This window comes from Nocardia sp. NPDC050718, assembly GCF_040654235.1.
In the GTDB taxonomy this organism is placed as follows: domain Bacteria; phylum Actinomycetota; class Actinomycetes; order Mycobacteriales; family Mycobacteriaceae; genus Nocardia.
Genome location: NZ_JBFAHQ010000003.1, coordinates 934,205 through 990,173, shown reverse-complemented (window position 1 = coordinate 990,173; position 55,969 = coordinate 934,205). Strand labels below are relative to the sequence as shown.

56 protein-coding genes (1 of these 56 only partly in view) are annotated in these 55,969 nt (G+C 70.8%); 24 read left to right on the top strand and 32 right to left on the bottom strand.

The annotated features are described in order from the left end of the window. Both AB0H54_RS18870 and AB0H54_RS18865 read left to right on the top strand, forming a co-directional pair. Positions 1 to 240, top strand: partial view of a bifunctional o-acetylhomoserine/o-acetylserine sulfhydrylase gene (locus tag AB0H54_RS18870; protein ID WP_357346587.1) — the 3' portion only. Its footprint begins 1,077 nt before the window's first position; 240 of the gene's 1,317 nt are visible here — the last part of the coding sequence; its start codon lies off the left edge, out of view; it ends in the stop codon at positions 238 to 240. After that, a complete protein-coding gene (locus tag AB0H54_RS18865) occupies positions 237 to 1,385 on the top strand; it encodes a homoserine O-acetyltransferase (RefSeq protein ID WP_357346586.1) in 1,149 nt (382 codons plus the stop codon). Before AB0H54_RS18870 ends, AB0H54_RS18865 begins: the two co-directional genes overlap by 4 nt. Before the next feature lie 13 nt (positions 1,386 to 1,398). On the opposite strand, the gene AB0H54_RS18860 is transcribed toward AB0H54_RS18865, so the two are convergent. After that, positions 1,399 to 2,043 (bottom strand): helix-turn-helix domain-containing protein, encoded by a 645-nt coding sequence (locus AB0H54_RS18860; protein ID WP_357346585.1) that lies wholly within the window; start codon positions 2,041 to 2,043, stop codon positions 1,399 to 1,401. A 152-nt stretch (positions 2,044 to 2,195) separates the two neighbouring features. On the opposite strand from AB0H54_RS18860, the gene AB0H54_RS18855 reads away from it, so the two are divergent. Further along, complete coding sequence (locus tag AB0H54_RS18855; RefSeq protein ID WP_357346584.1) at positions 2,196 to 3,152, top strand: oxygenase MpaB family protein; 957 nt, start codon at positions 2,196 to 2,198, stop codon at positions 3,150 to 3,152. 17 nt (positions 3,153 to 3,169) lie between these two features. Here AB0H54_RS18855 and AB0H54_RS18850 read toward each other — a convergent pair whose 3' ends face one another. After that, positions 3,170 to 3,547, bottom strand: a complete 378-nt coding sequence (locus AB0H54_RS18850; protein ID WP_357346583.1) for a helix-turn-helix domain-containing protein — start codon at positions 3,545 to 3,547, stop codon at positions 3,170 to 3,172. 69 nt (positions 3,548 to 3,616) lie between these two features. On the opposite strand from AB0H54_RS18850, the gene AB0H54_RS18845 reads away from it, so the two are divergent. Further along, positions 3,617 to 4,258: a nitroreductase family protein gene (locus tag AB0H54_RS18845; protein WP_357346582.1), complete on the top strand. Its 642-nt coding sequence runs from the start codon at positions 3,617 to 3,619 to the stop codon at positions 4,256 to 4,258. On the opposite strand, the gene AB0H54_RS18840 is transcribed toward AB0H54_RS18845, so the two are convergent. Next, a complete protein-coding gene (locus AB0H54_RS18840; protein WP_232017306.1) occupies positions 4,251 to 4,496 on the bottom strand; it encodes a DUF3017 domain-containing protein in 246 nt (81 codons plus the stop codon). The genes AB0H54_RS18845 and AB0H54_RS18840 overlap by 8 nt on opposite strands. A 180-nt stretch (positions 4,497 to 4,676) precedes the next feature. On the opposite strand from AB0H54_RS18840, the gene AB0H54_RS18835 reads away from it, so the two are divergent. From AB0H54_RS18835 to AB0H54_RS18825, 3 genes are read left to right on the top strand one after another with little or no spacing between them, the layout of a single operon-like run. Then, positions 4,677 to 5,141 carry a tRNA (cytidine(34)-2'-O)-methyltransferase gene (locus tag AB0H54_RS18835; RefSeq protein ID WP_355271530.1) on the top strand — a complete coding sequence of 155 codons (465 nt, stop codon included), beginning with the start codon at positions 4,677 to 4,679 and terminating at the stop codon, positions 5,139 to 5,141. A 32-nt stretch (positions 5,142 to 5,173) separates the two neighbouring features. After that, positions 5,174 to 5,413, top strand: coding sequence for an antitoxin (locus tag AB0H54_RS18830; protein WP_189030755.1), 240 nt, complete (start codon positions 5,174 to 5,176; stop codon positions 5,411 to 5,413). After that, positions 5,403 to 5,810 carry a type II toxin-antitoxin system VapC family toxin gene (locus tag AB0H54_RS18825; RefSeq protein WP_357346581.1) on the top strand — a complete coding sequence of 136 codons (408 nt, stop codon included), beginning with the start codon at positions 5,403 to 5,405 and terminating at the stop codon, positions 5,808 to 5,810. The genes AB0H54_RS18830 and AB0H54_RS18825 overlap by 11 nt, the downstream gene beginning before the upstream one ends. Before the next feature lie 3 nt (positions 5,811 to 5,813). Here AB0H54_RS18825 and AB0H54_RS18820 read toward each other — a convergent pair whose 3' ends face one another. The 5 genes from AB0H54_RS18820 to AB0H54_RS18800 all read right to left on the bottom strand — a co-directional run bounded on the left by AB0H54_RS18820 (position 5,814) and on the right by AB0H54_RS18800 (position 12,082). Further along, positions 5,814 to 6,041 carry a DUF167 domain-containing protein gene (locus AB0H54_RS18820; protein WP_355271528.1) on the bottom strand — a complete coding sequence of 76 codons (228 nt, stop codon included), beginning with the start codon at positions 6,039 to 6,041 and terminating at the stop codon, positions 5,814 to 5,816. Beyond that, entirely contained in the window at positions 6,001 to 6,954 is a 954-nt protein-coding gene (locus tag AB0H54_RS18815; protein WP_357346580.1) for a DUF4349 domain-containing protein, read from the bottom strand. The genes AB0H54_RS18820 and AB0H54_RS18815 overlap by 41 nt, the downstream gene beginning before the upstream one ends. A 54-nt stretch (positions 6,955 to 7,008) precedes the next feature. After that, complete coding sequence (locus AB0H54_RS18810; RefSeq protein ID WP_357346579.1) at positions 7,009 to 8,001, bottom strand: M48 family metalloprotease; 993 nt, start codon at positions 7,999 to 8,001, stop codon at positions 7,009 to 7,011. 78 nt (positions 8,002 to 8,079) lie between these two features. Further along, complete coding sequence (locus tag AB0H54_RS18805; RefSeq protein ID WP_357346578.1) at positions 8,080 to 11,565, bottom strand: error-prone DNA polymerase; 3,486 nt, start codon at positions 11,563 to 11,565, stop codon at positions 8,080 to 8,082. A 61-nt stretch (positions 11,566 to 11,626) separates the two neighbouring features. Further along, entirely contained in the window at positions 11,627 to 12,082 is a 456-nt protein-coding gene (locus AB0H54_RS18800; RefSeq protein WP_357346577.1) for a hypothetical protein, read from the bottom strand. Between the two features lie 132 nt (positions 12,083 to 12,214). On the opposite strand from AB0H54_RS18800, the gene AB0H54_RS18795 reads away from it, so the two are divergent. Both AB0H54_RS18795 and AB0H54_RS18790 read left to right on the top strand, forming a co-directional pair. Beyond that, a complete protein-coding gene (locus AB0H54_RS18795; protein WP_357346576.1) occupies positions 12,215 to 13,186 on the top strand; it encodes an SDR family NAD(P)-dependent oxidoreductase in 972 nt (323 codons plus the stop codon). Between the two features lie 82 nt (positions 13,187 to 13,268). Further along, positions 13,269 to 14,489, top strand: coding sequence for a cytochrome P450 (locus AB0H54_RS18790; RefSeq protein ID WP_357346575.1), 1,221 nt, complete (start codon positions 13,269 to 13,271; stop codon positions 14,487 to 14,489). Here AB0H54_RS18790 and AB0H54_RS18785 read toward each other — a convergent pair. The 3 genes from AB0H54_RS18785 to AB0H54_RS18775 form a co-directional block, all read right to left on the bottom strand. Further along, positions 14,469 to 15,392, bottom strand: coding sequence for a sucrase ferredoxin (locus AB0H54_RS18785; RefSeq protein WP_357346574.1), 924 nt, complete (start codon positions 15,390 to 15,392; stop codon positions 14,469 to 14,471). The two genes, AB0H54_RS18790 and AB0H54_RS18785, sit on opposite strands and share 21 nt — an antisense overlap. 102 nt (positions 15,393 to 15,494) lie before the next feature. Continuing rightward, positions 15,495 to 17,066: a DNA polymerase Y family protein gene (locus tag AB0H54_RS18780; protein WP_357346573.1), complete on the bottom strand. Its 1,572-nt coding sequence runs from the start codon at positions 17,064 to 17,066 to the stop codon at positions 15,495 to 15,497. A gap of 10 nt (positions 17,067 to 17,076) precedes the next feature. Next, positions 17,077 to 17,826 (bottom strand): hypothetical protein, encoded by a 750-nt coding sequence (locus tag AB0H54_RS18775; protein ID WP_357346572.1) that lies wholly within the window; start codon positions 17,824 to 17,826, stop codon positions 17,077 to 17,079. A 211-nt stretch (positions 17,827 to 18,037) separates the two neighbouring features. On the opposite strand from AB0H54_RS18775, the gene AB0H54_RS18770 reads away from it, so the two are divergent. After that, positions 18,038 to 19,168: a serine/threonine-protein kinase gene (locus AB0H54_RS18770; protein ID WP_355271512.1), complete on the top strand. Its 1,131-nt coding sequence runs from the start codon at positions 18,038 to 18,040 to the stop codon at positions 19,166 to 19,168. Here the strand turns inward: AB0H54_RS18770 and AB0H54_RS18765 are convergent. Continuing rightward, positions 19,152 to 19,835 carry a TetR/AcrR family transcriptional regulator gene (locus tag AB0H54_RS18765; RefSeq protein ID WP_357346571.1) on the bottom strand — a complete coding sequence of 228 codons (684 nt, stop codon included), beginning with the start codon at positions 19,833 to 19,835 and terminating at the stop codon, positions 19,152 to 19,154. The genes AB0H54_RS18770 and AB0H54_RS18765 overlap by 17 nt on opposite strands. 110 nt (positions 19,836 to 19,945) lie before the next feature. Here AB0H54_RS18765 and AB0H54_RS18760 point away from each other — a divergent pair, with 110 nt between their 5' ends. Continuing rightward, positions 19,946 to 20,485 (top strand): dihydrofolate reductase family protein, encoded by a 540-nt coding sequence (locus AB0H54_RS18760; protein ID WP_357346570.1) that lies wholly within the window; start codon positions 19,946 to 19,948, stop codon positions 20,483 to 20,485. Between the two features lie 6 nt (positions 20,486 to 20,491). Here AB0H54_RS18760 and AB0H54_RS18755 read toward each other — a convergent pair whose 3' ends face one another. Together AB0H54_RS18755 and AB0H54_RS18750 are read right to left on the bottom strand one after the other, a co-directional pair. After that, on the bottom strand, positions 20,492 to 21,139 hold the full coding sequence (locus AB0H54_RS18755) for a response regulator transcription factor (protein ID WP_218717351.1): 648 nt from the start codon (positions 21,137 to 21,139) through the stop codon (positions 20,492 to 20,494). A 148-nt stretch (positions 21,140 to 21,287) separates the two neighbouring features. Further along, entirely contained in the window at positions 21,288 to 22,574 is a 1,287-nt protein-coding gene (locus AB0H54_RS18750; protein ID WP_357346617.1) for a PspC domain-containing protein, read from the bottom strand. A 655-nt stretch (positions 22,575 to 23,229) separates the two neighbouring features. Between AB0H54_RS18750 and AB0H54_RS18745 the strand changes: the two genes are divergently transcribed. The 5 genes from AB0H54_RS18745 (at position 23,230) to AB0H54_RS18725 (ending at position 30,130) form a co-directional block, all read left to right on the top strand. Continuing rightward, a complete protein-coding gene (locus AB0H54_RS18745) occupies positions 23,230 to 23,859 on the top strand; it encodes an MspA family porin (protein ID WP_357346569.1) in 630 nt (209 codons plus the stop codon). A gap of 83 nt (positions 23,860 to 23,942) precedes the next feature. Further along, on the top strand, positions 23,943 to 27,779 hold the full coding sequence (locus tag AB0H54_RS18740; protein ID WP_357346568.1) for an NACHT and WD repeat domain-containing protein: 3,837 nt from the start codon (positions 23,943 to 23,945) through the stop codon (positions 27,777 to 27,779). A 65-nt stretch (positions 27,780 to 27,844) separates the two neighbouring features. Continuing rightward, positions 27,845 to 29,713 (top strand): PspC domain-containing protein, encoded by a 1,869-nt coding sequence (locus AB0H54_RS18735; RefSeq protein ID WP_357346567.1) that lies wholly within the window; start codon positions 27,845 to 27,847, stop codon positions 29,711 to 29,713. Continuing rightward, a complete protein-coding gene (locus AB0H54_RS18730) occupies positions 29,706 to 29,918 on the top strand; it encodes a hypothetical protein (protein ID WP_357346566.1) in 213 nt (70 codons plus the stop codon). The genes AB0H54_RS18735 and AB0H54_RS18730 overlap by 8 nt, the downstream gene beginning before the upstream one ends. Positions 29,919 to 29,992: 74 nt before the next feature. After that, positions 29,993 to 30,130, top strand: a complete 138-nt coding sequence (locus tag AB0H54_RS18725; protein WP_357346565.1) for a hypothetical protein — start codon at positions 29,993 to 29,995, stop codon at positions 30,128 to 30,130. Positions 30,131 to 30,134: 4 nt separating this feature from the next. Here AB0H54_RS18725 and guaA read toward each other — a convergent pair whose 3' ends face one another. Then, positions 30,135 to 31,709, bottom strand: a complete 1,575-nt coding sequence (guaA, locus tag AB0H54_RS18720) for a glutamine-hydrolyzing GMP synthase (protein WP_357346564.1) — start codon at positions 31,707 to 31,709, stop codon at positions 30,135 to 30,137. 110 nt (positions 31,710 to 31,819) lie between these two features. Here guaA and AB0H54_RS18715 point away from each other — a divergent pair, with 110 nt between their 5' ends. Further along, complete coding sequence (locus tag AB0H54_RS18715) at positions 31,820 to 32,620, top strand: alpha/beta hydrolase (protein WP_357346563.1); 801 nt, start codon at positions 31,820 to 31,822, stop codon at positions 32,618 to 32,620. Here the strand turns inward: AB0H54_RS18715 and AB0H54_RS18710 are convergent. Beyond that, entirely contained in the window at positions 32,617 to 33,771 is a 1,155-nt protein-coding gene (locus AB0H54_RS18710) for a GuaB3 family IMP dehydrogenase-related protein (RefSeq protein ID WP_355271494.1), read from the bottom strand. The two genes, AB0H54_RS18715 and AB0H54_RS18710, sit on opposite strands and share 4 nt — an antisense overlap. 110 nt (positions 33,772 to 33,881) lie before the next feature. Continuing rightward, a complete protein-coding gene (guaB, locus tag AB0H54_RS18705; protein ID WP_357346562.1) occupies positions 33,882 to 35,426 on the bottom strand; it encodes an IMP dehydrogenase in 1,545 nt (514 codons plus the stop codon). A gap of 216 nt (positions 35,427 to 35,642) precedes the next feature. On the opposite strand from guaB, the gene AB0H54_RS18700 reads away from it, so the two are divergent. Continuing rightward, complete coding sequence (locus AB0H54_RS18700) at positions 35,643 to 36,056, top strand: DUF5319 domain-containing protein (protein WP_022567296.1); 414 nt, start codon at positions 35,643 to 35,645, stop codon at positions 36,054 to 36,056. Positions 36,057 to 36,186: 130 nt separating this feature from the next. Here the strand turns inward: AB0H54_RS18700 and AB0H54_RS18695 are convergent, their stop codons facing one another. The 3 genes from AB0H54_RS18695 to AB0H54_RS18685 form a co-directional block, all read right to left on the bottom strand. Continuing rightward, entirely contained in the window at positions 36,187 to 37,194 is a 1,008-nt protein-coding gene (locus tag AB0H54_RS18695) for an anti-sigma-D factor RsdA (protein WP_357346561.1), read from the bottom strand. A gap of 109 nt (positions 37,195 to 37,303) precedes the next feature. Continuing rightward, the gene (locus AB0H54_RS18690) at positions 37,304 to 37,882 is read right to left on the bottom strand and encodes a sigma-70 family RNA polymerase sigma factor (protein WP_110037079.1); all 579 of its coding nucleotides are present in this window, start codon (positions 37,880 to 37,882) and stop codon (positions 37,304 to 37,306) included. Positions 37,883 to 38,039: 157 nt separating this feature from the next. Further along, on the bottom strand, positions 38,040 to 38,783 hold the full coding sequence (locus AB0H54_RS18685) for a hypothetical protein (protein WP_357346560.1): 744 nt from the start codon (positions 38,781 to 38,783) through the stop codon (positions 38,040 to 38,042). 713 nt (positions 38,784 to 39,496) lie between these two features. Between AB0H54_RS18685 and AB0H54_RS18680 the strand changes: the two genes are divergently transcribed. The 3 genes from AB0H54_RS18680 (at position 39,497) to AB0H54_RS18670 (ending at position 40,786) form a co-directional block, all read left to right on the top strand. Further along, positions 39,497 to 39,790, top strand: a complete 294-nt coding sequence (locus AB0H54_RS18680) for a WhiB family transcriptional regulator (RefSeq protein WP_022567299.1) — start codon at positions 39,497 to 39,499, stop codon at positions 39,788 to 39,790. A 125-nt stretch (positions 39,791 to 39,915) separates the two neighbouring features. Next, positions 39,916 to 40,533, top strand: a complete 618-nt coding sequence (locus tag AB0H54_RS18675) for a sigma-70 family RNA polymerase sigma factor (RefSeq protein WP_355271485.1) — start codon at positions 39,916 to 39,918, stop codon at positions 40,531 to 40,533. A gap of 1 nt (position 40,534) precedes the next feature. Then, complete coding sequence (locus AB0H54_RS18670; protein ID WP_355271484.1) at positions 40,535 to 40,786, top strand: hypothetical protein; 252 nt, start codon at positions 40,535 to 40,537, stop codon at positions 40,784 to 40,786. A 61-nt stretch (positions 40,787 to 40,847) separates the two neighbouring features. Here the strand turns inward: AB0H54_RS18670 and groL are convergent, their stop codons facing one another. Together groL and groES are read right to left on the bottom strand one after the other, a co-directional pair. After that, positions 40,848 to 42,458 (bottom strand): chaperonin GroEL, encoded by a 1,611-nt coding sequence (gene groL / locus AB0H54_RS18665; protein WP_357346559.1) that lies wholly within the window; start codon positions 42,456 to 42,458, stop codon positions 40,848 to 40,850. Between the two features lie 83 nt (positions 42,459 to 42,541). Further along, positions 42,542 to 42,841 (bottom strand): co-chaperone GroES, encoded by a 300-nt coding sequence (gene groES / locus AB0H54_RS18660; protein ID WP_019045169.1) that lies wholly within the window; start codon positions 42,839 to 42,841, stop codon positions 42,542 to 42,544. A gap of 363 nt (positions 42,842 to 43,204) precedes the next feature. Here groES and AB0H54_RS18655 point away from each other — a divergent pair, with 363 nt between their 5' ends. After that, positions 43,205 to 44,719, top strand: coding sequence for an Hsp70 family protein (locus AB0H54_RS18655; RefSeq protein ID WP_355271480.1), 1,515 nt, complete (start codon positions 43,205 to 43,207; stop codon positions 44,717 to 44,719). Positions 44,720 to 44,744: 25 nt separating this feature from the next. Here AB0H54_RS18655 and tsaD read toward each other — a convergent pair whose 3' ends face one another. The 7 genes from tsaD to AB0H54_RS18620 form a co-directional block, all read right to left on the bottom strand. Then, complete coding sequence (tsaD, locus tag AB0H54_RS18650; protein WP_357346558.1) at positions 44,745 to 45,791, bottom strand: tRNA (adenosine(37)-N6)-threonylcarbamoyltransferase complex transferase subunit TsaD; 1,047 nt, start codon at positions 45,789 to 45,791, stop codon at positions 44,745 to 44,747. Then, positions 45,788 to 46,282, bottom strand: a complete 495-nt coding sequence (gene rimI / locus AB0H54_RS18645; RefSeq protein ID WP_218717760.1) for a ribosomal protein S18-alanine N-acetyltransferase — start codon at positions 46,280 to 46,282, stop codon at positions 45,788 to 45,790. The genes tsaD and rimI overlap by 4 nt, the downstream gene beginning before the upstream one ends. A 29-nt stretch (positions 46,283 to 46,311) precedes the next feature. After that, entirely contained in the window at positions 46,312 to 47,004 is a 693-nt protein-coding gene (gene tsaB / locus AB0H54_RS18640; RefSeq protein ID WP_357346557.1) for a tRNA (adenosine(37)-N6)-threonylcarbamoyltransferase complex dimerization subunit type 1 TsaB, read from the bottom strand. 65 nt (positions 47,005 to 47,069) lie between these two features. After that, on the bottom strand, positions 47,070 to 47,525 hold the full coding sequence (tsaE, locus tag AB0H54_RS18635; RefSeq protein ID WP_357346556.1) for a tRNA (adenosine(37)-N6)-threonylcarbamoyltransferase complex ATPase subunit type 1 TsaE: 456 nt from the start codon (positions 47,523 to 47,525) through the stop codon (positions 47,070 to 47,072). Further along, entirely contained in the window at positions 47,518 to 48,594 is a 1,077-nt protein-coding gene (locus AB0H54_RS18630) for an alpha/beta hydrolase (protein ID WP_357346555.1), read from the bottom strand. Before AB0H54_RS18630 ends, tsaE begins: the two co-directional genes overlap by 8 nt. Next, positions 48,591 to 49,727, bottom strand: a complete 1,137-nt coding sequence (gene alr / locus AB0H54_RS18625; protein ID WP_357346616.1) for an alanine racemase — start codon at positions 49,725 to 49,727, stop codon at positions 48,591 to 48,593. Before alr ends, AB0H54_RS18630 begins: the two co-directional genes overlap by 4 nt. A 127-nt stretch (positions 49,728 to 49,854) precedes the next feature. Next, positions 49,855 to 51,294 (bottom strand): NAD(P)H-hydrate dehydratase, encoded by a 1,440-nt coding sequence (locus AB0H54_RS18620; protein ID WP_357346554.1) that lies wholly within the window; start codon positions 51,292 to 51,294, stop codon positions 49,855 to 49,857. Positions 51,295 to 51,363: 69 nt separating this feature from the next. Between AB0H54_RS18620 and AB0H54_RS18615 the strand changes: the two genes are divergently transcribed. Then, positions 51,364 to 51,789, top strand: a complete 426-nt coding sequence (locus tag AB0H54_RS18615; RefSeq protein WP_355271470.1) for a cupredoxin family copper-binding protein — start codon at positions 51,364 to 51,366, stop codon at positions 51,787 to 51,789. A 39-nt stretch (positions 51,790 to 51,828) separates the two neighbouring features. On the opposite strand, the gene glmS is transcribed toward AB0H54_RS18615, so the two are convergent. Next, positions 51,829 to 53,709 carry a glutamine--fructose-6-phosphate transaminase (isomerizing) gene (gene glmS / locus AB0H54_RS18610; RefSeq protein ID WP_357346553.1) on the bottom strand — a complete coding sequence of 627 codons (1,881 nt, stop codon included), beginning with the start codon at positions 53,707 to 53,709 and terminating at the stop codon, positions 51,829 to 51,831. A 36-nt stretch (positions 53,710 to 53,745) separates the two neighbouring features. On the opposite strand from glmS, the gene AB0H54_RS18605 reads away from it, so the two are divergent. Then, positions 53,746 to 54,603, top strand: a complete 858-nt coding sequence (locus tag AB0H54_RS18605) for a dienelactone hydrolase family protein (protein WP_357346552.1) — start codon at positions 53,746 to 53,748, stop codon at positions 54,601 to 54,603. Positions 54,604 to 54,748: 145 nt separating this feature from the next. Here the strand turns inward: AB0H54_RS18605 and AB0H54_RS18600 are convergent, their stop codons facing one another. Together AB0H54_RS18600 and AB0H54_RS18595 are read right to left on the bottom strand one after the other, a co-directional pair. Then, the gene (locus AB0H54_RS18600) at positions 54,749 to 55,186 is read right to left on the bottom strand and encodes a type II toxin-antitoxin system VapC family toxin (protein WP_357346551.1); all 438 of its coding nucleotides are present in this window, start codon (positions 55,184 to 55,186) and stop codon (positions 54,749 to 54,751) included. Next, positions 55,174 to 55,452 (bottom strand): hypothetical protein, encoded by a 279-nt coding sequence (locus AB0H54_RS18595; protein ID WP_357346550.1) that lies wholly within the window; start codon positions 55,450 to 55,452, stop codon positions 55,174 to 55,176. Before AB0H54_RS18595 ends, AB0H54_RS18600 begins: the two co-directional genes overlap by 13 nt. Between the last annotated feature and the right edge of the window lie 517 nt (positions 55,453 to 55,969).

The following is a 55,969-nucleotide window of genomic DNA, read 5'->3' as shown; positions in this document are numbered from 1 at the left end:
GGTGTCGACGCGGGCAAGAAGTTCGTGGACGCGCTCAGCCTCCACAGCCATGTCGCTAACATCGGTGATGTGCGTTCTCTCGTGATTCACCCGGCGTCCACCACGCACTCGCAGCTGACGCCCGAGGAGCAGCTGGCTTCCGGCGTCACTCCGGGGCTGGTCCGGCTCGCCGTGGGCATCGAGGGAATCGACGACATCCTGGCGGATCTGCGCGCCGGTTTCGCGGCGGCGAACACGTGACTGTGAGCACCGAATCGCCGATCGCCCGTCCCGCAACCGGGGTGGCCCTGCTGCCACCGCCGGACGGGCGACTCGGCGTGGTCGCCATCGGGGATGTGGCGCTGGAGAACGGCGCCGTCGTCCCCGATGTGCGGCTGGCGGTGCAGCGCTGGGGTGAGCTCTCGCCCACGCTCGACAACGTGGTGCTCGTCGAGCACGCCCTCACCGGCGACTCGCACGTCATCGCCAGCGCCGACAACGCCCAGCCCGGCTGGTGGGAGGGCATGGTCGGCCCCGGCGCGCCGATCGACACCGACGAGTGGTGTGTGATCGCGACGAACGTGCTCGGCGGCTGCAAGGGCAGCACCGGACCGTCCTCGCTCGCGCCCGACGGCGCGCCGTGGGGTTCCCGCTTTCCCGACCTGACCATCCGTGACCAGGTCACCGCCGAGGCGCAGCTGCTCGATCTGTTCGGGATCGAGCGGCTGGCCGCCGTCGTCGGCGGGTCGATGGGCGGCATGCGGGTGCTGGAGTGGATCATCGGGCAGCCGGGTCGGGCCGCGGCCGCGCTGGTGCTGGCCGTCGGCGCCCGTGCCACCGCCGACCAGATCGGCACCCAGACCACCCAGATGGCCGTCATCAAGGCCGACCCCGACTGGCAGGACGGCGACTACCACGGCACCGGCCGCGCGCCGATGACCGGCATGGGCCTGGCCCGGCGCATCGCGCACCTGACCTACCGCACCGAGGGCGAGCTCGACCACCGCTTCACCAACCGTCCCCAGGGCGACGAGGATCCGTGGACGGGCGGGCGCTACGCGGTGCAGAGCTACCTCGAGCACCAGGCCGAGAAGCTGTGTCAGCGCTTCGATCCGGCCACCTATGTGCTGCTCAGCGAGGCCATGAACCGCCACGACATCGGCCGCGGCCGCGGCGGGGTCGCCGCGGCGCTGGCCGCGACGACGGTGCCGGTCGTGGTGGGCGGTGTCGATTCCGATCGGCTCTACCCGCTGCACACCCAGGCCGAGCTGGCCGAGGGGCTGCCGGGCTGCGCCGGGCTCGAGATCGTGCACTCGCGCGACGGGCACGACGGCTTCCTCACCGAGGCCGCCGCGGTGTCCAAGCTGCTCACCGAAACCATGCGGCTGGCCCGCGAGAACCGCTGACGCCCGGGCTTTCTCAGTCCCGCGTCGTCCCGGCCAGCAGGGACATGATCGATCGCACGTAGTCCTGGAGCCGTTCGCGCGGATACTCCTCGGGCTCGCTGACCGCGAGCCTGCCGAGCATCTCGGCGACGGTGAGAGTCGAGTTCGCGAGCAGTCCCGCGTCCATCGACGACCAGCGCGGCGACATCGCGATGCCGACGCGGACCAGGGATTCCGCGCGGGCGAGAATGTCGGCCCTGGCCGTGCGCAGCGCGTCGCGGTATTCGTCCGGCGCGCTCGCCGGAGTCGCCAGGATCAGCCGCCAGCGGGTCGGATTCGCCAGTGCCACACCGACGAACGCCTCCACCGTCGCCGAGGCGGCGGCGAGCGGCTCGGTGTCGAGCAGGTCCGCGGGCAGGGTGTCGGCGATCTGTTCCAGGCCGCGTTCCCGCTCCCGTTCCAGCAGCGCCTCGACGAGCTCGGCGCGGGTCTTGAACACGGTGTAGAGCACCGGCTTGCCGACGCCCGCCTCCTGCGCGACGGCCTCCATGCTCAGCTCGTGCAGTTCCATCCGCCCGAGCACGGTGAACGCGGCGTCGAGGAGTTGCGCCCGGCGCTCGTGCGGTGGCAGGCGCGGGGCATAGCGGCGCCGCGGTCGTTGTTCCTGCGTCGCGGTCACGCGCTCCTCCTGTCGTCGTCTGGACGATACCCCGCCTGCGGGCTCCCGGCATCAATCCTACGCAACCGTTGTATTCACTTCGCGTGATTGCTACGGTGGTGTTGTATTCATGTGCGAGGGACGTCCTCGGCAACTGCAAAGGAGCAGGTGCAATGGCATTCGATCCGTCGACTCTGCGACGCGACGACTACGGCTTCTTCGGGCCGGATTCCCCCACCTGGAAGGTGTGGGCGGCGCCGACCGCGCTGATCGGCTTCCAGCGCGCGGTGACGCTCGAGCACTTCGATCCGTTCCTCACCGCCGCGGTGGCCGATTCGCACGGGATCTACGACAATCCCGCCACCCGCCTGGACCACACGCTGTCCTACTTCCTGCTGGTCGCGCTCGGCGACGGCCGCACCGCCATCCAGGCCGCCGAGCACCTGATGAAGGTGCACGCGCCGATGACGGGCATCGAACCGATCAGCGGCAAGCGCTACAGCGCCAACAACCCCGACTCGCAGCTGTGGATCCATGTCACCGGCTGGCATTCGGTCCTCAAGGCCTACGAGATGTTCGGCCCCGGCCCGCTGAGCCCCGCCGAGGAAGACCGGTACTGGGCCGAGTGCGTGATCGCCGCCGAACTCCAGACCTGCAAACCCGAGGATGTGCCGCGCGATCGCGACGAGGTGCGCGCCTACTTCGCGCGGGTCCGACCGCAGTTGTGCGTCAGCGAACGGGCCGTGCGGGCCATGCACTTCCTGCTGTGGCCGTCGGCGGACAAGGGCATGACGTTCGCCGTCGGCGGCCGGGTGCTGTCACTGGCGACGATCTCGACGCTGCCCGCCTGGATGCGCAAGCTCGGCCGGTTCGACCTGCCCGGCATCGTCGACGCGTCGGCCCGGCTGCCCTGGAAAGCCCTCGTGTGGGCCACCGCGCTCCGTGGCAATCGCGGACTGATCCTGGCCAGCCCGTTCGTCGCGAAGATGACCGGGCAGATCCTGGCGGCCCACACCGCCGCAGGCACGCCGCGCACCCCGGCGACGATCAGCCCCGCCGACGCCCGCGAGCGCTACGGCAGCACCGGCACCCGCAGCCTGTGGGAACACCGCATCACCGAGTCCGCCTGACCGACAGGCCCGGCGCCTCAGCCGGCCGTCGCGCGCCGGGCCCGCTCGATCCGGTTGATATTCGTCTCGACCCACTCCCGCAGCGCCGCGATCGGTTCTCGCAGGCTGTGCCCGAGTTCGGTGAGGGTGTACTCGACCCGCGGCGGCACCGTGGGATACACCGTGCGCGCGACGAATCCGTCGTGCTCGAGCTGACGCAGGGTCTGGGTGAGCATCTTCTGCGAGATGCCGTCGATGCGCCTGCGCAGGTCGGTGTAGCGCAGGGTGCCGTCGGCGAGGGCGTCGACGATCAGCACCGTCCACTTGCCCGCGATGTGGTCGAGGACCTCGCGGGTCGGGCATTTGGCCGAGTAGACGTCGGCGGGCAGGCCGGTGGCCTCGTGAATCGTGCGCACCTCGCCGAGTCTAACGCACAAAAAGGTGCCTACTTCCCAACGGAGAGCGACTCTCCGATAGTAGGAATCATGAGCACACAGACACTTTCGGTCACCGAAGCCATCCGCACCCGCCGCACCGTCCGCCACTACCGGCCCGATCCGCTCGACCCCGCGCTGCTCGACGAACTGCTCGACCTGGCGGTGCAGGCGCCGAGCGCCTGGAACATGCAGGACCGCTCGATCGTCGTCGTCACCAGCGAGGCGGGGCGCACGGCGCTGTCGGAGGCGGCGTTCGGTCAGCCGCAGCCGCTGGAGGCGCCCGCGGTGCTGGTCTTCGTCGCCGATCCGGGGGCCTGGACCGGGACCAATGCCGACATCGTCGAGCAGGCGACGCGGAACGGAGCGTGGAACGAGCAGTTCCTGGCGAAGTTCGACTCGCGCGCCGACTACCACTCGATGCGCGAGCGCGGCCTGCTGCGGGAGAACGCCGTGAAGAACGCGATGATCGCCGCCACCTACGTGATGCTCGCCGCGACCGGGCTCGGGCTCGATTCCGCGCCGATGAACGGCTGGGACGAAGCACTGGTGAAGCAGGCGATCGGGATCGACGCCGACGCCGAGCCCGCGATCGCGGTGCTGGTCGCCGTCGGCTACGGCACGGGCACCCCGCCGCACCCCGGCCGCAGGCCGCGGGAGCGCGCGGTGTTCACCGAGCGCTATCTCAGCTGACGCCGAGGGTGTTGATGGTGGCGGCGAGGAAGACGATGGCGCTGCCCAGAGCGGTCAGGGTGGCCACGTCGAACGGTCGGCTGCGGACGGCGAGCAGGCCGACCTGCACCGTCGGCAGGCACAGCCGGAAGGCGGCGGCCACCAGGGCCGCGCTGCCGAAGATGATCGCCCCGCGCCGCCACCGATCCCAGGCGACGAACACGACCGCGACCAGGATCAGCGCACTCACTACGGTCATCGGCAGGTGACTGCGCAGGTACTGCTCCCCCGCGCTCAACCGCACGACCCGATGCTTCCCGGTCGTCTCCGCCTTGTTCACGGCCACGATTGTTCCAGACGCGCTCGCCGGGCGGGCGCCCCGCGCCCGATCGGTGGGGCGAGCCGAGCCCGCGCGCCCGGCATGACAGAGTGATGCGCTGTGCTGCACCTGATCTTTCACAACCCCGTGATCCCGCCCAACACCGGCAACGCGATCCGGCTGGCCGCGGGAACCGGTTGCGCGCTGCATCTGATCGAGCCGCTCGGCTTCGACCTCTCGGAGGCCAAACTGCGCCGGGCCGGGCTGGACTATCACGACCTCGCGGTGGTGACGGTGCATCCCGACCTGACGACAGCGCTGACGACCATCGAACCCGGCCGGGTCTTCGCCTTCACCACCCAGGCCACCACCCGCTTCACCGATGTCGCCTACCGCGACAACGACGCCCTGCTGTTCGGCACCGAACCCACCGGCCTCCCCGCCGAGGTCCTCGCCGACCCCCACATCACCGACCAGATCCGCATCCCGATGCTGCCCGGCCGCCGCTCGATGAACCTGTCCAACGCCGCCGCCGTCGCGGTCTACGAGGCCTGGCGCCAACTCGACTTCCCCGGCGCAGTGTAGCTGCGGCGCTGTTTCAGCGCTAAAATAGCGCTATGGCTACCATCCAGGTCAGGGACATTCCCGACGAGGACGCCGAGGTGTTCCGCCGACGCGCCGAAGCCGAGGGCATGTCGTTGCAGGCGTACATGCGACGAGAGTTGATCGCCGCCGCTCGTCGCCGCTCGAAGACAGAGGCGATGGCGGCCATTCGCGAAGCGCTGGAGCGCGATTCGAGCGCGGGCGCCGACCGCGAGTCGATCCTGAGCGCTTTGGACGACGCCCGTGGCGAGTGACGAGTACGTGCTCGACGCCTCGGCCGCCTCGACAGCGCTGCTGCGCAAGGACGCCGTCGGGATCGCCGTCGGGCGGTTGATCGAGACCAGCACCTGCCACGCGCCGCATCTCATCGACGCGGAGGTCGGCAATGTGCTGCGCCGCCATGAGCGCAAGGGCCTGATCGACCCCGACACCGCCACGATCGGCCTGCGCATGCTGGCGACGATGGTCGATCGGCGGTATGCCCACCAGGGCTGGCTCAGCGAGCAGGCGTGGCTGCTCCGCCACACGATCACGTTCTACGACGGCCTCTATGCCGCGCTGGCGGCACGACTCGATGTGCCGCTGCTCACCAGCGACGCGCGGCTGAGCAAGGCACCCGGGTTGCCGTGCCGGGTCGAAGTGATCGACTGAGCGTCAGCCGTCGACGTCGAAGCGTTTGAAGCGGGAGGTGGCGCCGCCGGTCAACCGCACCGCCGATTTGGCGACGCCGAAGTGGTCGGCGAGGAGTTCGATGGCGGCCTTGTTGGCCTTGCCCTCGACGGCCGGGGCGCGGACGTAGAGAGTGAGGGTGCCGTCGTCGGCGACTTCGACCAGTGGGCCTTTACGGCTGTTCGGTTTGATCGTCGCCCGGACGGTCGGCATCGGTCGGTTCCTCCTTCGGTCCGGCGGCGGGCGCGGCCGCAGGGGCCTTCGCGGCGGGGCGGCGACGGCGCAGGGCGGTCCGCAGCACCAGCCAGATCGCGCCGCCGAGGACGGCGAGGAAGCCGAGCCACGGCAGGGCCTTGCCCAGGAAGACGATCGCGTCCTGGAGCCAGTCGATCAGCGAGTTCCAGCCGGCGACGATGCCGTCCCAGAAGTTGTCCGGGTCGCCGGGGGCGTCCTTGTCGTCGGCGGTGAAGGTGATGGTGAGCGTGGACAGCGCGACCTGGTCGTCGAGGGAGCGCTTCTGCGCGGTGAGGCTGTCGAGTTCACCCTGCCTGCTCGCCAGCGCCTCCTCGGCGGCGATCAGGTCGGCGGTGTTGGTCGCGCCTGCCATGAGCGCGCGCAACCGGTCGACGGAGGCGCGCAGGGCGCTGATGCGGGCATCGAGGTCCTGCCACTGCATGGTGACGTCGTCGCGATTGGTGCTCACCCTGGTGACGGTGCCGACCCCGTCGAGTCCGGTGATGAAGGCGTCGGTCTTGTCCGCGGGCACCCGCACACTGAGCACGGCGCGCGGCGTGCGGTCGTCGGTCCCCGGCTGTTCGGTGCGGCTGTCGATCCGCCCGCCGAGCACCCGCACCTGCTCGGTGACCTCCGCCGCCGCCCCGATCGGATCACCCGAGGTCACGTCGACCGACCCGGTGATCACCTCTTTCCGGTCCGAATCCGGCGGCGCCGGACTCTCTTTCGCCGGCGCCCCCTCCCGAAACCCCGGCGCCACCGCCGCGGCGGGCCCCGAAACCGTCGGCGAGGACGCCTGATCGGCCGGGCCCCCGCTCCCCACGTCGTCCCCGCACCCGGCCAGGAACACCAGCCCGAGCACCCCGATCATCACCACGGCAAGCTTGCGCATGATCGCAGCGTAATCCGCCGACCGCCCGAGCGGGCGCACCCGCGAATCTCTAGGTCAGCGGGGGCGGGTGGTGTAGCGGTCGAGTTCGGCGAGGCGGGCGTCGAGGTGGGGGTGGGTGGAGAGGAGGGTGGGGACCGCGCCGGAGCGGGTGGGGTTGTTCGGGTGGTGGTGCAGGGTGTGCAGGACGGCGCGGAACTCGGCGAGGTAGCCGAGGTCGGCGACGACGCGGTCGGCGAGATATTCGCCGCGCTGCCACAGCCGGGGGCGGATCAGCAGTTGGAGGGCGGCGACGCTCAGGGCGATGGCGGCGGTCCAGGGGCCGAGGAGCAGGGCGAAGGCCACGAAGACCAGGCAGGCCGCGCAGCCGTAGGCCAGCACGGCGGGGGCGGCGAGCAGCGTGGTCGCGGTGACCAGGCCCAGGTACGACCAGCGCAGGGACGCGATCACCCGGTCCGAGGTGACCGTCAGGCGCGGAAGCGCCCGTCCCATGAGCAGGTCGGCGGGCGCGAAGAGGGCACGGACCAGCCATTCGAACGGCCTTCGGTACCACCAGATCACGTACCGCCAGGTCGCGGTGCCCTGGAGCCGGTGCCCGAGTTCATGGGCGAGCAGCGCTTCGAGCTGGTGCTGGGTGAACGTGTCGACGGCCTGCCGGGTGACGGACAACTGCCCGCCGGAGTGCAGGGCACCGTTCACCGCACCGGAATTCATCACCCACACCCTGGCGGTGTCGACGGGCAGACCCGCGGTGGCGGTGACGTTCACCCACGCGCGACGCACCCGGTCGTGTTCGTCCGGCAGGTGCTGCGCCGACCACTGCGCCATCGCCGCCAGCACGAGCCGGCGCCACCACAGCACCAGCGGACCCGACCCCAGCCACAGTCCGAGGACCAGCACCGCGGCCCAGTTCGCCAGCAGCGCGGCGGTTCCCACCAGCAGCCAGCCGCTGAGCACCAGCGACGGCAGCGAGGCGAGCAGCTCCGCCACGGCCCAGCGGTAGCCCTGCCGGTATGTCACCGACAGGCTGTTCGGTTCGGAGTTCGACATGTGGCCCCCACGCTCGATGGCCTCACTTCCTTGATACCGCAGCGACTCCCGGATGTCCGGCATCGATTCGGCTGCTGATCAACGGAAGTCGCGGGAGCGGGCGGCGATCGTGAGGTCGAGGTGTTCGAGGTGGTCGGCGAGGACACTGGCCGCGCCCTCCGCGTTCTGGACGCGGCCACGGATCAGCAGGGCGGTGGCGTTCTGGGCCAGGCGGCGGTAGCGGGCCCAGAGGCCGACCGAGCAGACGACATTGACCATGCCGGTCTCGTCTTCCAGATTGAGGAAGGTGACGCCCGCCGCGGTGGCGGGACGCTGACGATGGGTGACCGCGCCCGCGACCAGGATGCGGGTGCCGTCCTCGACCAGCAGCAGATCGCACGCCGGGACGACGCCGAGCGAGTTCAGGTGCGCGCGCAGGAATTCGGTGGGATAGCTGCCGGGCGAGATGCCGCTGGCCCACACGTCGGCGGCGGCGAGCTCGAGTGCGCTCATGCCGGGCAGGGACGGAGCGACGGTCGCCGGGCCGGTGCCGGGCAGCAGGTGCGGACGCTCCCCCGCCGCGGCACCGGCGGCCCACAGCGCGGCCCGGCGCACACTGCTGCCGCGGTCGGGAACCGGCGGCGCATCCGCGTGCTCGCCGGACACCGGGTCGACCAGAGTGTCCAGCGCACCCGCGGTGGCCAGCGATTCCGCCTGCGCGACAGTCAGTTCCACCCGCCCGGTGAGCTCGAGCATCGAGCCGTACGGACCCGAAGCGCCACGCTCGGCGACGATGCGATCGGCGAGATCGGCACCGATGTGCCGGACCCCGGCCAGCCCGAGCCGGATCTCGGTGCCCGCGTTCTCCAGGGTGGCCTCGGCCAGGCTGGCGTTGATGTCGGGCCCGTGCACCCGCACACCGTGGCGCCGGGCGTCGGCGACCAGTGACTGCGGGGAGTAGAAGCCCATCGGCTGGGCGCGCAGCAGTCCGGCACAGAATGCCGCCGGGTGGTGCAGCTTGAACCAGGACGAATAGAACACGATCGAGGCGAAGCTCTGCGAATGACTCTCCGGGAAGCCGAAATTGGCGAAGGCGTAGAGCTTCTCGTAGATCCGGTCGGCGACCGCGCCGGTGATGCCGTGCAGGTCGCGCATGCCCTGGTAGAGGCGGTCCTTGAGCCGTTCCATCTTCTCCGGCGAGCGCTTGGAGCCCATGGCGCGGCGCAGCTGATCGGCTTCGGCGGGGGTGAAACCGGCCACGTCGATGGCCATCTGCATCAGCTGTTCCTGGAACAGCGGCACCCCGAGCGTGCGGGCGAGCGAATTCTCCAGCGCCGGATGATCGCAGCGGGGCTCCTCCAGCCCGTTCCGCCTGCGGATGTACGGGTGCACCGACCCACCCTGGATGGGGCCGGGCCGGATCAGCGCCACCTCCACCACCAGGTCGTAGAAGGTGCGCGGCTTCAGCCGGGGCAGCGTCGCCATCTGCGCGCGCGACTCCACCTGGAACACCCCGATCGAGTCGGCGCGCTGCAACATCTCGTAGACGGCCGGTTCGGCGAGATCGAGCGCGTGCAGTTCGACCGTCTCGCCCTTGTGCTCGCGCACCAGGTCGATCATGTAGTGCAGCGCCGAGAGCATGCCGAGACCGAGCAGGTCGAACTTCACCAGGCCGACGGCGGCGCAATCGTCCTTGTCCCACTGCAGCACGCTGCGCCCCGCCATCCGTGCCCACTCCACCGGGCAGACGTCGGCGATCGGCCGATCGCAGATCACCATGCCGCCGGAGTGGATGCCCAGATGCCGTGGCAGGCCGTCGAGTTCGCCCGCGAGTTCGAGTACCGGCGCCGGGATATCGGTGCCCTGCTCCGCCGACACCCCCGACCAGCGGCTCACCTGCTTGCTCCAGGCGTCCTGCTGCCCCGGCGAGAACCCGAGCGCCCGTGCGGCATCGCGCACCGAGGACTTGCCGCGATAGGTGATGACGTTCGCCACCTGGGCGGCGTAGTCGCGGCCGTACTTGGCGTAGACGTGCTGGATGGCCTCCTCGCGCCGATCGGATTCGATGTCGACGTCGATATCGGGCGGCCCGTCGCGCTCGGTGGACAGGAAGCGTTCGAACAGCAGATTGTTGCGCACCGGATCGACATTGGTGATGCCGATGGCGTAGCAGACCGCGGAGTTGGCGGCCGAGCCCCGGCCCTGGCACAGGATGTCGTTCTTCTTGCAGAAGGCGACGATGTCGTGCACCACCAGGAAGTACCCGGGGAAGGTCATCTTCTGGATCACCGCGAGCTCGTGCTCGATCTGCGCGTACGCCTTCGGATTCCGCTCCGGTGGACCGTAGCGCCGCGCCGCGCCGCGATAGCTCAGCTCGCGCAGCCAGGAGTCCTCGTCGTGCCCGGCGGGGACGTCGAACGGCGGCAGCTTCGGGGCGATCAGGCGCAGGTCGAAGGCGCACTCGCGGGCCAGTTCCACCGCGTTGGTCACCGCGTGCGGGTGCTCGGCGAACAGCGCGGCCATCTCCGCGCCGGACCGCAGATGCGCGCCGCCGGTGGACGGGAGCCAGCCCGCCATCGCGTCGAGACTGCTCCTGGCCCGGATCGCGGCCAGCGCCATGGCCCGGCGGCGCTGGGCGGGCGCGGCGAAATGCGCGCCGGTGGACGCCAGGACCGGCAGCCCGACGCGATCGGCCAGCGCGACCAGGTAGTCGTTGCGCTCGTCGTCGGTGGCGATGCCGTGATGGGTGAGCTCGACGCTCACCCGGTCGGCGCCGAAGCGCTCGATCAGTTCCCGCAGGGCCGCTTCGGCTTTCGGGAGCGCGGTATCGCCCGCGTGGAGATCCTCTGCCACGGCGAGGCGCAGCTGCCCCTTCCGGCACCCGGTCAGGATGTGCCAGTGCCCGGCCGCGGCCGCGGTGAGCGTGTCGAGGTCGTAGCGCAGGACGCCCTTCTCCCCCGCCGCCATGTGCGCCGCCGACATCTGTCGCGACAGTGTGCGATAGCCCTCCTGCCCGCGCGCCAGCACCAGCAGATGCGGCCCGTGCGGGTCGGGAGTTCCCGTGCGCGGCAGGGTGTCCGGGGCGTTCTCGTGTCCACCCGCCGCGCCCCCCGGGTCGCCGATCGACCGGAGACCACCCCGGGGAACAGAACGGCGCCTGACCGCATCCCCTCGGCCAGGCGCCGCCTCCGCATCGGTTCCCAGTGACAGTTCGGCACCGAAAACCGTTGGCATTCCCCATTCTCTGGCCGCCTCGGCGAACCGGACGGTCCCGTAGAACCCGTTGTGATCGGTGAGCGCGAGGGCCTCCAGCCCCAACCGCACCGCCTCCTCCACCAGTTCCTCCGGCTGACTCGCGCCGTCGAGGAAGCTGTAGGCGGAGTGGGCGTGCAGCTCGGCGAAGGGCACCGTCGGCGTGGCGGGCCGGTCGACCGGGTGCGCTTCGTACGCACCGCGTTTGCGCGACCAGGCCGGGCTGTCACCGCCGTCGCCGGGATGCATCTCCTCGGCGGGACGGCGGGACGGCTTGCCCGAGAGCACCCGCTCCAGTTCCGACCAGGTCGGCGGTCCGTTGCTCCAGCCCACCAGCCCACTCCTCTCCCGACCCCCGCGTCACCTCCCCTGTCGATCGCGGTTGCCCGACCCCTCAACTCGTGGGCAAACGCTCCATCGACCTGGACTCCAGCGCGGCCTCCACATGACCGAGACCCGACCGGATCACCGCGCCGTAGGCATCGTTGGCGAGCACGTCCAGGTGCCCGCGCGCGATGGCCAGCTGCATCCGCGCCATGTCGAAGTCGCCGACGCGGCGGTGACTGTCGGCCAGGTTCAGATACAGCGAGGGCAGGAACCCGCGCAGCCCCTCGTCCAGCGGGATGCCCGGCCCGAACACCGCGGCCAGCGCCCGCTGATCCCAGAGCAGCGCACCCTCCGGCAACTCCTGCACATCCGCCAGGTGATGTGCGATCACGCAGCGATGCAACGGGTCGCCGCCTTCCCCTACCTCGTCCCAGAGCCTGGTCAGCGCCGCGCGCGCCGCATCCGGGTCGCCACCGCCGAGCCGCACCGCGGCATAGATATCCGCCATCCGATCGTCCGCCATGCGGCCAAGTATCGCACATACGTTCGAACATTGGCGAGAGGCGTTCGAACATATTTTCGAGTTTTTCGACAGACCTGGTCCCAGAACTTACTTTGGAGTAAGTTCGAGGGAACGAGCTGCAAAGGAGCAGTGATGTCACAGGTTTCTCCCGGTGCGCAGGGTCGTCGCGGTCGGCGGCGGCGCGATCTGGCCGGCAGTCATGTCGTGATCACGGGCGCATCGTCCGGGATCGGGCGGGCCGCCGCGCTGGCGGTCGCCGACAAGGGCGCCGTCGTCTTCCTCCTCGCCCGCCGCGGTGACGAACTGGGCGCCGTGGTCGCCGAGATCGTCGACGCGGGCGGCCGGGCCCACGGCTATCAGTGCGATGTCACCGACGCCGAGTCCGTCGAGTCGACCGTCGAGGCGATCCTCGATCAGCACGGCCACGTCGACATGCTGGTGAACAACGCGGGCCGCTCCATCCGGCGCGCCATCCACCGCTCCACCGACCGCATGCACGACTTCGAACGCACCATGGCGGTCAACTACTTCGGCGCGCTGCGGATGACCCTGGCCCTGCTGCCCCAGATGCGCGAACGCGGCTTCGGCCACATCGTCAACATCTCCAGCGCCGGTGTGCAGGTCGCCACCCCGCGCTTCTCCGCCTACCTCGCCAGCAAGGCCGCGCTGGACAAGTTCACCGAGGTCGCCGCCGTCGAAACCCTGGCCGACGGCGTCACTTTCACCACCATCCACATGCCGCTGGTGCGCACCCCGATGATCGCCCCGAGCGGCGACCAGGGCCCTTCCGAATCACCGGAGTGGGCCGCCGCCACGATCGTGCGGGCTCTCACCGAGCGCCCCAAGCGCATCGATGTCCCGCTCGGTACCTTCGCCGAATACGGCGCCCTGCTCACCCCCAGGCTCCGCGACCGCATCCTGCACCGCTACTACCGCGCGCTGCCCGACTCCCCCGCCGCCAAGGGCGAATCGGTCGAGACCGCCGCACCGGCCGACGAGCCGACGGCGCCCGATCCCGCGCCGAAACCGAAGTCGCCCGCGCGCAAGGCCACCGGCAGCGCCCTCCGACGCGCCGCGCGGTGGGTACCCGGTACACACTGGTGAGTCGCGCCAAAATTACTGTGTATCAATAGGATTCGATCACGCGTTCGGTTTCGCGGCGGCGCGGGCGGCGTAGCCTGGGATCATGGCGGCGAATCACTCGGGCCCTACGACGGTCGAGACCATCGGCAGCGATTTCTACGACGATCCGCATTCCTACTATCGGCGCTGGCGCGAGCGGGGAATCGCGCATCGGGTCCGGTTCCCGGACAACATCGTGCGCTGGGTGGTGGTCGACTACGCGATCGGGCGGGGGCTGCTGGCGGACTCGCGGCTGCACAAGGGCATCGCGGAACTCGCCGCGACCATGGCGAGCCGGACGGGCACGCTGGTCGACAGCCGGGCCCTGGTGCTCTCGGATCACATGCTCAACACCGACGAGCCCGGCCACACCCGGCTGCGCAAGCTGGTGAACAAGGCCTTCACCACCCGGCAGGTGGCGGTGCTGCGACCGCGCGTCCAGGAGATCACCGACGCGCTGCTCGACGGGTTCGCCGACGCGGACGAGGTGGACCTGATGGCCGCCTTCGCCAATCCGCTGCCGGTGGCGGTGATCTGCGAGCTGCTCGGGGTGCCGTTCGCCGACCGCGACCGCTTCCAGGCCTGGACCCGGCTGCTCGTCGGCGTGCACCGGCTCACCCAGGACGGCGCCGCCGCCGCGATCGCGATGCACACCTATCTCTCGGAACTGGTGCGCGCCAAGCAGGAGCGGCCCGCCGACGACCTGCTCTCCCGGCTGGTCCTGGCCGACGACGACGGCGACCGGCTCACCGACCAGGAACTGGTGGCGATGGCGTTCCTGCTGCTCGTCGCCGGGCACGAGACCACGGTCAACCTGATCGGCAACGGCACCCTCGCGCTGCTGCGGGCGCCCGCGCAGTGGCGGGCGCTGCTCGCCGATCCGGCCGGTGTGCCCGCGGCGATCGAGGAGTTCCTGCGGTTCGACGGCCCGGTGAACATGTCGACCGAGCGGGTGACGGCCGAGCCGATCACGGTGGGCGACATCGAGATTCCCGCGGGGGAGTTCGTCCATGTCGCCCTCGTCGGTGCCAATCGGGACCCGCTGCGTTTCCCCGACCCCGACGAATTGCGGGTCGACGGCGCGGCCGCGGGCCACCTGGCCTTCGGCCACGGCATCCATTTCTGCGTCGGCGCGCCGCTGGCCCGCCTGGAGGCCGAGATCGCCTTCACCACGCTGCTGGCCCGCTTCCCCGGGCTGACCCTGGCCCCCGGCGCGCACGATCCGCGCTATCAGACGAGCACGCTCATCCGCGGGCTGACCGAGCTACCGGTGCGCCTGCACTGACAGTTCTTCCACCGCCACGGTTTCCAGGTAGGTGGCCGGTTTCGGCGCGCCGCCGCAGCTGGCCTGCCGGGGCGGGGCGGGAACCGTGCGGGCGGTGACCCGCCAGCGGCGGCCGTCGCGGTGGGTGACGACGGCGGCGCCCGCGAGGGTGGGGTCGTCGGTGTGGCTCGGCGCGGGCTCGACGACGAGCGCGTCGGCGGGCAGCGCCGGGAACTGTTCGCGGACGGCGACTTCGGCGAGCTGACCGATCGGGTCGTAGCAGCTGCGGCCGCGCAATCCGGTGTGGGAGACGGCGCCGGTGTCGGCGGCGGCGAGCGCGGCCTCGGCGGCGGCGGTGTCGACCCGGCCGTAGGTGAGGCCGGACGGGAGCAGGACGACGGCGGGGGCGAAGCGGTGACCGCCGGTGTGCGAGGCCTCCCAGACGCGGCCGGGATGGGCGGCGGCCATGGTGGCGGCGATCGGGCGGCCGAGCCGGGCGCAGCACTGGTCGCGTTTGCCGTGCGCGCAGACCAGGACCAGCGGATCGTCCACGCGCACACCGATTCCCGGCGGCGGGCCGTCGACCAGGTGCAGGTCGATGTCGAAGAGCTGACGCAGGTCGGTGATCTCGAACCGCTCGCACCAGGAACCCTCGGGCCGCGAGCTGACCAGCAGCACCGTGCGGGTGCCGGTGAACTCGTTGCGGCCGGGGCGGCGGATGAGGGTGGGCCGGACCTTCGCCGCGGTGGTGCGCGCGGCCAGTTCGGCGGTGATCTCCGGGCCGAGCACCTCGTCGCCGATCACGTCGTGGCCCCAGGCGCCGGGATGCTCGACGCACAGCCAGCCGGTGACGTGCGCCGCGGTGCCGAGCAGGGACAGGTCCGTCGCGGCGACCGAGCACGACATGCTCTCGAACGGGTTCATGACGGCTCCTTCCGCGACCGACGTCCGGCCGATCCGGAACAGGCGTCGTTTCACTGTAGAACCGCCCCCGCCCCGCCGGTAAGGGCACCCTGTGTTCGGCGGCTATTCGTAGACGCCCTCGGCGTGCCAGGTGGCGGCGTCGTAGACGAGCAGGACGGCCCTGATCTCGGTGGGTTCGGCGTCGAGCTGGACCTGGGCGCGGGCGGCCGGGCCCGCCTGCTCGGCGGCGGCCCACCAGCGCTCGTCCACCGGCCACGGGCCCGCCCAGCCGAGCAGCGCCCACTGCCTGCGGCCCCAGCGCAGCCGGGCCGGGTCGGCGGTGAACAGGCCGCGGTCGGTGACCTCGACGGCGGTGCCGTCGGCGGCGGTCAGGTGCACGACGGGGCGGTGCAGGAGCAGCAGCGTCGGCGCCGGTTCGGGGAGCCGGCCGGGCCAGGGCTGGGACGGGTCGGCGGCCGGGGTGAGCTCGTCGCCCAGGGCGATCATGGTGATCCGCTCGGCGGGCCCGCGCCCGCCACTGAGCACGCCGACGCGCACCGCCTCGCCACCGAGCAGGCCCTGCACCCGGACCAGCGCACGGCGGGCCCGCTCGGTCTCCTCGCCCTCCCCGCCCCACAGGCCCAGTTGCAGCGCGCCCGCGGCGACCACCTCGACCGGCTCCAGCCGCAGCGTGACGATCGGGGCGGTCGGGCGATCGCGGTGGGTGAGCCAGCCGTCGAGCTGCCAGCGGATGCGGTCGGCGGTGTCGGGCGGGGTGAGCGGGCGCGCGCAACGCCAGATCCGCGAGAGCTCCTCCCCCGCCTCGGTGCGCGCGGTGACGGCCAGCCGGGTGCAGGCGACGCCCGCGGCGGTGAGGGCGGTGTGCAGCCGGGTCGCGAGGGTGCGCCCGGCGAAGGCGGCGGCGTCGACCCGGTCGATCGGCGGATCGCAGTCGAGGTCGACGGCCAGTTCCGGCGGTGGCCGCCGCGCCGAGGGCGGCCGCTCCGGCAGGCCGCGGGCGACGCGGTGGGCCAGCGCCGCGTCGGCGCCGAAGCGGGAGGCGACGTCGGCGGGGGTGAGCCGGGCGAAGTCACCGACGCGGCGCAAGCCCAGGCGGTGCAGCAGGTCGACCAGGTCGGCGCGTTCCGGTGGCGCCAGCGCGGGTTCGGCGGCGAGCTCGGCCACCGGGAGCGGCGCCAGATAGCGGGCACCGGCGCCGACCGGGACGAACGCCGCGCGGCGCGCCGCGAGCACGGCGGTCGACAGGGCGTCGGCGATGCCGATCTGCGCCTCGGCGCCCGCCACCGCCACGGCATCGATGAGCTGGATCGCCGCGGCCTCCTCGGAGCCGAAGAACCTGGTGGCGCCCCGTGCTCCGAGGACGAGGAGTCCCGGGCGGAGCACTTCGACACCGGGCACCGTCGCGTCGACCGCGCCCGCGATCGATTCGAACAGCCGGGCATCCCGGTCCGGATCATCCTGGGCGACAACCAGATCGGGGCAGCGCGACTGCGCCTCCCTGCGGGTCACGCCCTCGCGCACCCCCTCCGCCCTGGCGATCGCCGACGCCGACACCACCCGATTCCCGCGCAGCACCGCCACCGGGCGATCCGCGGGCACCCCGGCCACCGCGGCCGCCGCCACCGCGGGCCAGTCGGGACACAGCAGCGCCAGCACGCGCTCCGCCCGCGTCATCGCAGGCCGGTCACGACACGGCCTCTCGCACGTCGGCCGCCTCGCGGATCTCCGCCTCGCGGGCGAGCCATTCGGTGCGACCGGCCTTGGCGCACAGGTCTATCCGGCCGTGCCGGGGTGGCCCCGCCTTGGCGCTGACGCGCACGTCCAGGCAGACCGAGCGCAGGCGGCCGCGGCCCGCGCCGAGACCGCGGTAGCCGGTGACGCGGGTGTCCAGGCGCAGCGACGGATTGGTCCAGGTGCCGCCGGCGACGACCAGGGTGGCGCCGCGGTTGCGGGCGCGGGCGGCGAGCACCCGGCAGCGGGCGGGCGGGACGGCGACGCCGTCGAGCCCGAGGACGACCAGATCGAGGCCGTCGAGCAGGACGGCGGCCACTTCGCCCGGATCGGGGCCTGGGTCGGCGATCACCGCCAGCCGGGACAGCTGCGCGCCCATCTCGGCGGCGGCCAGCAAACCCAGCCGGGGCAGCCCGACCACCGCGGCGTGGCCACCGCCGCCGGTCACCGCGGCGAGCAGACCGGACAGCAGCGAGTGCGCGCCGGTATAGGCGACCACGGCCCCCTTGGGCAGTCCGCCGTCGGGCAACAGCTCGGCGAGCGGAGCGGGCACCGGCAACAGATCACGGCGTAGTGGCTGCTCACGAGGGATATGAGCGGTGGCGGACTCGCCCCGGCCCGGCACCGCGGCCATCCGCCTGCGCAGTTCGTCGAGCGTGCGCGCCCGGGCCGCCACCTCGGGCGACAACGCATCCGAACCCATCAACACCACCTACTTCCACGATGGACCCGCGAGCGGAGAGCCGCCCAGCGCCGGAACGGCAGCACCGTTTCAGCTATCAATCGTATTCGAATATACGTTCGATCGCGACCAGGGTGACACCCACCCCCGGCCCGTGTCCACAGCGGGGCCCCTTATACCCGCGCGTCGCGATACCGGCCAGTCATCGGCATATTCGACTACCCTCGCACCCGTGACCGAACGTGCTCGTCCCCATATCGGCCCCGACTACCTCGTCGCGGGTCGTTACCGCCTGCAGTCGAAACTGGGCGGCGGTGGCATGGGTGCGGTCTGGCTCGCGACGGACCGGTTGCTGAACCGCGAAGTCGCCATCAAGCAGGTGCTCTCCACGGCCGGATTGAGCGAGGCCGAGGCCGAGCGCATCCGCAGCAGCATCGTGCACGAGGGCCGGGTGGCGGCCAAGCTGTCGCACGAGCACGCGATCGCGGTCTACGACGTGGTGATCGAGGCGGGCGAACCCTGGCTCGTCATGGAGTACTTACCCTCGCGCAGTGTGGCCAAGGCGCTCACGCTGTTCGACACGCTGCCCGCGGTCGAGGTCGCCCAGATCGGCGCGCAGGTGGCCGACGCGCTCGCCGCCGCGCACGCCGCCGGCATCGTGCACCGCGACATCAAGCCGGGCAACATCCTCGTCGCCGATCGCGGTCCCGATCTCGGCAAGGCCAAGCTCAGCGACTTCGGCATCTCCCGCGGCGCGGGCGACACCCACGGCGACGACCCGGAAGGCACCATCACCGGCACCCCCGCCTACCTGCCACCCGAGGTCGCCCGCGGCGCCAGGCCCACCGAGGCCAGCGACGTGTTCTCCCTCGGCGCGACCCTCTACACCGCGCTGGAGGGGCAGCCGCCGTTCGGTTTCGACGACGACGAGAACGATGTCGTCACCCGGGCCGCGATGGGCCGGATCATCCCGCCCAGCCGCAGCGGCATCCTCACCCAGCCGCTGCTGCACATGCTCGAACCGGCACCGCAGCGCCGCCCGACGATGGCCCAGGCGCGCGACGAGATCCTCACCGCCGCCTTCGGTCCCGGTACCGCCGCCTACATCCTCGGCGTGCCGCTGCGCACCGAGGACGGCACCATTCCCTCCTGGGCCGCCCGCAACTCCGCCAGCGGCCTGCGCAGCCCGCATTCCGCCCCGCTGCCGCGCCCGCAGCGCGCCCCGCTGGCCGCGCCCGCCGCGCCGCAGCAGCGCACCGGCAGCTTCGTCGACAACCTGCCCAACGGCGCGCCGCTGGCCATCGGCGCCGGCGTGCTCATCGGGCTGGTCATCCTGATCGCGATCATCATCGCGGTGATGTAGCGCCTCGGGCCGTCGTCGCCGGTGGCCGGTAGGCGGCGAGGAACGCTTCCACGCCCGCGTCGGCGTAGTGATCGAGTTCGGCGTCGCTGAAGCGGGTTTCGTCACCACAGAACATGACCTTGTTGACCGGCACCGACACCACCAGCCAGGTGAAGTGGTTGGCGGCCAGTTCGTGTTCGACGGTCCGCAGCAGGCCCCGCTCGGTCAGCTGGGCGAAGCACGACGCCAACATGGCGTGCACGCGTTCGGGTCCGGCTTCGAAGTACGCCCGCCCCAGCTGGGGAAAGCGGCCCGCCTCGGCGATGACCAGCCGCCGCACCCGGAGCTGCGCGGGCCGGGTCAGCAGATGGACGAACCGGTGCGCCACCATGCGCAGCGTGGTCTCCACGTCGTCGGCGGAGGCGAGTTCGCCGATCGCTTCCCGGAAGACCTGATCGATCCCGCCGAGCCGGTCGAACACGATCTCCTCGAACAGTTTGTCCTTGCTGCCGAAGCGCTTGTAGATCGTCTGCTTCGACGAACCAGCGACCTTGGCGATCTCGTCGGTCTTGGCCCCGAGGTAGCCGTCGCGCAGGAACACCTCCATGGCCGCCTCCATGATCCGGCGGCGCGCCTGTTCGGCGGCGCTGCCCTCCACGAGATCGGGCGCTGTTTCGGTGCGGGGCATCGGGCCTCCCGGATGTCGGATTCGCGGATCTGTTGACACCCCAAAGAGTGTACCGTACTGTTCAGTTCACCCAGAACCGTACTGTACGGTACACCCCAAGGGAGAATCCGATGCGCAAGATCGTTTCCAGCCTGTTCGTCTCCGCCGACGGCGTCGCCGAGGCCCCCGAGACCTGGCACTTCCCCTACTTCGACGACGAGATGGGCGCCGCGATCGGCGCGGGCATGGCCACCTCGGACGCGATGCTGCTCGGTCGCGTCCAGTACGAGGAGTTCGCCGCGCACTGGCCCACCAGCGACGACGAGTTCGCCGGTTTCATGAACAACCAGAAGAAGTACGTCGTCACCACGACGCTGACGGAAGCGACCTGGAACAACACCGAGATCGTCACCGGCGACATCGAGGCCGAGCTGAGGGCGCTCAAGGCCACCGAGGGCGGCGACCTCGCCATCACCGGCAGCCTCACCCTGGTCCAGTCCCTGCTGCGCTCGGGCCTGCTCGATCAGTTGCAGCTGTTCGTCCACCCGGTCGTGCTCGGCAAGGGTGCGCGCTGGTTCGACAAGCTCGACGACCAGGTCGAGCTGAAGCTGGCCTCGGCCGAGGCGTTCGGTTCCGGCGTGCTCAACCAGATCTACGTCCCCGCGAAATAACCGCCCTCACTCGATCCGGCGGCGATGGGCCCAGCGGGTCAGGGCATTGCGATTGGACTGCTGGGTCTTGCGGAGCACGTTGGACGCGTGGGTTTCCACCGTCTTCACCGAGATGAACAGGGTCTCGGCGATCTCGCGGTAGGTGTAGCCGCGGGCCAGCAGGCGCAGCACCTCGAGCTCGCGCGGGGTGAGCGAGTCCAGCTCGGGGTCGAGCGGGGGCTCGGGCACCGGGGAGCGGCCGGTGAACGAATCGAGGACGAAACCGGCCAGCCGCGGGCTGAACACGGCGTCACCGCCGGCGACGCGGCGGATGCCGTCGGCCAGTTCGGCGCCGGAGATCGTCTTGGTGACATACCCGCGCGCGCCGGCCCTGATCACCGCGATCACGTCCTCGGCGGCGTCGGACACGCTCAGCGCCAGGCACACCGGGCCGTCGGCGATCCCGGTGAGCACCGCGACACCGCCGCCGTCGGGCATGTGCACGTCCAGCAGCACCACATCCGGCTTCGCCGCATCGATCCCGGCGACCGCCTCGGCCACCGCGCCCGCCTCGCCGACGACCTCCATATCGGTCTCGCGGCTCAGTTCGGCGCGCACGCCCGACCGGAACACCGCGTGATCGTCGACCAGGAACACCCGAACACTCACTGACAGCTCACTCTCATCCCACCGGCGATCGACTTGTTCTCATCGGTACCACACGACCGTGAATATCGGTTCGGACCGAGGCGGGAGGGCCCGGCGGCAGGGCGCGAAACGCCCGTGGCCGAACAGGATCCGCCGCCCAGGCCTGCGCGGGGCCTCACACCTCGGACGGGTCCGGCGCGTCGGCGGCCGGGTCCGTGGTGCCGGAGTCCGAGCGCGGCATCACGATGCGCACCTCGGTGCCGCGCCCGATGGTCGAGTCGATGACGGCGGTGCCGCCGCGACGCTCGATCCGGGCGCAGATCGATTTCGCGACACCGCGCCGGTCGGCGGGCACGGCGGCGGTGTCGAACCCGGCGCCGCGGTCGCGGACGAAGATGCTCACCTGGTGCGGTTCGGTCTCGGCGAACAGGTCGATCTCCGGGACACCCGCGTGCTTGGCCGCGTTGACCAGCGCCTCCCGGCTCGCGCCGAGCAGGGCGGTGAAGTGTTCCTTGGGCAGGCCGGCGCCGGTGTCGCCGGGGTCCATCGCGACATCGCCGACGGTCACCGGGGTGACCTTCACGCCGTGCTGGTCCTCCACCTCGCCCGCGATGGTGCGCAGCGCGGCGGCCAGGCTGGACTGGGCGGGGGCGGTGTCGTCGAAGAGCCATTTGCGCAGCTCGCGTTCCTGGCTGCGGGCCAGGCGCAGCACCTCCTGCGGGTCCTCGGCCTGCCGCTGGATCAGCGCGAGGGTCTGCAGCACCGAATCGTGCAGGTGCGAGGCGATCTCCTCGCGTTCCTCGTTGCGGATGCGGGCGCCGCGCTCGGCATTGAGCGCGCGGACCATGCGCAGCCACAGCGGCACCGTCAGCAGCCCCGCGCCGACCAGCGTGACCGCGACCGCGATCAACGCCGAGCCGAGCGAACTCAGATCGATCCTGGCCAGCACCACCACGCCGAGCCCGACCACGATCAGCGTCGCCCCGGCCACGATCCGCGACCAGGTGACCACCGACGGTCGCGCGGGTAGCCCGAACAGCGCGCGCGGACCCGGCGCGGCGACGTCGTACTCGCGCCAGACCAGCGCGGCACCGACCGCGACCACCACGATCGGGGCGATCACCTTCGCGGCGGTGCCCTGGAACAACCAGCCAACGGTCACCGCGAGGCCGAGGCCGAGCAGGGCGAGGCCGATCGCCTGTCTGCGCTCGTCGCCGGTCGGTTTGGCCGCGTCGTTGCCGCCCGGGGTGAAGATCCACAGCAGGCCGTAGGCCACCAGGCCCGCACCGACCAGCGCGGACAGCAGCACGAACGCCATCCGCACCTTGAACACGTCGACGCCGAGATGATCGGCCAGACCACCGGCGACACCACCGACCACCCGACCACCCGTCCGGCGGACCAGTCGCGGGGTCTGCGGCAGCGGCGCGCCGACGGGCTCGGGCCCCGGCGTCGGCAGCATGCCCGGCCGGTAACCACGCGGCACCCCGTACCCCGATTGCGTCGGGTACCCGGGGTAGTAGCCGGGCGGGGGCCGATACTGCGGCGGCGGAACGTAGGGGTGCGGGGTGCCGTAGACGGCCTGACCGTTGCCGAGCGCCCGCGCGACGAATCGCTGCGGGCCCTTGGGCTGCCGGTGCCCGCCGGGATTCATCGCGGCGCCGGGGCCGCCGGGGTAGTGGGGTGCGCCGTTCGGCGGCGGTGCGGCGTTCCCCGATGCGACGTTGCTCCCCGGTGCGGCGCCGTACCCGTACGGGGCGGCGGGCCCCGGGGCGGCGGCACGGGTGGGAACAGACGGATCCATGCTTCGATACTGGCACGCGCGAGTGGGTGCCGACATCAGGAAAGTCCCTGATCTCCGCCCCGATGCCGGCGATCAGGCGCCGACCTGGGCCGATGCCGTCCGGTCCGGACAGAAAACACGTCTCACCTGGGCATACGCCCAGCCCTGAAGAACAGGTCGCCGACGCGCTCGCCGCCGGACCGGACAACCGGTCACGGCATCCTCACCAGCGATTATCAGCTCATTCGAGGGTTCACCCCGAGACCCGGCTCAGGCCGGATTCCTACCGTGATGGCAGGCCGGAATTCACGGCCTTCATTGCAGGGGAGGAACATTGAGAATCGTCACCACCATGCTGGGTGCCACGGCCATCGCGTTGAGCACCGTCGGGATCACGCCGACGGCGTCGGCGACACCGATGGCCCCACACGAGACCACCTATCACGGACCCGCGGGCTTCGAGCTGACCCTCGGCCACACCGATCAGTCCTACCGGCAGGTGCCCGCGCTCAACGCCATGCCGACCAACCGCGAGGTGTTCCTCGACAACACCGCGTACGTGACGCCGCCCGCCGGGGCGACCGGCACGCTCGAATCCGGCTATCTCGTCGCCTGCGCGGTCGAGGTGACCCTCTCGGTCGGACTGGACGGCGGGATCTCGGTCGGCGCGGGGGCGAGCATCGGCTTCGGTTCCTCGGGTCCGGACGTCTCGGCCGACATCGGTCCGTCGATCTCGGCGGGGCTCGATCTGAGCCTGTCGCTGGCGCCGGGCGAGATCGAGAAGATCGATGTGGGGAGCATGCCGCTGGGCGCGGGCACCACCTACCTGGTGAACCGCGACTTCCATCTGATGGTCGGCGACTGCGGCGGTCCGCTCAACATCTACTCCTGGGCCACGGTCACCGCGACCACGCCGCAGGTGAGCGCGACCAACTCGGTCTTCGGCGACACCATGTTCCTCTGACCGGATCGGGACCCGGCGCCGCGCCGGGTCCCGATGCACCAAATATCATTCCCCTCGGTCGTTTTCACCGAACGGGGGGTTCTTTGACCATCGACGAGACGGAGTTCTCATCGCCGCGTGCGGTTTTCGCGCGGCGATTCGCCGAACTCTATGCCGCGGCGGGCAATCCGACCTTGCGCCGCGTCGCCACCGCCACCGAACGGCGCATGCGCAACACCCAGTCGGGCACCCCGTCGGCCCAGCGGATCAGCGACTGGAAGGCCGGGCGCAACGTGCCCGCCCGCTTCGAATCGCTGCTGCCGGTGATCCTGACGCTGGTCGAGCTGACCGAGAAGGCCCAGCGTGACCTCCCCCGCCGCCTCGCCGACCCGCACGAATGGCGCCGCCTCTGGCAGGAATCGGTGACCTGGACGGCCACCGCCACCGACGGCGACACCTGCCCCTACCCCGGCCTGCGCGCCTTCCGCGCCGACGAGCGCGCCCTGTTCTTCGGCCGCGAACAGGCCACCACCGAATTCGTCGACCTGGTCCGCGCCGCCACCGGCATCGTCGTGCTGATCGGCGCCTCCGGCGCGGGCAAGTCCTCGCTGCTCGCCGCAGGCCTGCGCCCCGCCCTCGACCTGCCCTCGGCCACCATCACCCCGGGTGCCGCGCCGATGACCGCGCTCGCCGCCGTCGACACCGACGAGCCGCGCGTTCTGGTCGTCGACCAGTTCGAGGAACTGTTCACCCTGTGTCCCGACGAGGCCGAACGCACGGCCTTCCTCACCGCACTCGCCGACCTGACCACCCGTGCCGCCGCCCCGCTCACGGTCGTGCTCGCCCTGCGGGCCGACTTCTACGAACGCTGCCTGCACCACCCCGTGCTGCGGGACAGCCTGCGGCGCAACAACTATCTGCTCGGCCCGATGTCGATGGACGAGGTGTCGCGGGCCATCACCGGGCCCGCGACCGCTGCCGGACTCACCCTCGAGCAGGGCCTGGAAGAGCTGGTTCTCACCGAACTGCGCGGCCTGGGCGCGCACGCCGACACCGACGCCTACGATCCCGGCTCGCTGCCGCTGCTCTCCCACGTGATGGCCGCGACCTGGCAGCAGCGCGAAGGGCGCAAACTCACCGTCGCCGGGTATCGCACAGCGGGCGGGGTGGCCGGCTCGGTCGCCGAGACCGCCGAACTGGCGTGGAGCGAGCTGACCCCGGTCCAGCAGGAGGCCGCCCAGGACCTGCTCGGCGCACTGGTCACCGTCGGGCAGGACGCGCGCGATACCCGCCGCACCGCCGCCCGCGGCGAATTGCTCTCCCGCGGTACCGACCCCGAGGCCACGGCGGAGGCGCTGGAAGTCCTGGCCGCCAGCAGGCTCGTCGCCCTCGACGCCGGCTCGGTCCAGTTCACCCACGAGATCGTCCTCACCGCCTGGCCCCGCCTGCGCGGCTGGATCGCCACCGACCGCGTCGGCCACCTCGTCCGCCAACGCCTGGAAACCGACGCCGCCGAATGGGAGACCACCGACGATCCCGCCCTGCTCTACCGCGGCACCCGCCTCGACAGCGCCACCGAGCATGCCAACGGCACCACCAGCCCTCGCTCCCGCGCCTTCCTCGACGCCGCACGCCGCTCCGCCCGCCTCGGCAAGCGCTGGCGCATCGGCGCCGCCATGGTCGTCGTCGCTCTCCTCGGCACCGGTGTCGTCGCCTGGGACCGTGGCAAGCTCGCCGACCAGCGCACCGCGGACCGGGACTACGCGGAACTGGTCGCCGCGGCGCAGCGGACCAGAGCGAGTGACCCGTCGCTGTCGGCGCAGTTGTCCCTGGCCGCCTACCGGATGCGGCCCGATCCGTCGACCCGCGCGCAGCTGCTGACCACCCAGGAATTGCCGCTGGCCACCTCCGTGCCAGGCCACGCAACCGATATCAACGCACTCGTGGCGCGCTCGAGCGACGGCATGCTCGCCTCACTCGACTACGACGGGAAGGTGCTGCTCTGGGACACCACCGATTCCGCCCGGCCGCGAAAGATCAGCGCGGAATTCGGTGTTCCGATCGACCGGCTGATCTTCGTGCCGCGCAGCACCGACGTGGTCACCGACGGCCCGGCCGGTCTGCAGCTGTGGGATCTGACCGGCCCGGAATCCCCACGGCTCCGGCACAGCCTCGGAACCGAGAAGCGGAACTCGATCGCCGCGGCGCGGGACGGCACGCTACTCGCCGAAGCCGGTGCGAGTTCGTTCACGCTCTGGCGGATCGGCGACCGCGCCGACCCGACGCGCGCCGCCAGGGTCGCCCTGCCCGAGGCGCGCGCACAGGCACACCTCGTCGAGTTCAGCCCGGACGGCACGCTGCTCGCGGTAGGACGGGTCGTCCACGACGCCGGTGTCGCGGACAGCATCCAGCTCTGGGACATCCGCGACCCCCGCACACCCCGCCCGGTCGGATCACCGATATCGACCGCGCCCGATGCCTACCTGAGCGACTTCGCGTTCAGCCCGAACGGCGTCGACCTGGCGGTCGCCGTCTACGGACCGACGGAGACGAACCCGGCGCGAACAGGTCGGGTCGACCTCTGGCGAACAGCGGGTGCCGAGCCACGCCGACTCGGCGCCATCCACACCGACGACAGCACGCTCGGTTCGATCGACTTCAACGATGCCGGAACCGTTCTCGTCACCAGTTCGGCGAACGCGGGGCGGCTGTGGAACATCACCGACCCGGACCACCCGGTGCAGGCGGCGCCGATGCTGTCGACCAGCCCGGGATCGTGCGACCAGGGCCCGGCATCACTGTGCGCCACCGGGCTGCGGTCGCTGACCTTCCTGTCCGGCAAACCAGTGCTGGCCGGGGCGGGCAGGGACGGCGCCCTGACCGTGTGGACGCTGCCGTCGTCGCTGGTGGACGTCTCGCCCGGCTCGCCACTGTCGCCTGTCTTCGACAAAGCCGGGAACCGGATGGTGATCGCGGACCTGGCCGGTGCCATGGCCGTGTGGGATACCACCGATCCCGCGCACCCGATCCGGCTGTCGACCGTTCCCGGCGGGCCGAATCGCTTCGGCCCGGAGCTCAGCCCCGACGGTCGCACGCTGTCGATCCAGGACCAGCCCTCCGGCCACCGACTCGTCTTCGATCTGGCGGATTCCCAGCGGCCGCGGCCACTGGCCGGCTGGCCCACCGGCCACGTCGTCCAATCAGAGGTTCGAGCGGGGCGCATGGTGACCGCGGATTCGCACGAGGTCCGGATATGGGATGTCAGCGATCGGCTGGCACCGGTCCGGGGCGGGACACCGATTCTCCCGACCGAGGGCGCCGACCAGGTGTTCGTCAACGCGCTGTCGGCTGACGGCACGCGCCTCGAGGTGGTCGTCTACGACCAGCAAGTCACCGAGATGCCCTATGCGACCCAAATATGGGACATCGTCGACCCGCACCGCCCGATTCTGAAGGGAACAACCGAACCCGACGGGCAGACCGCCCTGTTCAAACTGTCCGAGCTGCCCGACGACCACACCGCCGTCGTCGCCGGTTCCGATTCCTTCGAGGTGTGGCGAACCGAGACCGAACCCGAACGGCTCACCGCACCGATCCGCACCGAGAGCACCCCGATCATCTCGATGTCGACCGCGTCCGACCACACTTTGGCCATCACGGGCAGCGACCGCACCACCGAGCTGTGGGACATCGGTGATCCCCGGGCCCCGCGTCTCATCAGCGGGCCGATCGGACGGAACGATGTGCGCAATCGCCTCTCCACCCTGCACCCGGACGGCGGCCATCTCGCCGTCGTCACCGACAGCGGCCAGTTCGGGATGTGGGACCTCGTCCCGGAGCGGGTAGCCGACCGGATCTGTGCCGCTACCGGCGACATCCTCACCGAACAGGTCTGGAAACGCCAGCTCCCCAATGTCCCTTACGCCCCACCTTGCTCCTGAACCCGGGCAAACCTCAGGGTTCACCCCGATGTGCGAAAGGGCTGGTCGAGCACACCATGGAGGACATGAGCAGAACGAGCTTCGGTGACCAGATCCAGCAGATGTGGCATACGCGGCCCGTCCGGCTGCCGCGGCAGGGGCCGATCGCCGGCGTCGCGGCCGGGTTCGGGCTGCGGTACGGCGTCGATCCGGTGTTGTTGCGGGTGGCGTTCGTGGTGTCGACGATCTTCGGTGGCGCCGGCATCGTGCTGTACCTGCTCGCGTGGCTGGTGCTGAGTTCCGCGGGGAACGAGGCGTCGGCGGCCGAGGCGCTGACCGATCACGCGCGCGGCACGCATTCGCAGACCAAGACGATCGTGTTGATCGTCGCGCTGGCGATCGCGGTGTCGACCATGGGTCCGGTGGGGCTCGGGATGGGCGGCTCCGGGGTGGTCAGCATGGGGCTGATGCTGGCGGGCTGGTGGATGCTCTACATCCGGCATCCCGAGCTGCCCACCGGTTTCGACACCGTCCGGGCCGAATCACTGGGCACGGCGGGCTATCCCGCCGCGGGGTATCCGACCGGCGTACCGGTCCGCGGCTACCCCTACGTCCCGGACGTGCCGCCGACCGGCATGTACACGCCCTACACGAAACTGCCGGACGCCTACGTCCCCGATCCGGCCGCGACCGTGCCGCCCCGCGCGGAAACCCGCACCGACACGGCCGAGTCCACGCCGCTGCTGCGCGTCGACGCCACCGACACGATCGTCCTGCACAAGGACGTGGCACCGGCGGCCACCGCACCCGAATCGGGCTCGGCGGCCATCGCACCCGAGTCGAGCTCGGCGACGATGAAAGCCGAGGCTCCCGCATCGACCTCGACCGATTCGGCCGACATCGTCGACGCGGTCGTGACGGACGAATCCGCCGCCATCGTGGTCGACACCACCTCGACCACCCAGGCCGACGACGTCACCCCGGCGCCTCCCGCCGACTCGGACACCGCATCGCCCGACCTCGAGGCCGACGCGGACGCACCGCGCGCCACGTCGACCGACCGCGAGGCCGACGCGGACGCACCGCGCGCCACGGCGACCGATCTGATCCCCGTGGACTCGAGCGATCCCACGATGACGATCGATCTCGACAAGCGCGACGGATCGCCCGAGGTGGCGACCCCCGAGCCGATCCAGGACCCCGCCCTCGGCGCGACCGCCGTCCTCAGCAAGGACCTGCCCTCCCCCACACCGGGTTTCCCGCGCACCGGCGCGCAGGTCCCCAGCGGCATCGATCCGCTCGGCATCGCGCCGCTGGCCTGGGAACTGCCCGAGGCGGCGCCGCGCTACGCCGTGCAGGTGCCGCCACCGCCGCCGAAGCGACCGCGGTCGCGGCTCACCCCGATCACCATCGGGCTGGCGATCCTGGCGGCCGCGCTGGCCGGCGCGGCGGCGGCCGCCGGCGTCGAATGGATGACACCGGCGCGGATCGCGGCGTTCGCGCTCGCGGTCGTCGGACTCGGGCTGATCGCGGGCGCGTTCCTGCGGCGCGGCTACGGGCTGCTGGTACTGACCGCGCCGCTGGCCGGGTTCGTGCTGCTGGCCTCGCTGATCGGGCCGATCGACTTCGAGAACAACGGCGCCATCGGCGAACGCGTCTGGGCACCGACCTCGGTGACCGAATTGCAGCCGCGCTACGCCCTCGACATCGGTTCGGGCACGCTGGATCTGCGTGGCCTGAACCTCACCGAGTCACGCAGCGTCGAGGTCGCGGTGAACATCGGCGACGCGAAAGTGCACCTGCCCGAAGGGATGACAGTGAACACGACATGTGACATCCGGGTGGCCGACGCGACCTGCGTCGAAGGCCTGAGTGGGCCGCAGACCCCGGGCGCCCCGGTCCTCGACCTGCACATCAAGATGCACCTGGGTGACGTGGAGGTGACCCGTGGCTGATCCGACCAGCACCGAAACCCGCCGCCGACCGGCGTTCTCCCTGCTCAGCACGGGCCTGATCGCCCTGGCCCTGAGCGTCTGGGCGCTGCTCGGCGCACCGACCCCCGACAACGGCGGCATCCTGCCGATCGGCTGGGGTGTGGTGATCGCGGCGATCGTCATCGGCCTGCTGCTGACGATCTCCCCGCGCCGCAAGCGGCACTGACGAAAGCACACCGACCCGAGACACGACAATGGCCCGTCACCGTGACGGGCCATTGTTGTTGGAGGACAACGGCAATGGACGAATCCCGGGTAGACCGGCAGCCCACTCCGCTGGCGAAGACGCTGCCGCCGACCGCCCACCGGCCGCCCGGCGGCTTCCTGCTCGGCAGACTGCTGCTCACGCAGGTGACGCCGCCACAGCGACCGGCCTAGCGCGTCACTCCCATTCGATGGTGCCCGGCGGCTTGCTCGTCACATCGAGTACCACGCGGTTGACGTCGGCCACCTCGTTGGTGATGCGGGTGGAGATGCGCTCCAGCACGTCATAGGGCAGGCGGGTCCAGTCCGCGGTCATCGCATCCTCGCTCGACACCGGGCGCAGCACGATCGGGTGACCGTAGGTGCGGCCGTCGCCCTGCACACCGACCGAGCGCACGTCGGCCAGCAGCACGACCGGGCACTGCCAGATCTGCTTGTCCAGGCCGGCGGCGGTGAGTTCCTCGCGGGCGATGGCGTCGGCCTGGCGGAGCAGGTCGAGCCGGTCGGCGGTCACCTCGCCGACGATGCGGATCGCCAGGCCGGGACCGGGGAACGGCTGCCGGGCGACGATCTCCTCGGGCAGGCCCAGCTCGCGACCGACCGCGCGGACCTCGTCCTTGAACAGCAGGCGCAGCGGCTCGACCAGGTCGAACTCGAGGTCGTCGGGCAGGCCGCCGACATTGTGGTGGCTCTTGATGTTCGCGGTGCCGGTGCCGCCGCCGGACTCGACGACGTCCGGGTAGAGCGTGCCCTGCACCAGGAACTCGACCTTCGGGGCGGCACCGGCGGCGGCGCCCTCCTCGAGCACGATGCCGGCGACCGCGTCCTCGAAGGAGCGGATGAACTCGCGGCCGATGATCTTGCGCTTCTCCTCGGGATCGGAGACGCCCTTCAGCTCGCCGAGGAACTTGTCGACCGCGTCGACGGTCACCAGCTTGGCGCCGGTCGCGGCGACGAAGTCCTGCTGCACCTGCTCGCGCTCGCCCGCCCGCAGCAGCCCGTGGTCGACGAACACACAGGTGAGGCGGTCACCGATCGCGCGCTGCACCAGCGCGGCGGCGACGGCGGAGTCGACGCCACCGGACAGACCGCAGATGGCGTGGCCGTCACCGATCTGCGCGCGCACGTCCTCGATCAGCGCCTCGGCGATATTGGCCGGGGTCCACTGCGCGGGGATGCCGGCCAGCTCGTGCAGGAAGCGGCTCAGCACCTGCTGGCCGTGCGGCGAGTGCAGCACCTCGGGGTGGTACTGGACACCGGCCAGGCGGCGGGCGCGATCCTCGAACGCGGCGACGGGCGCGCCCGCGGTGGTGCCGGTGACCTCGAAGCCCTCGGGGGCGTCGGTCACGGCGTCACCGTGGCTCATCCACACCGGCTGGATGGTCGGCAGGCCGCCGTGCAGCACACCACCGTCGATGTTGAGCTCGGTGCGGCCGTACTCGCGGGTGCCGGTGTGGGCCACCGTGCCGCCGAGCGCCTGCGCCATCGCCTGGAAGCCGTAGCAGATGCCGAACACCGGCACGTCCAGGTCGAACAGCCGCGCGTCGAGCTGCGGGGCGCCCTCGGCGTACACGCTGGAGGGGCCGCCGGACAGGATGACGGCCAGCGGCCGCTTCTCGGCGATCTCCTCCACCGTCATGGTGTGTGGAATCACCTCGGAGAACACGCGCGACTCGCGCACCCGGCGAGCGATCAGCTGGGCGTACTGTGCGCCGAAGTCGACGACGAGGACCGGTCTCTGAGTTTCTGCCACCGGGACAGTTTAGTGACGGCGCACGACGGCCGAGCAGCGGGCATCGGTGCACGCACACGCGTTGGGAGAACATTGCGCAATACCCGGTCGACCTGGCTATCCTCGTCCTCGTGCCATTCGCCCGCGCGATCGATGCCGACATCTACTACGAGGACAGCGGTGGCACGGGGCCGGTGGTGTTGCTCGCCCACGAATTCTTCATGGACCGCACGATGTTCGCCTCGCAGCAGGCCAGCCTGGCTCCCGAATTCCGGATCGTCGCCTGGGACGCCCGCGGGCACGGCCGCACCAAGGATCAGCGGTTGCCGTTCACGTACTGGACCGCCGCGCGCGACGCGCTGACCGTGCTCGACGACATCGGCGCCGAACGCGCCGTGGTCGGCGGCACCGCGCAAGGGGGCTTCACGGCCTTGCGGACCGCGCTGGTCGCCCCGGAGCGGGTCGCCGCGCTCATCCTCATCAGCACCGAGGCGCACGGGCCGACCAGGGAGCAGTCCACCGCGACCCAGCGCTTCCTCGACGAATGGCACGACAAGGGGTCACGCGCGGAAGCCGCCGACCGCCTCGCCGACTGGCTGATCGGCGACGACGCCTGGCACCGCGACGTCTGGACCAAACGCTGGGTCTGCGACGCGCACCACGGCCTCGACGCCGCCGTCGGCTGCCTGCTCGGGCGCGACTCGGTGCTGGACCGGCTGCGCGAGATCACCTGCCCCGCGCTGATCATCCACGCCACCCACAGCGGCATCGCGGGCGAACGCGCCCGCACGCTGGCCGACGGGCTCACCGCCTCCACCTTCCTGGAGATCGATGGCGCCCGCCTGGCCGTCACGATGACCCACCCGGAACCGGTCAACGCGGCGATCGCGCGGTTCCTGCGCGAGCGGGTCTCGCTGACCCACGTGCGTTAGCGGACGCTGAGCCCGACCTTCTGGAATTCCTTGAGGTCGGAGTAGCCGGCCTTGGCCATCGAGCGGCGCAGGCCACCGACCAGGTTCAGCGAGCCGAACGGGTCGTCGGAGGGGCCGTAGAGGACGCGCTCGAGGTTCGGGCGGGTCACCGTGCCGTCGGCGCCGTCCAGCCAGGACTCGTCGACCGGCAGGAACGAACCGCGCGGCACCGAGGGGTGCGCGGTCGCCGAGGGCCAGTACCAGCCGCGTCCGGGCGCCTCGGCCGACACCGACAGCGGCACACCGAGCATCACGGCGTCGGCGCCACAGGCGATGGCCTTGGCGAGCTGGCCGGAGGTGGCGACGTCACCGTCGGCGATGACGTGCACGTAGCGGCCGCCGGTCTCGTCGAGGTAGTCGCGGCGGGCCGCGGCGGCGTCGGCGATCGCGGTCGCCATCGGCACGCCGATGCCGAGCACCTCACCGGTGGTGGTGGCGCCCGGGTAGGAGCCGTAGCCGACGATGACGCCCGCGGCGCCGGTGCGCATCAGGTGCAGCGCGGTGCGGTGGTCGCTCACGCCACCGGCGACGACCGGCACGTCCAGCTCGGCGATGAAGGTCTTCAGGTTCAGCGGCTCACCGTCGCCGACGTGTTCGGCGGAGATGATGGTGCCCTGCACCACCAGCAGGTCGACCCCGGCCTGCACCAGCGCCGGGGTCAGCGCCCGCGCGTTCTGCGGGCTGACCCGCACCGCGGTGGTCACGCCCGCCGCGCGCACCTGCGCGACCGCGGCCGCCAGCAGGTCGGGCTGCATGGGCGCGGCGTGTAATTCCTGCAGCAGGGAGATCGCGCGTTCGTAACCCCCCTTGTCGACGAGATCGATCAGCTGATCGATCTTGTCCTGGACGTCGGCGTGCCGGGCCCACAGGCCCTCGCCGTTGATCACGCCGAGGCCGCCGAGGCGGCCCAGCTCGATCGCGAACTCCGGGGAGACCAGCGCGTCGGTGGGATGCGAGAGCACCGGGATCTCGAACCGGTAGGCGTCGAGCTGCCAGGCCAGCGAGACCTGCTTGGACGACCGGGTCCGCCGCGAGGGGACGATGTCCACGTCGTCGAGCTCGTAGGTCCGCCGAGCGACCCTGCCCATTCCGATTTCCACCATGTCGCGCACAGTTGCTCCCTGTGTTCGGGCGCGCGTGTGCGCGCGTTGTCGCGGTCAGGACGACCGCATGGCTGTGCGCCGGGAGCGTACCTCCCGGCGCACAAACGCATCTATTGTACTCAGCCGCGCCCGGTGTAGTTCGGGGCCTCGACGGTCATGGTGATGTCGTGCGGGTGGCTCTCCTTGAGGCCCGCCGCGGTGATCTGCACGAACTGCGCGTTCTGCAGGTGCTCGATGTTCTGCGAGCCCGTGTAGCCCATGGCCGCGCGCAGGCCGCCGACGAGCTGGTGGATCACCTGGTTGACCGGGCCGCGGAACGGCACGCGCCCCTCGATGCCCTCGGGGACCAGCTTGTCCTCGGCGAGCACGTCGTCCTGGAAGTAGCGGTCCTTGGAGTACGACTTGGCCTGGCCGCGGCCCTGCATGGCGCCGAGCGAGCCCATGCCGCGGTAGCTCTTGAACTGCTTGCCGTTGACCAGGATCAGGTCGCCGGGGGCCTCCGCGGTGCCGGCGAGCAGCGAGCCGAGCATCACGGTGGAGGCGCCTGCCGCGATGGCCTTGGCGACGTCACCGGAGTACTGCACGCCGCCGTCGGCGATCACCGGAACACCGGCGGCCTTGCACGCGGCCACGGCCTCGAGGATCGCGGTGATCTGCGGCGCGCCGACACCGGCGACCACGCGGGTGGTGCAGATGGAGCCGGGGCCGACACCCACCTTCACCGCGTCCACGCCGGCCTCGACGAGCGCGGCGGCACCGGCCCTGGTCGCGACGTTGCCGCCGACGATCTGGATGCGGTCGCCCACCTCGGCCTTGACCTTGGCGACCATCTGCAGCACCTGCGACTGGTGGCCGTGCGCGGTGTCGACGATCAGCACGTCGACCCCGGCGTCGGCCAGCGTCATCGCGCGCGACCAGGAGTCCTCGCCGACGCCGATCGCGGCGCCGACCAGCAGGCGGCCGTCGCGGTCCTTGGTGGCGTTGGGGTACTGATCGGTCTTGACGAAGTCCTTGACCGTGATCAGACCGCGCAGGCGGCCGTTGCCGTCGACGATCGGCAGCTTCTCGATCTTGTGGCGGCGCAGCAGGCCAAGCGCGGCCTCGGCGGTGACGCCCTCCTGGGCGGTGATCAGCGGCGCCTTGGTCATCACCTCGTCGACGCGCCGGTCCTGATCGACCTCGAAGCGCATGTCCCGGTTGGTGATGATGCCAACCAGCGCGCCGGTCTCGTCCACCACGGGCAGGCCCGAGATGCGGAACCGGGCGCACATGGCGTCGACCTCGGCGAGGGTGTCGGTGGGACGACAGGTGACCGGGTCGGTCACCATGCCCGCCTCCGAGCGCTTCACCGTCTCCACCTGAGCGGCCTGATCGGCGGCCGACAGGTTGCGGTGCAGCACGCCCATACCGCCGGCCCGCGCCATCGCGATGGCCATGCGAGCCTCGGTGACGGTGTCCATGGCCGAACTCACCAGCGGGGTGCGCAGGGTGATCTCCCTGGTGAGCCTGCTGGAGGTCTCGACGGAACTGGGGATGAGATCCGAGGCGGCGGGCAGCAACAGCACGTCGTCGAACGTGAGGCCGAGCATGGCGATCTTGGTCGGATCGTCGCCACCCGTAGGAGGGCGCACCGCGATTCGTTCGCCCGACACGGGATTACTCATTCGGATCGACCCCTCCTGGTCGTCGGTAGCAACCGACGCCGAAGATGCAGCGCGACGGTGCTGAGCGGAAATGATTGATGGTCGGTGAGAACAAGCTCGCCGACGCCTGCATTCCATGGTATCCGGCGGGCGAACACGCCTGTGAAGTGAGCCCCGCGGCAAACTTGCCCGGTGCATCGCTGGCGCAGACCACCAAGTACTGCGTACCGTGGGGATGTGCGTGACCATCTACCACCTGGCCTGCCGCCGGATCCCTTCGCCGGAGACCCCTCCGACCCGTCTGCCGCGCTCGATGCGATCGAGCCCGGTGAGCCGCTGGATCCTCATGAGCGCCTCGCGGTCGAGGAAGATCTCGCCGACCTCGCCGTCTACGAAGCCCTGCTGGCCCATCGCGGCATCCGCGGGCTCGTCGTCAGCTGCGAGGATTGTCGGCAAGATCACTACCACGACTGGGACATGCTGCGGGCGAACCTGCTCCAGCTACTCGTCGACGGCACCGTCCGTCCGCACGAGCCCGCCTACGACCCGACGCCCGAGGCGTACGTCACCTGGGACTACTGCCGCGGCTACGCGGATGCCTCGATGAACGAGGCGTTCCACGGCGACGGATTCGACGGCTTCGACAACTGAGCCGCCCGCGCGGCGTCGCTCCCCCGCTCCGGTCACGCGTGCGCGGGGGACGATGCCGCACGGCATCCGCGAACACAACGACGAAGGCCCCGAACCTCAGGTTCGGGGCCTTTGTCGTTGAATGGGACGATCAGGATGACGGCACGGCGGGCGGTGCGGGCAGGATCGTCAAGGCGGGTGGCGTCTGCAGGGTCGGCGGCACCGTCGGCGGCGCGGGTGCCGACGTCGGAACCACCGTCGGCACGGTGACCGGCGGCGGCACGGCGATGGTCGTCTGCGGCGTCGTCGGGTCGACCGTCACCGGGGGCGGCGTGGTCGGCACCGTGGTCACCGGCGGCACCGTGGGTTCGGTGGGCTCGGTGGTGACCGGCGGAACGACCGGCTTGGTCTCCGAACCGGGACCCGGCGTCTGCATGATCTCCGGCGGCTCGGACGACGGATCGGTGGTCCCACCGGGACCGGTCGGCGCCACCGGAGCGGTGCTGCCCGGGTTGGTCGACGGCGAGGCGGGCGACGGCGAGGTCGGCTTGGTCTGTCCGGGCGAGGTGGGCGCCACCGGTGCCAGCTGGGCGGCGATCTCCGGTGCGCGCTTGGCCAGCTCGTCACGCAGCAGGTTCCAGCGGGCGACCAGATCCTCCCGCTTGCCCTGGTCGTTGACCTGGCTCGCGGTGGCCGAAGCCTGTTCCAGCCGGGCCCGCGCCTGCTCCGGATTACCGGATTCGAGCAGGTTCTGCGCGGCGACCAGATCGTCGTCGGCACGTGCCACGACGGTCGACTGCGCCTGTTCGCTGAACACGACCTCCTTGACACGCCACAGCGGATCGCCGGGTGCCGCGCTGTAGGAGAACGCTGTGATACCGCCGAAGACCACGGCCAGTGCCGCGGCCGCGCCGAGAAGGGGGCGTACCAGCCGTAGACGTCCGCGCGAGGAAGCTCCGACTCGAACCTGCCGCGCGCCGATCTCCTGGTTGACCGCCGCGAACACGGTGTCCAGATCAGGACCCGCGGGCATCGGCTCGGCCAGCAGGTCAGCTCGCCAATCCGCGAGCAACGACGCCAGCTGGAACTCCTCGGGGCTGTCGGTACGCACCGGGCCGTCGCTCGCGATCGCGTCGATCAGCGCATCGTCGCTGCGCACCGCCGCAATGTCGACCGGACCGGAATCACCGGCATCCTCGGCGGCGTAGGGACCGCTGTCGTGCGACCCACGCCAAACCTTCCGGTCGCCTCGACCGCGCTCGCCATCCCTAGCCATACATTTCACCTGCCCTCGCCACTTGTGACTTCAGTTTCGCGAGTGCCCTGTGCTGGGCTACTCGTATCGCCCCCGCCGTGCTGCCCACGGCGACTGCGGTTTCTTCTGCTGACAGACCCATGACCAAGCGCAGGATCAGGATTTCCCGATGTTTCTCGGGGAGCGTGGCCAGCAGAGTGTTCATCTGCCTGCTCGTCTCCGAGTCGAGAGCTCGCTGCTCCGGTCCCTGGTCGGTGGATATGACATCTGGTACTTCGGCCATCGCCTCCGCCTTGTTACGGGCGGCGTTGCGATGGGCGTCGGCGACCTTGTGCGAAGCGATTCCGTAAACGAAGGCCATGAAGGGCCGACCCTGATCCTGATAGCGGGGCAGGGCGGTCATCACAGCCAAACAGACCTCTTGCGCAACATCATCCGCGGAGAGCTGCCCGCGCTCCGCGGCACCGATCCTGGCCCGGCAGTAGCGGACTACCAGCGGTCGGATCAGTTCCAGTACCTGAGCTAAAGCAGTCCTGTCGCCCTGCGCAGCCGCAGCGACGGCGAGGTCCAACTCTTCGCCCATATGCGTCATCGTCAGAGATTTTCCTGGCGTTACGAGTGGCGCGGTCCAATGTGACCGAGCTTCCACCGAAGGGGCGGAACGGAACTAACAATAGCGACCCGTTGATCACCCGCCAGCGGGCCTGGTCCCTTCTATGAGACCTCTCAGGAAGATCACCGGGAGCGGGTCACGAGGACGGCAGCGTGAAATCCCCGCCCCACCCGCGGATCCGGGCCGCATGATCTGCGGCTTCGGCCGCGGCGACCCGCGCTTCGGGCTGGTCGCACACCCCGGCGCGCAGCATCGCGGTGGCCCAGCGCAGTGGCAGCAGACCGTGTTCGGCGCAGTCGGCGTCGACCGCGCGGGCCCGCGCCGCCGAGCCCGCCGGGTCGCCCGCGGCGGCGGTCGCGGCGGCGACGAGCAAAGCCGATTTCACCCGGTGCCGGACCGACGGCAGCGCGGCGGCCAGTGCCACCGCGATCTCGGCGTCGCGCAGCGCCGGCGCGGCCGCACCACCGGCGAGCGCGGTCTCCGCGCGCACCCAGTGCCAGCGCACCGCGCAGCGGGCGGGCGCGTCGGCCAGCAGCGGTTCCACCCGGCCGAGCAGCCTGCGGGCCAGGGCGAGCCTGCCGGTGCCGAGGGCGTCGGCGGCCAGGCCGGTGTAGGCGTCGGCCAGCGCCTCGGCGCGGTCGGCTCCGGCGGCACCGAGGGCGAGCGTCGCCGCGCGGCCGTCGAAGGCGGCGGCCGCGGCGTGCCCGCCGAGCTGGCGCAGCAGCGAGCCGCGGGTGCTCTCGACGCGGGAGCGCAGCGCCGGATCGATCCGCGCGCGGGACAGCGTCGACAGGTCCGCCCTGGCGGCGGCGTAGCGCCCCTGCGCCCCGAGCGCGACCGCGCGATACCACCTGTCCAGGGGGGTTGCCGGCGTCGGCAACTCCGCAGCGGCAGTGCCGGGGGTGGGCCCGAAAGCAGTCGAAACGAGTATTTCGGAACCGATATCCGCGGGTGAAGCCGTTGTCTGCACGCCGAGACTGTAGCCGCCACGGGCGCCGGGCCGTTCTCGTGATATGTCACCACGGCCCCGGCACAGCTACCGATCAGCTTTTCCATCGGCGGTGCATGTTGCCATCAGGTAAATCTCCGCCCGCCGACTCCACTACCGCAAAGTTTCGAATTCACATGCGTTTCGCGCAATTAACCTCGGCGCCCCGATTACGCCATCTGCACCCCGTCCACGGACGACCCCCGTTGTGACCCGCAACACCCGCCCGACCGGCGGCTCTGTCGGCCGAAACCGGCTCTGCCTGGCGCGACCTGGGGAAATGCCGTACGCCGCGAGCACCGCGCTGAGACCCGGCCATAGCCAACCGAACAGTATGAACGGACCGGGCATGAAATGTAAACAGTGCGCAGGTTAAATTTCAGCGTTGCGGATTTGCGGTACCAATGCGTCGAACTATTGACGGAAATTCCCGCGTGCACCTAACGTAGCTCATCGCCGGGGTCGGCGCCGCGCGAAATTGCAGCGACCACCTACGGCACCGTCAGGCACCGTCGAGCCGGCCACCTCCGCGCGAGGTGCCGCGTTGACCTGCCGCACCACGTCGCTCGACAACGCTGACGAGCTCGCACCACAAGGAGTTCACCATGCCCATGCCCACTCACCTTCCCGGCCCGAACGCCGATGTCTGGGATTGGCAGATGCGCGGCTCGTGCCGCGGCCAGGACTCCGCGGTCTTCTTCCACCCCGACGGCGAACGTGGCCGCGCCCGCACCGCGCGCGAGATGCGCGCCAAGGAGATCTGCCGGGCCTGCCCCGTGCTGATGCAGTGCCGTACCCACGCGCTCAAGGTGAGCGAGCCGTACGGCATCTGGGGTGGGATGTCGGAGACCGAACGCGAGATGCACGCGCGCCGCAACCGGCGCCGTATGGCCGTCTAGATACTTCGGCAAATCAACTCCCATCCGCCCGGCGTGGCGTGCCGAATCTCTAGCAAACAGCTGGCACCCGAACAAGGCACCCCCGGGCGGAGGGAGGTCATAGCCGCGGGCTACATTCGTGACCGATGACACAGAATGGGTTCCGAAGCGAAGCCTTCCCACCGAGCGTGGATTCTGCGGTTACCGCACGCGCGGCCGAAGGAGTCGAGCTAGCTGCACTGTTGGAACGATGCGGCCTGTCCGACCAGCAAGCCTTTGCCGAACTGTACGACCGGACGTCTGCGCGCGTCTTCGGCCTGATCCTGCGGGTCCTGCACGACCCGGGGTACGCGGAGGAGACCACGCAAGAGGTCTATCTGCAGATCTGGCGCACCGCAACGAGTTTCGACCCCACCAAGGGGTCGGCGGTGACCTGGCTGATGACGTTGGCGCACCGGCGGGCGGTCGACCGGGTTCGTGCCGAGCAAGCCCACACCCAGCGCGAAGTCGCCTACGGGATCCGGGTGCTCGGCAACGAATTCGACGAGGTCACGGAGGAGGTGGAACGCAGACTCGAACAACAGGCCGTCCAGCGCGGGCTCTCGACATTGACCGAGACGCAGCGCGAGGCGATCTCGCTCGCCTACTACGGCGGGCGCACCTATGCGGAGGTAGCTCAGCACCTCGGCATCGGACTACCGACCGTCAAGTCCCGTATTCGGGACGGACTGACACGACTGAAGAAAAGTTTGGGGGTGACGTGAGATGAACGAAGCCCAGATCGATCTCGCGCACACCGTCGCGCTCGGATTGATCGACGACGAAGACCATCACGCGATCCAGACCATCATCGATACCGAAGACTCCGTCCTCTGTACCGAGTTCCTCCACGAGATCCGCGGCACCCGCACGGTTCTCGCCGAACTCGGTGCGAGTACACCGACCCCACCTCCCCCCTCCCTGCGTGCGCGCCTGCTGGCCGCGATCGACGCCGAAGAGCCCCCGGTAGCCAGCTAGCGCGCGAAACGAAAGGCCCCCGAACCGCACCGCGGTCCAGGGGCCTTCGTCATTGTGTCGCTCAGTGCGCGTGACCGTGATGCCCGTGGTCGTCGGCCTCCTCGACCGGCTTGTCCACGATGGCGCTCTCGGTGGTCAGGATCATCCGCGCGACCGAGGCGGCGTTCACCACGGCGGAGCGGGTCACCTTGACCGGATCGACGACACCGTCGGTGAGCAGATCACCGTAGGCGAGGGTGGCGGCGTTGAAGCCCTCCTTGCCGTCGGCGACCTTGCTGACGACGACGGCGCCGTCGACACCGGCGTTGGTGGCGATCCAGAACAGCGGCGCCTCGAGGCCCTTGCGGACGACCTCGACGCCGACGGCCTGATCACCGGTCAGCGAGTCGCGCAGCTCGACCAGCGCGGTCGCGGCCTGCACCAGCGCGGTGCCGCCGCCGGGGACGATACCCTCCTCGACCGCGGCCTTGGCCGCCGCGACCGCGTCGTCGACGCGGTACTTGCGCTCCTTGAGCGCGGTCTCGGTGGCCGCGCCGACGCGGATCACCGCGACGCCGCCGGCCAGCTTCGCCAGCCGCTCCTCGAGCTTCTCCCGATCCCAGTCGGAATCGGTGGCCTCGATCTCGCGCCGCAGCTGCGCGCTGCGGGCGGCGACGTCGGCCTCGGTGCCCGCGCCGTCGATCAGAACGGTCTCGTCCTTGGTGACGACGATGCGACGCGCCTGACCCAGCTGCTCGATGGTGGCCTCGCGCAGGGTGACGCCGAGATCGGGGTTGATCACGGTGCCACCGGTGACGACGGCCAGGTCGTCGAGGAACGCCTTGCGGCGGTCACCGAAGAACGGCGCCTTGACCGCGACGGCCTTAAGGGTCTTGCGGATCGAGTTGACCACCAGGGTGGACAGGGCCTCGCCCTCGATGTCCTCGGCGATGATCAGCACGGACTTGCCGGACTCGGCGATCTTCTCGAGCACCGGCAGCAGGTCGGGCAGCGAGCTGATCTTGTCGCGGTGCAGCAGGACGTAGGTGTCCTCCAGCACGGCCTGCTGGGTCTCGGGATCGGTCACGAAGTAGGGCGAGAGGTAGCCCTTGTCGAACTGCACACCCTCGGTGATGACGAGTTCGGTCTGCGTGGTCGAGGACTCCTCGACGGTGACGACGCCGTCCTTGCCGACGGTGGTCAGCGCCTTGCCGACCATCTCGCCGATCTCCTCGTCGCGCGAGGAGACGGTGGCGACCTGGGCGATGGCCTGCTCACCGGAGACCGGGGTCGACGCGGCGAGCAGCACCTCCGACACCTTGTCGGCGGCCAGCGCGATGCCCTGGCCGAGGGAGATCGGGTTGGCGCCCGCGGCGACGTTCTTCAGGCCCGCGCGCACGAAGGCCTGGGCCAGCACGGTCGCGGTGGTGGTGCCGTCGCCGGCGACGTCGTTGGTCTTGGTGGCGACGCTCTTGACGAGCTGGGCGCCGAGGTTCTCGAAGGGGTCCTCGAGATCGATGTCACGCGCGATGGTGACACCGTCGTTGGTCACGGTCGGGCCACCGAAGGCCTTCGCCAGCACGACGTGGCGGCCACGGGGACCGAGGGTCACCTTGACGGCGTCGGCGAGCTTGTCGACACCGCGTTCCAGAGCCCGGCGAGCCTTCTCGTCGAACTCGATCTGCTTTGCCATAGAGGATTCAGCTCCTGTGTGAGAACGCAATCCGCCCCGGGTCGCGAGACGACGCCGGGGCGGAACGCGTATGCGGCGTTGGCCTACTTGGTGACGACGGCCAGGATGTCGCGCGCCGACAGGATGAGGTACTCCCCACCCTGGTACTTGATCTCGGTGCCGCCGTACTTGCTGTAGATGACGACGTCGCCTTCCTTGACGTCGACGGGGATGCGGTCACCCTTCTCGGTGATCCGGCCCTCGCCGACGGCGATGACGGTGCCCTCCTGCGGCTTCTCCTTGGCCGTGTCCGGGATGACCAGGCCGGAGGCCGTCGTCGTCTCGGCCTCGTTGGCCTGGACGAGGATCTTGTCCTCGAGCGGCTTGATGTTCACGCTCGCCACGTTGAGCCCTCCACTTTCAGGGGAATTCGGTCGTCCGGAACTGTTGTCCCGGACCGGGTTTCGGTCAGCTTGCGACTCTGCGCGTTCGCCCCGTCGTCGCGGGTGCCGGGACCCCTGCCCAGTAGTCGACTGGCACAAGCACAGCTACACAGTGCCGACTAGCACTCTATACGCGAGAGTGCCAGCGCTCAAGGCCGGGTTCTGCCAATGTCGCATTTTCGACACGCCCACACTCGCCAGTGATCTTCACATCGCTTGCCACAATCTGTAACGTTCGCATAACAGGCTGTGAAAGGATATGTATAGCGTTCCATTCGAGATGGTCGGCATCACAGAACCATCCACGCTCGAAGGGAGGTGAACATGCGAACATCCCTCGGCATTTCCGCCGGAAACGAGGTGGTGTGCTCAGCGCTGGTCGCCACCGGTCCCGCCGGTGAGCAGAGCTTCGACTACCGCGTCGTCTCGGCCGACGCGGCCCACTCCGATCTCGGCGATCTCGTATCGTCCTCGATCGAGCTGATGACCACCCAGCTGCCCGTCACCCAGGGCGCCGCCATGGCGGGCGAACCGCTCGGGCGCTACTCCTCCGGCGCGCACCGCCGCGACGAGCCCGCCCGTTCGCGCCCGCCGACCAGTGTCGCCGTCGCCTTCCGGAACAGGGAACAGGCCCAGGCCATCCGGGCCGCCACCACCCGGCACCGCGATCTGCGGCTGGTGCCCGAGGGCACCGCCGCGATGACCTACTTACGCGACACCGGCCTGCTCGACCGCTACGCCACCGTCGCGGTGGTCGACCTCGGCGCCACCGGGCTCACCGTCACCGTCGTCGACTACGCCGACGGCACGATCCTGCACACCGAGCGCACCCCGACGCTCAGCGGCAACGCCATCGACGAGCTGATCTACCACCACCTCGTCGACCTGCACTACGCCCGCCGGGGCACCAGGCCCAACCGCGGCACCCTGACCAACCGGGGCCGGGCGGCCAAGGAGCACCTGTCGATCGCGCCCGCGGTCACCATCGACCACGTGGCCGGGCAGCCGCTCAAGCTCACCCGCTCCGACTTCGAGGAGCTGATCGGCGGGCTGCTGCGCAATATCGCGCTGTTCACCGCGTCGGTCTTCACCCGGGCGCCGAAGTATCCCGAGGCGGTCGCGGTGATCGGCGGGTGCGCCAACATCCCCGCCGTCGTCGAGACGCTGCACGGCAGGCTGGACGTGCCCGTCATCACCGTGCCCGATCCGGAAGCCGTGATCGCCAAGGGCGCCGCGCTGGTCGCCGACGCGGCGGCACCGTCGGCCCTGCAGGTGGCCGCGCTGGGCGACGCCCCGAACAGCACCTTCACCAAGGTCGCCGGGACGCTGGCCGGCGCGGTCGTGGTGGTCGGCCTGGTGATCGGCTACGGCGTGCAGGCGGTCTCGCCCGACCCCGCCGATGTCACCCCGGCGGGCACCAGCAGCACCGTGCGGCAGCCACCGTTACCCGTGGTGCCGCAGCAGGCACCGACACCCGCCAATCGCGAGAGCACCGACCGCACCGGCGTCACCAACGCGCCGCCCACCACCGAGGTGCCGACCACCCAGGTCCCGACGACGACCACACCGCTGATCGCGCCGCCCCCACCGCCGACGCCGGGGCAGGTCGCGCCGTCGACCACGGCGCCGACCCTGCGGCCCGATCCGAACCTGCCGCAGATCCCCTACCCGGAGTCCCCGCTCGGCCCGATCGACAGCGGGTCCTCGGGCGGCAGGCAGCAGCAGCGGCCGTCCACCCCGAACACCTCACCGAGCCAGCAGCGGCCCGCCCAGAGCCTGCTGCCGATCCCGCCGGCCGCGAGCACGCCGAGCGAAGCACCGCTTCAGCTCATCGACTAGCCGGGACCGCGGTTCCGCCGACGAGTCAGCCGTGCAGGGCGCTCACCGACACCGGCAGACCCGGATCCGTGGCGACCGTCAATTCCGCGGGCTGCGCGCCCGCCGCGATCACATGCGCGCCGAGCGCCGCGATCATCACCCCGTTGTCGGTGCACAGCCGTGGCTTGGGCACCCGCAGGGTCAATCCCGCTGCCGCGCAGCGCTCCTCGGCCAGCGAGCGGATCCGCGAATTCGCGGTGGCGCCGCCGCCGAGCACGATCGTGTCGACGCCGATATCGGTCGCGGCGCGCACGGCCTTCATCGTCAGCACATCGGCCACCGCCTCCTGGAAGGACGCGGCGATGTCGGGGATCGGCAGCTGATCGGGGCCGATGCCCTGGCGCTGCGCGGCCTCGACATAGCGGGCGACCGCGGTCTTGAGGCCGGAGAAGGAGAAGTCGTAGCGCGCGTCGCGCGGACCGGTCATGCCGCGCGGGAACGCGATCGCGCGCGGATCTCCGTCCTTGGCGGCGGCGTCCAGGTAGGGGCCGCCGGGGTAGCCGAGGCCGAGCAGCCGGGCGACCTTGTCGAAGGCCTCGCCCGCCGCGTCGTCGACGGTGCTGCCGAGCTCGGTGATCGGCGAGCCGAGATCGGTGACCTGCAGCAGGTGGGTGTGCCCGCCGGAGACGAGCAGCGCCACCGCGGGCGGCAGCGGCCCGTGCTCGAGCGTGTCGACCGCGACGTGCCCACCGAGGTGGTTGAGCGCGTAGAACGGCACATCCCAGGCGGCCGCGTAGGCCTTGGCCGCCGCGACGCCGACCAGCAGCGCACCGGCGAGGCCGGGCCCGATGGTGACGGCGAGCGCGTCGGGCTTGCTGATCCCGGCCGCGGCCAGCGCCCGGCGCATGGCGGGCACGATCGCCTCGAGATGCGCGCGCGAGGCGATCTCGGGGACAACGCCGCCGAAGCGCGCGTGCTGGTCGACGCTGGAGGCCACCTCGTCGGCGAGCAGTTCCAGCGAACAATCCGGGTGCCGCCGGACAATGCCGACTCCCGTTTCGTCGCACGAGCTTTCGATGCCCATGACGATCACGACAGCACCTCGTCCTGCCTGCCGCGCGCGGCCCATTCATCGGCCGCCACGGTGAGTTCGGGCCGCCGCATGGTGTATGCGTCGGCGCCGCTGGGGTGGTAGTAGTTCTTGCGCAGCCCGATGATGTGGAAACCGTGCTTGGCGTAGAGCGCGATCGCGGGCGCGTTGTCGGTGCGGACCTCGAGGAACACCGGCCCGCCGCGTTCGGCGGCGGTGGCCAGCAGCGCCTCCAGCAGCAGGGTGCCGATGCCGCCGCGATGACAGTCCGGATCGACGCCGATGGTGTGCACCTCGGCCTCGGGATGCGCGGCGTCACCGAGCAGCGCGATGCCCGCGTAGCCGACCATCGCGCCGTTCGCGTCGCGGGCGGTGATGTAGCGGTTGTGCGCGCCGGCCAGCTCGGAGCGGAACGACACCGCCTGCCACGGGTCGTCCTCGGGGAACAGCAGGTGCTCGAGCTCGACGCAGCGGTCGATGTCGTGCACCGTCATCGGTTCGATCCGGTAGTCGGACACGGCGTTCACGCCCCGGTCCGGTCGAGGGTGCGGAAGCTGTTCTCGACGGCGTCGGGCCTGCGCAGGTACAGCGGGATCAGCGGCTCGGGCGCGGTACCGGCCAGCAGCTCGGCGGCGGCGACAGCCACCAGCCCGGCGGGCGACGGCGTCTCGCTGGGCAGCACCGGCAGATCGAAGTAGTCGACGTGGGCGGCCGAACCCGCGATCGCGACGGCGTCACCGAGCGGCACCTCGGCGGGCTTGCACACCTCGGGTCCGGCGCTGCGCGCCCCGTTCAGGTAGCGGGCCCAGTACACCTCGCGCCTGCGCGCGTCGGTCACCACCAGCAGTTCGCCGCTGTCGCGTTGCTCACCCGCGGCCTCGGCGGCGATGGCGTCGAGACTGCACACCCCGTACACGGGCAGACCCAGCGCGTCGCCGAAGGCGGCGGCGGTGGCCATCCCGACCCGGAGACCGGTGAACGGGCCGGGCCCGACCCCGACGACGAGGGCGTCGAGCTGGTCACGGCGCACTCCGGCCTCGGTGAGGCATTCCAGGATCTGCGGGGTGAGCACCTCGGCGTGGGCGCGCGCGTCGACCTTGACGCGGGCAGCGAGCGTCGCCACGGCGGGCCGGGTGTCCGCGTCGGCGGCAGGTGACAGATGCACCAATCCCGCTGTAACGGCGGGTGTCGCGGTGTCGACTGCTAGTACGAGCATGATTGTCTCAACAATACCGGGTGGTTTCCGCGCCCGGCGCGCACCGGTGCCCGCCGGTCCACGGGTTATTCGATCCACTCCCAGATGGCCGTGCGCACATCGGATTCCGGTTCCCGGGCGAGTTGCACCCGCAGGTGCCGTTCGGTGAGGTGTTCCACGACACCCTTGCCCCACTCCACCACCACGACGGCGTGGTGCAGGTCGGTGTCGAGGTCGAGGGCGTCGAGTTCGTCCAGGTCGCCCGCGAGCCGGTAGGCGTCCACGTGCACCAGCGCGACGCCGGGCGTGCCGTCGGGCCGCTCCCCGGCCTTGTGCGCCCGCGCGATGATGAAGGTCGGCGAGCTGACCCGGCCCGCGACGCCGAGACCGGCCGCGATCCCCCTGGTCAGCGCCGTTTTCCCGGCGCCGAGCGGACCGTCGAGAACCACCAGGTCACCGGCGCGCAGGGTCGCGGCCAGCTCCCGGCCGAAGGCTTCGGTGTCCTCGACCGTGGCCAGGACGCGCTGCTGTGGGTCAGCCACCGACGGCCTCCCCGCCCCGCGCGCCGCCGAAGCCGGCGGCGGCCAGCAGCCGGTCCAGTGCGTCCAGCGTCACCTCGGGGTACTGCAGGTGCGGCATGTGCGCGGCCGCGCCCATCCGCACCAGCTCGCTGCCCGGCAGGGCCGCGGCCAGCGCGCGCGAGTTGCGGAACGGGATCACCATGTCGTGCGCGCCGCCGAGGACGAGCACCGGCAGGTCGGCCAGCACCGGCAGCGCCGCCGACTCGTCGTGCAGCTCAATCGCTTTCAGGAACTTCTCGATGGTCGCCACGGGCGTGCGGTCGATCATCATGGTGGTGAAGCGCGACAGCGTCGGGCTCACCGGCCCGTGGAACGAGCTGACGTGCAGGATCGGCGTCACCAGCTGCTTGCTCGCGGTCCGGCTCACCTGGACGACGGCGGGCGCGGTGCGCACCGCCATCCGGAACCCGTCGATCGCCGGATGCCGCAGCAGCTGCGGCAGCCCGGTCGCGGTCACCTCGGCCGCGGCGGTGCAGAACAGGCCGACCGCGCGCACCCGCGCCGCGAAGAGTTCGGGGAACTGCGCCGCCGCCGCGAGTACGGCCATCCCGCCGAGCGAGTGCCCGACCAGCACCACCGGCCCGGTCGGCGCGCACTCGCGCACCACGGCGGCGACATCGTGGCCGAGCTGCGCGACGGTGCAGCTCTCGGTGCTCGGCGTCCCGGAGCGGCCGTGCCCGCGCTGGTCGAAGAAGACCAGCCGGACCCGCGGGCCCCATTCGCGGGCGAGGTCGCGGCGCTGGAAGTGGAAGGACTCCATGCTGTTGCAGAACCCGTGCACGAAGACGACGGTCACCTCGGCGGACTCGTCACCGTACGTCCGGGTGGCCAGCGACACACCGTCGTCGGCGATCACCATGCCCGGCTCGTCCTCGTCGATCAGGGCGAAGTTCTCGTCGCGGTACTCGTCCCGTTCGGCGGGCCAGCGCACCCGCGCGCCGATCCGGCGCAGCGTGTGCGCGACGGCGAGCGCGCCGAGCAGGCTCGCGGTCGCCAGGCCGCCGCGCAGGATCACCTTGCCCCGCGTCATCGGCCGGTCCCCACGTAGCGGCGCACGGCCCGGCCGCGCGGCGAACAGACCACCTCGTAGTCGATGGTGTCGAGCAGCCTGGCCCAGTCGAGCGCGTGCGGATGCCCGGCGCCGCCGCCGAACAGCACCGCCCGGTCGCCCTCCCGCACGCCGCCCGGGTTGTCGCCCAGGTCGACCATGAATTGGTCCATGCACACGCGCCCGACATTACGGTGCCGGGACCCGCCCAGCCACACCTCGAAACGCCCACTCAGCGAGCGGAATACACCGTCGGCGTAGCCCGCGGGCACCAGCGCGACGGTGGTGTCGCGCGGCGCGATCCAGCGGTGCCCGTAGGACACGCCCTCCCCCGCGGCCACCCGTTTCACCAGGGTGACCTCGGCTTGCAGCGTCATCGCGGGCCGCAGCCCGAAGTCACCGAGTTCCGGGATCGGCGACAGCCCGTACACCGCGATGCCCGGCCGCACCAGGTCGAAGTGCAGGTCGGGGCGGGTCAGGGTGGCCGCGGAATTCGCCAGGTGCACCTGCTCGGGCTCGAGGCCCTGTTCCTTGGCCTGCGCGATCGCCTCGACGAAGCGTTCCCGCTGCCGGTCGAGCATCGGATGCTCGGGTTCGTCGGAGTGCGCGAGGTGGGAGAAGATCGCCCGGAACCGGACGACCCGCTCGTCGACGAGGGCGCGCAGGGCCCGCAGGACCTGCGGATACTCGGTGACCGACACCCCGTTGCGGTTCAGCCCGGTGTCGACCTTGAGCGTCACGACGGCGGTCCGGCCGCTCGCGCGCGCCGCCCGCTCGACCGCCCGCAGCTGCGTGAGCGAGGACACCCCGATCTCGACATCGGCCGCGATCGCGGCGCCGAAGTCCGCGTCGATGGTGTTGAGCCAGCACAGGATCGGCGCGGTGATCCCGGCGGCGCGCAAGGCCAGCGCCTCGGCGACCGTGGTGACCCCCAGCTCGGTGGCCCCCGCCGCCAGCGCCGTGCGCCCGACCTCGACCGCGCCGTGGTTGTAGCCGTCGGCCTTGACCACCGCCATCACCCCGGCGCCCTGCGCGAACTCGCGCAGCACACGCACGTTGTGGGCGATGGCATCCAGGTCGATGACAGTCTCCACTTGCGCATTCACGGCTTCGATCCTGCCAGGACCCGCCGGATTCGCGGAACCTGCCCCCGCGCGGCCCGCCCGCCGCGGCGATGGTCCCGCGACAGCGGTCGCCGCGATCTCGACCGCGTCGGCACCACCGCCGCGGGCGTCCCCGTCCTCATTCGCCGGCGAGCTCCCGCAGGACACGGATGGCGGGACGAATATGCCGAAGCAGCGGCGACGCGGAGATCGGCGCGGCCGCCGGTTCCCCGTCATAGGCGGCCAGGTTGGCGGCCAAGGCGTGCACGCGCGCGGCCGCCGCGGCCGCCAACGCGGGCGAGCGACCCGCCGCCAGCAGCGCGCCGAGCAGGCCGGACAGGACATCGCCCGAGCCCGCCGTCGCGGCCCACGACCCACCAGCGTCGCTGACCAACGTCGGCTCGCCGGGCGCGGCGATGATCGTCGCGCGTCCCTTCAGCAGCACGGTCACCCGCCACTCGTCGGCGAGCGCGCGAACCGCCTCCACCCGATCCGGACCCGGTTCGGCGCCGGTGAGCCGGGCGAACTCGCCCGCGTGCGGCGTCAGCACGGTCGGCGCGGTGCGGCCTAGGACCAGGGCGGGTTCGGCGGCGAGCAGGGTGAGCCCGTCCGCGTCGACGAGCACCGGCAGATCGGTGGCCAGCACCTGCGCGAGCCGGTCCCTGGCCGCGGCATCGGTCCCAGCGCCGGGACCGAACACCCAGGCCTGGACCCGCCCGGCCCCCGAGATCGTGTGACTGGCGACGACTTCGGGATACGTCGCCAGCACCTCGGTGTCGTCGCCGACGTAGCGCACCAGGCCCGAGGTCGCCGCCACCGCCGCGCCGGTACTCAGCACCCCGGCCCCCGGATACTTCGCGCTCCCCGCGCACACCCCGACCACGCCCTGGCTGTATTTGTCGTCCGCCGCGCCGGGCACCGGCCAGTCCGCGCCGATCGCCGCGGCCGCCAGCTGCGCGAGGTCGGGTTCGGGCAGCCGTAAACCGATCGGCACCAGCACGATTCGCCCGCACCACGGCGCGGCCAGCGCGTGCACCGGCTTGTACGCCCCGAACGCCACCGTGACCTCGGCCCGGACCGCGGGGCCGGTGACCGCGCCGGTATCCACATCGACCCCGCTGGGCAGGTCGGCCGCGATGATCGGAACGTCCACGGCCGCAACGAGCTCCGCGGCCGCCGGGCGCAGCGGTCCCCGCCCGGAGATCCCCACGATCCCGTCGATCACCAGATCCACCGCGTCGAGCCGGTCGACCACCCGGCCGCCCGCCTTCCGCAGTGCCGCGAGCCCGTCCGGATGCGCGCGTTCGGGACTCAGCAGCACCGCGCGCACCGCCACCCCGCGCCGCGCCAGCATCGACCCGGCCCACAGCGCGTCGCCGCCGTTGTCGCCCGAGCCGACCAGCAGCCCGACCGCCCGGCCCGCAACTCCGCCGGTCCCCGAACGCAATTCGTCGGCCACCACATTGGCCAGCCCGTACGCGGCCCGGCGCATCGGCATTCCCGCGGGCACCCGGGTGAACAGCTCCGCCTCGGCCGCCCTGACCTGGTCGGCGGTGAAGTAGCCACGCCGATCCGTCATCGTCGCCTCCCGGCCGCCCGCGCGGCCCACGACAGGTCCGCGATCGTTCGCAGACTACGCTCCAGACCCATGTCGATGGTTCGTCACCGCGCCGCATCCACCCGGGTTGTCGCCGGATTCGTCGTGGCCGCCGCCCTGCTGATCGCCGGTTGCTCCGGCGACTCCGGGGACGCCGCCTCCACCACCACCCGCAAGCCGCGTCCGGTCACCACCACGACCAGCCAGACCGAGCACAAGCCGACCAACCTCACGGTCGACGTCTCCGGGATGAAGTACTCCCCCGCCGACGCCACCATCAAGGTCGGCGAGACCGTCACCTGGAAGTTCTCCGACAAGGCCCCGCACAACGTGCAGGGCATCGGCGACAAGGCGATGGGCATCAACAGCCCGATCATCGACAAGGGCGAATGGTCCTACACCTTCACCCAGCCCGGCACCTACCGCTACCTGTGCAGCCTGCACCCGGACATGCGCGGCACCATCACCGTCCAGTGATCGTGGCGGCGGCCGGTCCGACGACCGGCCGCGCACCCGCTATTCGACGGTGACCGACTTGGCCAGGTTGCGCGGCTTGTCCACGTCGTAGCCACGCGCCTGCGCCACCTCGGCGGCGAAGATCTGCAGCGGCACCGTCGACAGCAACGGCTGGTACAGCGTCGGCGCGGCCGGGATCTCGATCAGATCGTCGGCGAAGGGCCGCACCGTGTCGTCGCCCTCCTCGGCGATCACGATGGTCCGCGCGCCGCGCGCCTGGATCTCCCGGATATTGCTGAGCAGCTTCGAGTGCAGCACCGGACGGCCCTTGGGCGACGGCATCACCACGATGACCGGCAGCCCGTCCTCGATCAGCGCGATCGGCCCGTGCTTGAGCTCACCGGCGGCGAAGCCCTCGGCGTGCATGTAGGCCAGTTCCTTGAGCTTGAGCGCGCCCTCCAGCGCCACCGGATACCCGACGTGGCGGCCGAGGAACAGCACCGTCGGCACGTGCGCCAGCTCGCGCGCGATGGCCCGCACCTGCGTACCGGTCTCCAGCACCCGCGCGATCAGCTTCGGCATGGCTTCCAGCTCGGCGAACTCCCGCGCGACCTCGTCGGGGTACTTGACCCCGCGCGCCTGCGCCAGCGCCAGCCCGACCAGGTAGTTGGCCGCCACCTGCGCCAGGAACGCCTTGGTGGACGCGACGCCGATCTCCGGCCCGGTCCTGGTGTAGATGACCGCGTCCGACTCGCGCGGGATCTGCGCGCCGTTGGTGTTGCAGATGGCGAGCACGCGCGCCTTCTGCTCCTTGGCGTGGCGCACCGCCTCGAGCGTGTCGGCCGTCTCGCCGGACTGCGAGATGGCCACCACCAGCGTCGACCGGTCGAGCACCGGGTCGCGGTAGCGGAACTCGCTGGCCAGCTCGACCTCCACCGGCACCCGGGTCCAGTGCTCGATCGCGTACTTGGCGAGCAGGCCCGCGTGGTAGGAGCTGCCACACGCGACGACGAACACCTTGTCGAACTCGCGCAGTTCCTGATCGGCGAGGCGCTGCTCGTCCAGGACGATCCGGCCGCCGTTCTCGTCGACGACGAAGTGCCCGATCAGGGTGTCGGCGACCGCGGTCGGCTGCTCCTCGATCTCCTTGAGCATGAAGTAGTCGTGGCCGCCCTTCTCGGCGGCGGCGAGATCCCAGTCGATGGTGAACGGCCTGGTCACCACACCCTCGGTATTACCCGCGAAGTCGGTGACGGTGTAGCTGTCGGCGGTGATCACCACGGCCTGGTTCTGTCCGAGCTCGACCGCCTCGCGGGTGTGCTCGATGAACGCGGTGACATCGGAGGCGATGAACATCTCGCCCTGCCCGACCCCGACCACCAGCGGCGTCGACTGCCGGGCCGCGACGATCGTGCCCGGGTGATCGGCATGGGTGAAGACCAGCGTGAACGCGCCCTCGAGGCGCTGCAGCACGGCCAGCGCGCTCGCGCTGAAATCGCCCGCGGTGGGGCCCTCGGCGTAGGCGCGCGCGACCAGGTGCACCGCGACCTCGGTGTCGGTGTCGCTGAGCAGCTCGATGCCCGCGTTCTCCAGCTCGCGGCGCAGCGGCGCGAAGTTCTCGATGATGCCGTTGTGGACCACGGCGAGCTTGCCGGACGCGTCCCGGTGCGGGTGCGCGTTGCGGTCGGTCGGCGCGCCGTGCGTGGCCCACCGGGTGTGCCCCATGCCGCTGGTGCCCGCGAACCGCTCGGCCCCGGCCTCGCCCAGCTCGGCCTCCAGATTGGCCAGCTTGCCCGCCTTGCGTTCGACCGCGATCGACCCGTTTCCGTCGAGAATCGCGACGCCCGCGGAGTCGTATCCGCGATACTCCATGCGTCGCAACGCGTCGACGACAACGCCGAGCGCGTCCCGGTACCCGACGTAGCCCACGATTCCGCACATGGTTCTCCACCCTACTGATCGGATACCCTTCTCGCCGTGTCGGTGTCTGTGAAGTCGCTCCTGAGCACCCTGTCCGCGCGCGGCCCCCACCGGGTGTTGCGCGGAAATCTGGGCATCGCGGGCCAGCCGGGTGTGGTGTTCACCCCCGAATCCGGGCTGGGCCTGCCCGCCGTCGCGTTCGCGCACGGCTGGCTGACCAGCGCCGAGAACTACAAGAGCCTGCTCGAGCACGTCGCGTCGTGGGGCTTCGTCGTCGCCGCGCCCGACACCGAACGCGGCCCGATCCCGTCACACCTCGACCTCGCCACCGACCTGCTCACCACGCTCGACATCGTCAGCAAGGTGCGCCTCGGCGACGGCACCATCAGCGTCCACCCCGACCGCCTCGCCCTGGCCGGCCACGGCATGGGCGCCGGCGCCGCCGTCATCGCGGCCGCCCAGCGCCGCGTCGCCGCCGTCGCCGCCCTGTTCCCCTCCCCCACCTCACCCGCCGCGGAGAACATCGCCCCCGAGCTCGACACGCCCGGCCTGATCCTGGCCGGCGCCACCGACCTCGACTCGGTCAACTCCAACGCCCGCGCCCTCGCCACCGCCTGGGCGGGCCCCTCCCTCCTGCGCACCATCGACGGCGCCTCCCACAACGGCATCATCGAGGGCCGCCGCCTCTTCGCCGCCCTCGGCGCGGGCCGCTACGAACACAAAACCGAGAAGGCCACCCGAGCCCTCCTCACCGGCTACCTCCTGTCCGCCCTCCTCGGCGACAAGACCTACGCCCCCTTCACCGACCCCGAAGCCGACCTCCCCCACACCAAGGTCGTCGACCCCCAAGCCCCGGTCGAGGAGGAAGCCCCGAAGCTGTCCATCGGGACGGTCGCCAAACTCATTCGGGGGTAGTCCGGTTCAACCGAGTCGGGCCGTACGAACCAAGATCGTCGACCCCCAAGCGATGTCGATGAGGAACGGCCGTGCGCAGCGGAACAGCGTCACCCCGCCGAACTCTCCATCGGCACGGTCGCGAAGCTGACTGGGGGTGTCCGGCTCAGTCGAATCGAACTGTACGAATTTCGAGTCCGGGTATCCGTTCGAAATGCCGAACGTTGGCGGTGGCGACCTGCCAACCGATACTCATCGCGCAGGCGGCGACAAGCACATCGTGGGCACCGATCTCCTGACCACGTTTGGTCAGGTCGGACCAAATCCCCGCATGGATTCGCGCCGCGAGCAGATCGAACGGCAGCGGCGGGAACGCCGCGATTGCCATCTCGACAAAAGCCTCACGCCGGGAACGGAATTCGGGCTTTGCCCGGTGGACTCCATGCAGGAGCTCTGAAGCTGTGATCGATGCCATGGCGACATCCTCGTCGAAGCCGATCTGCGCACCGAGTTGGTTGGCGATCTTGTCCAAGGTGGAGGTACCACCACGGGTGTAGGCACGCTCGAGGTCGATGAACACCGTCGTGTCGATCAGTGTGCCCATGGGTCCTCCGGCATCGGTCCCACCGCGCCACGCACCGCTTCGAGATCGTCGCCGAATTCGGGATCGGGTGTCGCGGCCGAAGTGAGCAGCCGAATCGCCTCGCTCATGGAACGGCCACGCCGACGGCCACTGTCCGGGTACTCGTCCGGATGGACGATGACATAGGCGGGTCGACCATGACTTTCCACCACCACCCGTTCGTGCCGATCCACCGCTTCCTTCGCCCGTCGCGGAAGTCGCGCTTCCTCCGCCCTGATCGTGGTCATACCCGCAAGGCTACGCCAAACCGTACAGAATCGTACAGTTTTTCTCGTCGCCTCCGGTTGAGCGCCTATCAACTTTCCGAGCGGATTCCGCCGACGTGATTGCGGTGAATCTCTGGATCGCCCCACGAGTGGCACCGTATTGCGTGCCGGAATATCGCAATGAACACCGGCGGGCGCGAGCACGGCTCCGCCGGCGTCACGCAGCAGATCGCGAAATATCATGGTGCGCCAGGAGATCCGCGGTGCTCCTCGCCTCGTTCGATGCGCGCTTCCATGGCCGGTTTGGACGGCGGCTTGTGGCTGGCAACGTTGCCCGGTTCGTGTCTGACCCTGATCGCACTTCCACAGAGCCAGGAGGGCACCCTGTTGGCAGTCGTAGCGCTGCCGTCGCGACCGTCATCGTCGTCAACTCCGTCCTACTACCGCGATGGGTACGCGCGAGTGTCGGCGACCTCGTTTTCGGGCTGGTCAAGATTCGCCCCAGCGACGGAGGCCGACCGACGATCTCAGACCTCGC

Bases quoted from the DNA above. Each gene is read 5' to 3' on its own strand.
- AB0H54_RS18855 (WP_357346584.1), top strand. From the start codon at position 2,196: ATGGCATTCGATCCGTCGACTCTGCGACGCGACGACTACGGCTTCTTC.
- AB0H54_RS18845 (WP_357346582.1), top strand. From the start codon at position 3,617: ATGAGCACACAGACACTTTCGGTCACCGAAGCCATCCGCACCCGCCGC.
- AB0H54_RS18840 (WP_232017306.1), bottom strand. From the start codon at position 4,496: ATGACCGTAGTGAGTGCGCTGATCCTGGTCGCGGTCGTGTTCGTCGCC.
- AB0H54_RS18830 (WP_189030755.1), top strand. From the start codon at position 5,174: ATGGCTACCATCCAGGTCAGGGACATTCCCGACGAGGACGCCGAGGTG.
- AB0H54_RS18820 (WP_355271528.1), bottom strand. From the start codon at position 6,041: ATGCCGACCGTCCGGGCGACGATCAAACCGAACAGCCGTAAAGGCCCA.
- AB0H54_RS18815 (WP_357346580.1), bottom strand. From the start codon at position 6,954: ATGCGCAAGCTTGCCGTGGTGATGATCGGGGTGCTCGGGCTGGTGTTC.
- AB0H54_RS18810 (WP_357346579.1), bottom strand. From the start codon at position 8,001: ATGTCGAACTCCGAACCGAACAGCCTGTCGGTGACATACCGGCAGGGC.
- AB0H54_RS18800 (WP_357346577.1), bottom strand. From the start codon at position 12,082: ATGGCGGACGATCGGATGGCGGATATCTATGCCGCGGTGCGGCTCGGC.
- AB0H54_RS18795 (WP_357346576.1), top strand. From the start codon at position 12,215: ATGTCACAGGTTTCTCCCGGTGCGCAGGGTCGTCGCGGTCGGCGGCGG.
- AB0H54_RS18790 (WP_357346575.1), top strand. From the start codon at position 13,269: ATGGCGGCGAATCACTCGGGCCCTACGACGGTCGAGACCATCGGCAGC.
- AB0H54_RS18785 (WP_357346574.1), bottom strand. From the start codon at position 15,392: ATGAACCCGTTCGAGAGCATGTCGTGCTCGGTCGCCGCGACGGACCTG.
- AB0H54_RS18780 (WP_357346573.1), bottom strand. From the start codon at position 17,066: ATGACGCGGGCGGAGCGCGTGCTGGCGCTGCTGTGTCCCGACTGGCCC.
- AB0H54_RS18775 (WP_357346572.1), bottom strand. From the start codon at position 17,826: ATGGGTTCGGATGCGTTGTCGCCCGAGGTGGCGGCCCGGGCGCGCACG.
- AB0H54_RS18765 (WP_357346571.1), bottom strand. From the start codon at position 19,835: ATGCCCCGCACCGAAACAGCGCCCGATCTCGTGGAGGGCAGCGCCGCC.
- AB0H54_RS18760 (WP_357346570.1), top strand. From the start codon at position 19,946: ATGCGCAAGATCGTTTCCAGCCTGTTCGTCTCCGCCGACGGCGTCGCC.
- AB0H54_RS18750 (WP_357346617.1), bottom strand. From the start codon at position 22,574: ATGCTGCCGACGCCGGGGCCCGAGCCCGTCGGCGCGCCGCTGCCGCAG.
- AB0H54_RS18735 (WP_357346567.1), top strand. From the start codon at position 27,845: ATGAGCAGAACGAGCTTCGGTGACCAGATCCAGCAGATGTGGCATACG.
- AB0H54_RS18725 (WP_357346565.1), top strand. From the start codon at position 29,993: ATGGACGAATCCCGGGTAGACCGGCAGCCCACTCCGCTGGCGAAGACG.
- guaB (WP_357346562.1), bottom strand. From the start codon at position 35,426: ATGAGTAATCCCGTGTCGGGCGAACGAATCGCGGTGCGCCCTCCTACG.
- AB0H54_RS18690 (WP_110037079.1), bottom strand. From the start codon at position 37,882: ATGACGCATATGGGCGAAGAGTTGGACCTCGCCGTCGCTGCGGCTGCG.
- AB0H54_RS18680 (WP_022567299.1), top strand. From the start codon at position 39,497: ATGCCCATGCCCACTCACCTTCCCGGCCCGAACGCCGATGTCTGGGAT.
- AB0H54_RS18675 (WP_355271485.1), top strand. From the start codon at position 39,916: ATGACACAGAATGGGTTCCGAAGCGAAGCCTTCCCACCGAGCGTGGAT.
- AB0H54_RS18670 (WP_355271484.1), top strand. From the start codon at position 40,535: ATGAACGAAGCCCAGATCGATCTCGCGCACACCGTCGCGCTCGGATTG.
- groL (WP_357346559.1), bottom strand. From the start codon at position 42,458: ATGGCAAAGCAGATCGAGTTCGACGAGAAGGCTCGCCGGGCTCTGGAA.
- AB0H54_RS18655 (WP_355271480.1), top strand. From the start codon at position 43,205: ATGCGAACATCCCTCGGCATTTCCGCCGGAAACGAGGTGGTGTGCTCA.
- rimI (WP_218717760.1), bottom strand. From the start codon at position 46,282: ATGACGGTGCACGACATCGACCGCTGCGTCGAGCTCGAGCACCTGCTG.
- tsaB (WP_357346557.1), bottom strand. From the start codon at position 47,004: ATGCTCGTACTAGCAGTCGACACCGCGACACCCGCCGTTACAGCGGGA.
- AB0H54_RS18630 (WP_357346555.1), bottom strand. From the start codon at position 48,594: ATGACGCGGGGCAAGGTGATCCTGCGCGGCGGCCTGGCGACCGCGAGC.
- AB0H54_RS18620 (WP_357346554.1), bottom strand. From the start codon at position 51,294: ATGACGGATCGGCGTGGCTACTTCACCGCCGACCAGGTCAGGGCGGCC.
- AB0H54_RS18615 (WP_355271470.1), top strand. From the start codon at position 51,364: ATGTCGATGGTTCGTCACCGCGCCGCATCCACCCGGGTTGTCGCCGGA.
- glmS (WP_357346553.1), bottom strand. From the start codon at position 53,709: ATGTGCGGAATCGTGGGCTACGTCGGGTACCGGGACGCGCTCGGCGTT.
- AB0H54_RS18600 (WP_357346551.1), bottom strand. From the start codon at position 55,186: ATGGGCACACTGATCGACACGACGGTGTTCATCGACCTCGAGCGTGCC.
- AB0H54_RS18595 (WP_357346550.1), bottom strand. From the start codon at position 55,452: ATGACCACGATCAGGGCGGAGGAAGCGCGACTTCCGCGACGGGCGAAG.